This is a genomic window from Mucilaginibacter sp. P1_D10 (genome assembly GCF_056406215.1).
Genome location: NZ_JBFUAP010000006.1, coordinates 346,030 through 402,977, shown reverse-complemented (window position 1 = coordinate 402,977; position 56,948 = coordinate 346,030). Strand labels below are relative to the sequence as shown.

Genomic DNA, 56,948 nt, shown 5'->3' with positions numbered 1-56,948 from the left:
TAAGTAAGTGGAATAATGCCAGGGGTGTATTACTTCCAGATCGTGGTCGTATGGCATTTTTTCGTCCCAGGAAGCAGTACTAAGCGTACCATTTATGGGTTTTATAGCGAATACCTCGCCCAGGCGGTGCGATACCATGTTGAGCGGGAAGCTGGATATCTGGTCGTCGATGTAGTCGGCCCGTTTGGGGTACATCCGTATCATTTGGTTGGGCTGGTGCATGGTAGGCCGGGTGGGCTCTAAAAGCTGCCCCACGCTGCCGATGCGCGGATCGATGTAATTGAGGGTAGCATCGTCGCCGGTTTGCGCGGATGCCGGGCCTGCCGATGCGATACTGAAAAAGGCACATAAAGATACCGCCCTTACCAAGCGGGAGTAATTGATAACCATCTGGTGAAATTTATAAAAGGTTTATAACACCAAATTTGCCGTAAAGGCTTAATGAATTATTAATATTTGATTAATTGGAGCGGAAAACTGCGTTGTAACGCATTTATTCGAGTATTGAATGGAAATCGCGCTCGAAAGACTCGCCGTAGATGGCCTTGTACTCTTTATTGAAGGTTTCGAAAGCGTTTTTAGCCAGCGAGTGTTTACCCAGGTGCACCAGCGCTTTGCACTTCAATATCATGGCTTCCTCGTTCACCGGGTCGAAATAGAAGATATCGTTGGCCAGTTTTATCATGAATTCGGGGTCATTGGCAAGCGGGGTGCCGTTGGCGTACCGGATATAGCTGTCGATGATTTCGTTGGATACTTCGGATTTGAAGGTATCCAGCCATTCGTACTCTATATTGGATAAAAAGTTCCCGCGTTGCGTGATATGCGTAAGTTGCAGTATCTTCTGTTTATCGAGCTTGTTTTTATTAGATACGATGTTGAGGTAGTTGTGATAATCTACCAAGATGGCCGCGTAATCGATCTCTATCTTCCAGTAGCCGGTATCTTTCGACAAGTGGCAGCTGCCCATCTGCTCCAACAGCGATTTTAGCTTCGCAATGTTTACCGAACGGTTGTTGCGCGCGCTTTTCTCCGATTTATCGAACCATAGTATCTCGTTCAGTTTTTCGGAACTTACCCCACGGTGCAGCTTGATGGAGTAGAGCATAATCACCAAAAACAGCTCCTTTAACAATGGTGTAAAGTACTTGGTAATCTCGTTGCCATCCGGCGTAAACAATTGCAGGTCGCCGAATAAGAATATGGCATTTTTGTTGTTGGCTATGCGTACGTTCTCCTCTTCCGCGCCATCAGCCATGGTTATGTTTGCTGCGGGTTGGGGCGCAGGCACCAGCATGGTTTCTTCCGCTGGTTTTAATACGTCCAAAGATAATATGGCACGTTTCCTTCGCTGGTATGCAATACCTGTAGCGACAACCAGGAAGCCTGCGACAGCTATCCAGATCCAACGGCTGGTGTGCTTTTCTACTGCCTGGTCGGCCATGAGCGGCTCGGGCGGGCTAAGCAGCGAGTATAGCTTGATGCGCGTTTGGTCGTTTTCCTTAAACAGGGTAGCAGCCATAAACTGGCCGCTCTGCGGGAAATAGCTGATATCGGCAAAGGAATGGATATCATGGAACTGGTAGGGGATGGTATCGCCCACCAGGGTATAATCGGGTTTATCCAACGAGCCGCTTATCAGTTGCAGGCTGGAGTTGAACTTATGCTGAGGGAATATGAGCCCGTAGAAGGATTTGTTCGTAGTATTGATGACCAGCGAGTTCGCAAAGGCGAAATCTTCTTTTTTTACGGCGATGGTGAACAGCTTTTTAAAGCTTTGATCCTTAACCGTGTAACGCATCATATCATAAATGTTGCGCGGGTTTACAATCTGCTGGCCCGATGCGCTGCCATAACCGCCTATAACGTATGCTGTATCGCCGGCAGCATTGGCTCCAAGCCCGGCCAGGTAGCGCGGGGTGAATACATCGCCCCTGGTTTTTATAATCTGCCAGCTGTTGCTTGCAAAATCGTAACGTTTTACACTATCCTTATAAACTAACTGCCCGTAGCCACCTATGGTATAAATGCTGTTACCGGCCTTGTTGTAGAACTTGTTGAGATGCCCGTTGTTGGTAGCAATGTTGGTGAAACCCTTATCCCAGCGATTGGTTGAAGGGTCGTAAGTGCCCATATTCATCTGGTCTACATACAGGTAGTATATTTTGCCGTTTACGAATATGGCTTGTGCACCCGGCACCAGCCGTTGCTTGCCCGATGCATAGGCGATGGTTTTTACCTGTGGCACCTTGTTTACCGAGTAGGTAACCAACGAATCGGGCGTAATGATGTACACTTCTTCGTTTGCGGCATCGAAGGCTACGGTAGCATCGCCGGGCATGGTTATTTCTTTCTGCAGCGACCAATTGCGGTGGCGCGCTTTTACCCAAAGCGGGTTGGTTACCGTGCCGTTATTTTGGTTGATGGTTTCGTTGGCTACGTTGCCTTGCCACTCGTTCAGCGGCCAGTTTGCAATGGCTTTGCCATCCTGCAGAACGCTTACGTCGCGTAGTTTTAGGGGCGGCAGGTCGGTGGTTTGGTATTGGTGGTAAGCGTTGGCGCCGAACAGCAGCTTGTAGCTTTTGGCGCGCTGCAGGTGCACGCCCGCCTCGGTATAGCTTTCTTTGCCGGCAATAACGGTTATCTTATCGTTTTTATAATCGATAAGGAGGCGTAGTTTGTTCCATTGGCCAAACAGCAGCTTCTCATCAAGGTTGAAGGACACTTTGGAGAGGCGCTCGCCCACGATGATCTTGAAATGGCGGGTGTTGGCCTGGTTATCGTAAACCAGGTCGATATTTTGCTTGTCATCGCCCACCAGGCGCATGATGTAGCCGAAATAAATGGCGCGGTTGGGGATGAAAGAAAGGTCGAACGATACTTCGAGCTTGTCTTTTTGCGAAACGTTGTCGAGGCTTAGGTCGAGGGTGGTGCGTTTATCCTGCACAACTTCGTGGCTATTGAATGCAAGCCCGTACGATTGCGCATAAACAGGCAATACAAACAAGATATTCAAGAAAATAACCGCAACTAATCCCGATAAAAAAGTCCTCATTTTGATAAGTACGTGCTAAGTATCGCAACTTAAGTACCCCATAGTATAGTTTATAATTCGAGCCGGATGAACGATTTAGAGTTTAAGCGGCAAGGATGGCTAAATTACAATAAAAACGGTTCACATCAAGCGGGAATATGCGATAATAGCCAATTGCAAACGGCCCTAACGTACAAAACCATTGGTATGAATTTACCAATGGCTGATATGATTTTAACAATGGATTTTTCTACTCAATGCACATCATACCCCGTTGCCTTCAGTATAAAATCTACTATAGGCGCCGGGTGAGGCAGGCTATGCGGGTGGTACAGCATGGGGTAGCGGCATAATGGGGAGCGAATTTTTATCCAATAACGTGTTGACTCACCGCTTCTGTCAACAAAACTCAAATATGTTTGGCCGGAAATATACCCGTTTTTCGTTGTGGGATTCTGGTGAGCATCATATTTGCATACGTGCCCTATAATGGGTGGAACAACCCTTCGTAAAACGATCTAAACGGATAGCTTGTAGCTGATAATGAGCTTAGTGTAACATATACATTACAGTTGTTAATATTTTACAAAAAAGGGAGAATTGCTTGTAACATTTTACCCACTTTCGCCTCCAATTACCAAATTGAACATTTATGAGACGAATAATTTTACTTTTAATAATCTTTTGTGCATCCTTTACAGCTAAAGCCCAGTTTGGCGTTGGCGGTGGCGGCGGCTCATCTGTAATAGGGAAGATATCCGGTACTATCGTGGATTCGGTTACCAAAAAACCGGTGGACTATGCAACTATAAGCTTATTCAAAAGCGGGGGCAAGGTGCCTATCAACGGCGTACTTACCGACGAAAAGGGCAACTTTAAGCTCGATAACATCAAATCGGGCAGTTACAAGATTACTATATCTTTCCTGGGTTATCAAACCAAAACCATCGATCCGGTTACCACCACCGCAGGCAAACCAGACGCGAACCTTGGCAGCGTTATATTGCCGCCGAATGCACGTGCTTTGAAAGAGGTGCAGGTGGTTGGCCAGCAATCTATCATCGAAAACAAGATAGACAAGATTGTTTACAATGCCGAGAAAGACCTTACTGCAGCGGGCGGTACAGCTACCGACCTGTTATCGAAAGTGCCGATGGTATCGGTAGATATCAACGGTAACGTATCGGTACGTGGCGACCAAAACGTGCGCGTGCTGATCAACGGCAAGCCATCGGGCGCAACATCGGCAAGTTTGGCCGACGTGTTAAAATCTATCCCCGCGGATCAGATTAAATCAATCGAGGTAATTACTTCGCCATCGGCAAAATACGACGCGGAAGGCTCGGCTGGTATCATCAACATCATTACCAAGCAAAAAAATGTGTCGGGCTTAAGCGGCGGCATCAGCGGTGGCGTGGGTACTCGCCAGAATAACGGCAACGGCAACATCAATTACAACAAAAACAGGTTCAACCTTAATGCCAACTTAGGCGGCAACGCTTCATGGCCGCAAACTTCGTTAACCAATTTCGAGCAGTATTTTACCAATAACGGTACTACGGCATCTATCATTACCAACGGCGAGAGCAAGCTAAAGCGGCATGCGCTTATCGGTTCGGTAGGTGCGGGGTATCAGTTCAATGGTTTTAACAGCCTTAATACTACCTTTAAATTCAACCAGATAACCTTTGGTACCGAGGGTTTTTCTAACACTGCGTCTGCCTCACCATACACCAGCATCACCAACACTAATAATAGGATAGATGGTTTCGACTGGAATATAGATTATACGCATAAATTTAAAAAAGAAGGCCACGAGATAGATTTCTCTACGCAATGGAGCCATAGTACAGGTTTGCAGGCTTATGACAACCAATACAGCGCCGTGTTCCAAGGCGTTAAAAACAATATCGACGGTAAAAACAACGAGTACACTTTACAGATAGATTACACCCTGCCGATAGATAAGGTATTTAAACTGGAAGCCGGCGGTAAAACTATTTTCAGGAGGCTGAAGAGCGTAAGCGATTATTATAACTACGTGAATAACGATTTGGTTTATAGTACCCTACTTTCTAATCAATATAATTATAATCAAACTGTAGTGGCCGGTTATTCGGTACTTACCGTAACTTTGCCTAAGCAATGGAGTGTATTGGCTGGTTTAAGGGTGGAAAATACCGATATTGCGGGCGAGCCTATAAGTACCACGCAATCGCTTTCGCCTTTCGATCAAAACTACAACACCTGGGTACCAAGTCTTACTATCCAAAAGAAGATCACTGCTTCAAACACGTTAAAACTGGGTTATTCTAAGCGGATAACCCGCCCGAGCCTGCAATTCCTGAATCCATTTGAGAACCAAAGCAATCCCCAAAACTATACAAAGGGTAACCCAACCCTTAACCCCGAGGTATCGCAAACTATCGAGCTTGGGCTCAATAGCTTTATCAAAACCTCTATCGTAAACTTATCGGTTTACTATAAACGCACTTCGGGGCTAATAGAAGGTATTGCTGACCCGATAATCATCAATAGTACCGACCCGGCAACCGGATCACAAATATCACAGCCGGGTACCAGAACTACGTTCCAAAACGTGGGTAACAATAATTCGTTTGGTGGTAGCTTCTTCGGTACCATAAACCCTTTCAAAGAGCTAACCATTATCGGTAGCCTCAACGGCTTTACTTACAAGCCCGATCCTACCGGCAGGTTCGCAAGCCAGCAAACGGCAAACGGCACCTACATGATGTTCAATGGTTTCCTGCGTGCAACGGCAACGCTGCCCAAAAACTTTATTGCAGAGGCGTTTGCGTTCGGCAGTTCATCGCGCCGTACCATACAGGGCTCGCAGCCGGCGTTCAGCATCTTAGGTTTTGGCGTGCGCAGGCAGTTTATGCAAAAGAAAGCCTCGCTTGGCTTAAATATCATCAACCCATTCTCGGAGTATAAGTACTTCAAATCGAGCACTAACAGCCCGGGCTTCAGGCAAACCAGCAGCTTTGCGTTGCCTTTCCGTTCTTATGGCATTACGTTTAGCTACAGCTTCGGTAAGCTAAGCTTTAGCCAGCCTAAAAAATCGGGCGTAAATAACGACGATATGAAACAAGGTGACCAGGGCGTGGGCGGTGGCGCACCGGCAGGCGGCCGATAGTTTTTAGAATCAAGACTTTAAGAGTCAGGAATCAAGAAAAAAGAATAAAAAAGCGAGCCTTCCGTTAATCAGGGAGGCTCGCTTTTTTTTTACCGGAGCCGGGAAAATAAAGCAAATTGCAAGCAAAACAGTGGTGACAGCATTTTGACACCATCCACAATTTACCAAGTGGCTGATTACTAATTAATTGCAAGTGTTCACGGTGTTCACGCGCCACACCGTGAACACTATTCTTCTACATTTATCCCTATCTGCTTCAGCAGTAGCGATGCGTTAAAGGTTTTGCACTCGCCGTGCTTTATCTTGTAATCGAACAGCATCTCGCCATCAATCACCTGTATATCAAAGTAATAGTTGCGTACATAGCCGGGGTATTTATCCTCCAGGCGGGCTATCTGCAGATCGTGCGTGGCTACCATGCCTACGCCCTTTTTGCTGATGAGCCGCTCTATCACGGCTTTGCTGCCCAGGTATTTGTCGACCGAATTGGTTCCGCGCAGCATCTCGTCTATCAAAAAGAAAACGCGGGACTGGTTCTCTACCGCCGCCAATAGCATCTGCAGGCGGTCCAGCTCTGCTTTAAAAGTAGAGGTGCTTTCGTTCAGGTTATCTTTGATGCGCATATAGCTCACTATGGATATGACGGATAACTCCATCGCCGCGGCGCACACCGGAGCACCTGCCAGTGCCAAAACGGCGTTGATGCCCATAGTGCGGAGGAATGTGCTTTTGCCGGCCATATTGCTGCCCGTAATGATATCAATGCTGAAAGCATTATTCAATTCATAGTCGTTATCAACCCGTTTGCCGCGGATAAGGGGATGGGCGATGTTTTTGGCAGTAAGGGTATATCCCTCCGTATTGGCAATAAGCGGGTAGGTCCAATCCGGGTAATTAATGGCGGGTACAGCAAGGCTGATGAGGGCCTCGAATTCGGCGATAACATCGAATGCGGTTTCGAAGGTCTCGTGATTGGCCTTTTTCCAGGCTTCTATCGCCATCAACTGGCGTATATCCCAAATAAAAATAGCGTTCAACAGCACCATCAATATCATATTGAGGCGGTAGTTGAGCTTATTGATGAGCAATTGCAGTTGCTTAATTTGCGCAGAAACCAGCTGCCCCTTGCCATCTTTTAGTTTTTGGCTGATGCTTTGCGTGTAGGGGCTGGTCCACTCGGCCTGCTCAATGTTTTGGAACCCCAGCACGAAGTGCTTCAGCGCGGTATCTATCCTGCCGGCTATCAGGTCGGTTTTCTTTACAATTTTTTCACGGGTGGAGGCCTGCCGGTAGTTGAACCACATAACAGGCACTACCACATACCAAACAGGCGCATAAAAATAGCCCGCTATAAGCATGGCTAGGAGCACCCAGGGCGCGGCCTGACTATAAATGCGCAGGAACTGTTCATTATCGAGCTCTACGGGCGTTTTCAGGTAAGCTATCAGGTTCTTTACCTGGTCGCGGTGTTGTTTGAGCGAAAACAGCAGGTTGGCCTGAAAGGTAAGCTTCCATTCGGTTTTCGCGGCAAGTTCTTTCACTGCGTCCTGCCGGGATAATATCACGTCCTTTTTTGCCGGGGCCCACAACCAGTCGGCCAGCTTGAGGTTGCCGCCCAGGGTTGCCGAGCGGTTGATCAACTGGAACAAAGATGCTTTGCCAAAGATGTCCAGATCTGCAGTGTACTGATGTTTATCGTTGGCAAACCAGCTGCCATCGTGGTAGATATTGCCATTTGCGGATATACTGGCGGCTTCGTTCTCGTTCACCTTTTTAAGGTCGAGGTAGAAGTTTTTAGCGGTTTCGAATTCGCCTTGTTTGTTTACCAGCCTGGCGAATACAAAACCCAGCACCAATACCGCTGCCACCAGTATCAGGATGTTATCCTGGCTTACGGTTACAACCACAGCGCCTATGAACAATGCGAAAACCAGCAACCGGTAAAGCGAGTATGCGTTGGCCTTTTTGCCGAAAGCATCGGCTTGTTGTTGTGCGGCCTGTGCCGCCTGTATATAATCGTTTAAAATATCCTGATCCATTAGCTGTTGCCAAACCTTATTTAAGTAGTTTTGCAAGTTTTCAATTTTACGATAATTACGCAACATTTACCGCCTTGTAATGAAGATAGCTTTTATAACCGTTGGCAAAACTGAGGATGCTTACCTGAAGGACGGCATAGAAAAGTACGTAAAACGCCTTAAGCATTATACCAAACTGGAACTGGTAGAGATTGCCGAGCTGAAAAACACCAAGGCCCTCACCGAGGAGCAGCAAAAAACGAAGGAAGCCGAGCTTATCCTCAAAAAAGTTACTACACAGGATTACCTGATACTGCTGGATGAAGCGGGGCAGGAGCACACCTCTGTACAGTTTGCCAATTACCTGAATAAGCGCGCTATTAGTTCGGTAGCCAGCCTGGTATTTGTGGTGGGCGGCCCCTACGGGTTCGACCAATCGGTTTATCAGCGCGCCAACGATAAAATATCCCTCAGCCGTATGACGTTCTCGCATCAAATGGTGCGCCTGTTTTTTGTTGAGCAGCTTTACCGTGCTTTCACCATTATAAAGGGCGAGCCGTATCATCACCAGTGAGAGGATGTGCAGATGTGCAGATTTCAGATGTGCAAATGGAACTGCAGATGTGCGGGTCACAGATGTGCAGGTTATAGATTTCAGATGCGCAGATGCCGGCTGCTTTACTAATCTTTCTTAATAATTTGAAATCTCCACATTTGAAATCTGCACATTTGCTTTTTCGTCTACACATCTTCCTATTTATTCGCACATTTGTAATCTGCACATGTGCGAGTCTGAAATCTGCACATTTGAAATTTGCACATCTGAAACATGCACAGTCACGATCACTCCGGCCATCATCATCACGACCATGCCCCTAAGCTGGATAAGCTAAATACGGCTTTCATCTGGGGGATTGTATTGAACTCTGGGTTTGTAATTGTAGAGGTAATTGCCGGCCTCATCAGCGGTTCGTTATCCCTCCTTACCGATGCCGGCCACAACCTTAGCGATGTTGCCTCCCTTGCGCTGGCTTTGCTGGCTTTTAAAATGAGCAAGGCAAAATCTAACAGTAAATACACTTATGGCTATAAACGCTCTACCATAATCGTTTCTTTTTTCAACGCGGTAATATTGGTTGTAGCGGTCGGTTTTATTGTGTACGAAGCGGTGCTGCGACTATTGCACCCGGAGAATGTTACAGGTACTACTATAGCCTGGGTAGCATTTTCGGGTATTGCCATAAATGGCTTTACAGCCTGGCTTTTTGTGAAAGATAAAGACACCGACCTAAACATAAAGGGTGCCTATATCCATATGGCGGTTGATGCCATCGTATCGATGGGCGTAGTCATATCAGGCGTTATCATCTACTTTAGCCATTGGTATTGGGTAGATAGTGCGGTCAGCATCATCATAGCCATTGTGATACTAACGGGCACCTGGAGTCTGTTGAAGGATAGCCTACGGCTGGAAATGGACGGGGTACCCAAGGAGATGGACCTGTCTAAAATCAAAGCAGAACTAAAGAAAGCCAAAGGGGTGGTAGATGTTCACCACATGCACGTATGGGCCCTCAGCACTACCGAGAATGCCCTAACTGCCCATCTGGTGGTAAAGCCCGAAGACATGAGCAACTTCGATAACATCAAGCACGACCTGCGCCACCGGTTGGAGCACCTATCCATTAGCCATAGTACCTTCGAACCGGAGTTTGTGGATGAAAAGTGCGAGCAGCCGAAGTGTTGAGATGGCAGTCAAGTTTGAACATAACCCTTTACTGTTATTATCTGCTCAAAGAGCGTTGTTGGGCGCAATATACCCTGAGATAAGGGCCATTGCGGTTGGTATAGCTGTGGGCAAATTGTATGTAAAATGTTATCTGGACAGGCCGCCGACCGAAGATGATTATGAGAACTTAAGTATCATTGGTGCCGAGATTTATGCAGACGTGCATCATGACGTAGAGAGCGTGGAAGAAGCTTGCGAGTATAACCTGGCCCCGTTCAACCAGTTGGACCGGTTGGTGGCTTTTGTATATATGAGAAAAGAAGATTAATTTAAGCCCTCGTGAAAACTAACCGCAGGAAATTTATAGCAACCGCAGCAACTATGGCCGCAGGCGTGGCCGTTGCACAGGCATTACCCTTAACAATTATGACAAACAAGTATCACGTAGTGCACCATGCACTTTTTTGGTTGAAGAACCCCGGTTCTAAGGAAGATCGCGATATGCTGGTAGCCGGCGTAAAATCGCTTGGCAAGATAGAGCATATCAAAGAGCTGCACGTAGGCGTAGTAGCCAGCACAGAGAAACGCGAAGTGGTGGATAACAGCTGGGCAGTATCAGAAGTAATGTTCTTTGCCAATTTGGAAGCGCAGGCCGCTTACCAAAGCCACCCTATACACCAGGAATTCATCAAAACGCACAGCCACCTTTGGGAGAAGGTTATCGTATATGATGCGATAGATGCGTAATTAGGATTAAGCGGATTTTCGGGATTAACCAGGTTAGAATAGATAAACGAGATTGCCTAATCGTAACGTCATTATAAGGGACGAAGCAATCTTCCTATAAGCAGGGCGGTGTGGAAAGCTAAACAACTCCTTGTTGCGGAGAGTTGCGTTGGCCAGAGAGCCGGGGCGACGCGGCTATCATCGGCAGACAGAGCAGACTTGCAGATAGCAAAAAGGCCGGGAAACTTTTCAGTTCCCCGGCCTTTGTTATTTAGAGCAAATCTGGTCAGAGGCGCAATATTTGGCGTCTCTACGTTGTTATGCTGAGCAAGTTACGCAGCCTTCTTCCATCGAGCATGATGGGCCTGCCGGTACATCCTCGGCAGTGCTATCTGCAACCACTTCGGGTATAACGGCATCCATGTTTTTGCCACCCTGGTTCTCTACGGTAAATTTAACCGCTTGCGATGCTGCCTGTGTGCGCAGGTAGTACATACCTGTTTTAAGGCCCTTCTTCCATGCGTAGAAGTGCATCGAAGTAAGCTTGCTTGCATTTGGCGAGTTGATGAACAGGTTAAGCGACTGCGACTGGCAAATGTATGCGCCCCTATCGGCAGCCATATCAATGATGTTACGCATCTTAATTTCCCAAACGGTTTTATACAGTTCTTTGATATCGGCAGGTATTTCTGCGATATTTTGGATAGAACCGTTCGCGGTAATGATTTTGTCTTTGATACCGTTGTTCCACAAGCCAAGGTTTACCAGATCGCGCAGTAGGTGTTTGTTTACGATAACAAACTCTCCGCTTAATACACGGCGGGTGTAAATGTTTGAGGTGTATGGCTCAAAGCACTCGTTGTTACCCAATATCTGCGAGGTTGATGCGGTTGGCATTGGCGCTACCAGCAGCGAGTTGCGCACGCCATGGTTCATTACATCAAGGCGCAGGTTATCCCAATCCCAACGGCTGCTTGCAGGTTTCTCGTTCCAAAGGTCGAACTGGAACTTGCCCTGCGACAGCGGCGAACCTTTAAAGGTTTCGTAGTGGCCGTCTTTTATCGCCAGATCCTTAGAAGCTGTCATGGCTGCAAAGTAGATGGTTTCGAATATCTCTTTGTTCAGTTGTTTTGCTTCTTCGCTTTCGAAAGGTAAACGCAGCAGGATAAAGGCATCAGCCAAACCCTGTACGCCTAAGCCGATAGGGCGGTGGCGCAGGTTGCTATAACGTGCTTCTTCAACCGGATAGTAGTTGTTATCGATAATCTTATTCAGGTTTAAAGTAGCCTGGTAAGTTACCTCGTACAATTTATTATGGTCGAACTCGCCGTTGATCACGTAGCGTGGCAATGCTAAAGATGCCAGGTTACAAACCGCAACTTCTTTATCAGAAGTGTACTCGATTATCTCGGTGCAAAGGTTAGAGCTTTTGATGGTACCCAGGTTTTGCTGGTTGCTTTTTGCGTTGGCAGCATCCTTATACAACAAGTATGGTGTGCCGGTTTCTACCTGGCTATCTAACACGGCAAACCAAAGTTCCTGTGCCTTGATGGTTTTGCGGGCACGGCCTTCGCGCTCGTAACGGGTGTACAGTTCTTCAAATGCTTCGCTGTGGCAATCGGCCAGGCCTGGTGCTTCGTGCGGGCAGAAAAGGCTCCAGTCTTCGTTAGCTTCTACGCGTTTCATAAACAAATCGCTTACCCATAGGGCGTAGAACAAATCGCGGGCGCGCATTTCTTCTTTACCGTGGTTTTTACGCAAATCCAAAAATTCGAAGATATCTGCATGCCATGGCTCTAAGTAGATAGCGAAAGCGCCTTTACGTTTGCCACCGCCCTGGTCTACATAACGGGCGGTATCGTTAAATACCTTCAGCATTGGTATGATACCGTTGCTGGTACCGTTTGTACCGCTGATGTACGAACCTGTAGCCCTTACGTTGTGGATGCTTAAACCGATACCACCTGCGCTCTGCGAGATTTTGGCGGTTTGTTTCAGTGTATCGTATATACCGTCGATGCTGTCATCTTTCATGGTTAACAAAAAGCACGACGACATTTGAGGTTTTGGTGTACCTGCATTAAACAAAGTTGGCGTAGCATGGGTAAACCAGCGCTCGCTCATCAGGTTGTAGGTTTTGATAGCGCTATCGATATCCTCTTTGTGGATACCAACCGATACACGCATAAACAAATGCTGTGGGCGCTCGGCTATCTTGCCGTCTATTTTTAGCAGGTACGATTTTTCCAGGGTTTTAAAGCCGAAGTAATCGAAACCGAAATCGCGGTCGTAAATAATGCTGCTATCCAGTATTTCCGCATTATCACGTATAATCTGGTACACATCGTCGGCCAGTAAAGCGGCGTTTTTGCCGGTTTTCTTGTCAACGTATTCGTACATACGTTTCATGGTTTCGGAGAACGACTTCGTGGTGTTTTTGTGCAGGTTGCTCACCGCTATACGCGAAGCCAGCAAAGCATAATCGGGGTGCTTGGTGGTTAACGATGCTGCTGTTTCGGCAGCAAGGTTATCCAGTTCTGACGTGGTAACGCCATCAAACAAACCCTCAATTACTTTTTTAGCAACATCAATCGGGTCTACCAGGTTAAACCCATAACACAGTTTTTCTATCCGCGCTGTAATTTTGTCGAATTTCACTGTCTCTCTTCGGCCGTCTCGTTTTAATACGTACATATTGGTTGTTTTAAATAGTTAGTGTCAAGTAGTGGGGACTTTAAACCAACAGTATAATATATAATTTAATTAAGGGTCTTGTTGTTATTAATAAAGCATCATTTCCAAAGCCCTCTCCTTTGGAGAGGGGTGGGTGAGGCTTCTTAAAAATCCTCGTCCAGCGAGAACGATTTGTTTTCCTGCGTGCCGTTCAATACGCCGCTTTTTTGGTAATCGCCCACCCTTTTTTCAAAGAAGTTGGTTTTACCCTGCAGGCTTATCATCTCCATAAAATCGAACGGACACGATACGCCGTACACCTTAGGGTAGCCTAATTCATCCAGCCACCTATCGGCAACAAACTCAATGTACTGGCTCATCATTTTGGCGTTCATGCCAATCAGGCTCACCGGCAGCGCATCGCTTACAAATTCTTTCTCTATTTCTACCGCATCGGTAATAATTTTGGTTGCAGCCTCGGTGCTTAGTTTGTTCTCCAGCATTTTATAAAGCAGGCAGGCAAATTCGCAATGCGAGCCTTCATCGCGAGAGATCAATTCATTACTGAAGGTTAATCCCGGCATCAAACCGCGTTTCTTCAGCCAGAAGATAGAGCAGAAACTACCCGAGAAGAAGATCCCTTCAACAGCAGCAAACGCTACCRAACGTTCTGCAAAGCTGCCGTTGTTTATCCAGCGCAGTGCCCATTCTGCCTTTTTAGTTACGCAGGGAATGGTATCTATCGCGTGGAAAAGGCGGTCTTTTTCGGCCGGGTCTTTTATATAAGTATCAATCAGCAAGGCATAGGTTTCCGAGTGGATATTCTCCATCATAATCTGGAAACCGTAGAAACAGCGTGCCTCCGGCAATTGCACCTCGCTCATGAAATTGATGGCCAAATTCTCGTTCACTATACCATCGCTGGCGGCAAAAAACGCCAGAATGTGCGATATGAAATGTTTCTCGCCGGGGTTTAAATTCTCCCAGTGTTTCATATCGTCGCTCAGGTCTATCTCTTCTGCCGTCCAGAAGCTGGCCTCAGCTTTTTTATACATTTCCCATATGGCGGGATACTTGATGGGGAGGATTACAAAGCGGTCTTTGTTCTCTCTCAGCAATAATTCGGTTTCCTCTGGCATCGCGTATTTTGTATCTTTTGTTTTTATATTTTCCCGGTTCTATCTTTTGCATTCGGAGCTATTATGCGTACGGCGCATTTGGAGACAGCTATGCCCTGCGAGTTTTAAATTGGCAAAAGTGCCGCTCTTATTTTCTCGCCCCAAACACCCCCACTTATCTGCTATTAAACTTTATATTTTAATACATATAGCCCATGTGTTTACCATGGTTTTCCCCAATTTTACCGCAGGTAGATACGGCAAACGGATAGCGTTGATAGAACTTATGCTTCAAAGATAGGTCATGGCTCCATTGTATGTTAGCGTAAGTTTTTAACACCCCCTATAAGTTATAAACAATAAAAAATAGTTTGGGCTATATCTGACTAATCGGCGAAAAATTCAACCCACTAAAGACCAATGCATTACTAAAGCTATCTAAACCCTTTTAGTAGAAAATTCGATAACGCCGCCATAACATTAACTTCACTTTTAGTTTACCTTAAACAGACAATTCCGGGGTTCGAAAAAGTGCCAACCACGCCAAATTAAGGGCTTTATGAACCAGGTAGAAATACGGTATTTTGCCCCCTCCTGTCCACACTGCAAATTGTGGAAAACAAAAAATCCCGCTTTTTTTTGGGCGGGATTTCCTGAAAAATTCGCCACCCAATCAGAGGCTCCCCCTTCAGGGGGCTGGGGGGCTCACCTCGTCGGCTGATACGAATTTCAGCGAGAGGGAATTTACGCAGTGGCGGGTGTTTTTTGGCGTTAAATACTCCCCCTTAAAAACGTGACCCAGGTGCGCGCCGCAGTTGGCGCACAAAATTTCGGTGCGTCGGCCGTCGGCATCTGTTTCATGGCGTACGGCACCGGGTATCTCTTCGTCGAAACTTGGCCATCCGCAATGCGATTCGAATTTAGTTTCGGATGTGTATAGCGGCGTATCGCAGCGTTTGCATAAGTATAAGCCTTCGGCCTTGTTGTTCAATAAAGCGCCGGTAAATGAGCGCTCGGTGCCTTTGTGTAGTATTACGTATTCTTCTTCGGGTGTTAACTGATTGTATTCCATTATATTTTTTGATTTCACTGATTAAGAGGATCGATTTCACCGATTACACAGATTAATTTGAAACGATTTTATCTACGGACTTTCGGTCATCTGACTTTCGGACTCCTCTTCTTTCTATATAAATATACGACAATCTGCCCGCATTGAATGTTTTGCCAGGCGATGTTTACACTGGTTTGACCAATGCCAAACCATGCTTTTACCGCCTGTTTCACCGCCCCATTTAAAGACTAACTACTTAACCACTCACCATTCTCCATTAACCACTGAGCAAAATAAATCGTATCATTGTTTTGATGAAACGCATCCTCAGCAACCTTACTTTCCAGGTGTTATTTGCCATACTATTAGGCGTGGTGGTGGGTATATATTTTAAAGGTTTTGCGCCAACGGCGCAGGTGATCAGCAAAACCTTTATCAGCCTGATTACCATGCTTATCGCCCCCATCATTTTTTTTACCATCGTATTGGGCATAGCCGGCATGAGCGACATGAAAAAGGTGGGCCGAGTAGGCGGCAAAGCCCTGCTCTATTTTGAGATAGTGACCACCCTGGCCCTGATAATTGGCGTTACCGTAGCCAACCTGGTAAAACCAGGCGAAGGCTTCATCAATACCCACGCACCGGTTGACGCCGCTAAACTGGCCGATTACCAAAAGGCCGGTTCGCAGATGAATATAATGGATTTTTTGGCGCACATTGTGCCCGGCAACATTTTCGAGTCGTTTGCCAAGGGAGAGATTTTGCAGATACTCTTTTTTGCCATTTTGTTCGGCTTTGGGCTGAGCAGGCTTGGTGCAGCGGGGCAATCGGTCATCGCAACTTTCGAGAAACTATCCAGGGTGTTCTTCAACATCATGAAAATAGTGATGCGGGTAGCACCTGTGGGTGCCTTCGGCGGTATGGCTTATACCATCAGCACCTATGGCATAAAAGCCTTGCAGCCCCTTGGCTTGCTGATGGCTTCGGTATATATTACCATGGCACTGTTCATCTTCGTGGTGCTGAACCTTATTGCCTACCTGTTCAAATTCAGCCTGTGGCAATACCTCAAGCACATCAAAGAAGAGATACTTATCGTATTGGGCACCTCTTCATCTGAATCGGCCCTGCCGGGGATGATGGAAAAGCTGGAGAAGTTCGGCTGTTCCAAATCGGTAGTGGGCCTGGTTATCCCGGCAGGGTATTCCTTTAACCTGGATGGTACCACCATATATTTATCTATGTCGGTTATATTTTTGGCGCAGGTGTTCAACAGGCATCTTTCGATAGAGGAACAGTTGGGCATCATCGGCATACTCATGATTACCTCCAAAGGCGCAGCGGGCGTAACCGGCAGCGGGTTTATTGTGCTTACCTCAACGCTGGCCGCTACCAAAATTATCCCGGTAGAAGGCGTAGCCATTTTGCTGGGCGTAGATCGGTTTATGTCTGAAGCACGAGCTATTACCAACGTTATCGGCAACGGGGTGGCTACTATAGTTGTGGCCAAGAGCGAGGGGGAGTTTAGGGCAATCCCCCCGGCCCCCTGACCGCGTGCAGACTTAGTTTTAGCGGTGGCGCAAGGGGAGTTTTGATTTTGGGGAAATCTGAATGCTAAAAAATCAAAATAAGAAATGGATCAATTAGATATTTTCGACAGACTAAAATCGGGTGAACTTGTCAGGTTAAGCGACCCTGAATTTTCGAAGGTCGATGACGTTGTTACCCGCACTATACGTCTTTCGGCTCAACTTAACGCTGCTGATAATATTCAGCAGATACGCGATATCCTGTCCGAAATAATCGGATACGAAATTGATGCCTCCACAACGGTGTTCGCGCCATTTTACACCAACTTTGGCAAGTTTATCAATATTGGAAAGCGCGTTTTCATTAACCACGCATGTTCATTTTTGGATATGGGCGGAATAACTATAGAAGATGATGTACTTATTGGCCCAAGGGTAAACCTGATTACCGAAAACCACCCGGCCGACCCGATTGACAGGCGGGCCTTAATTACCAAACCGATTGTTATTAAACAAAATGCGTGGATAGGCGCAAATGCTACCATACTTCCGGGAGTTACCGTTGGGGTGAACGCTATCGTAGCTGCCGGCGCGGTGGTATCTAAAGATGTGCCAGACAATGCCATAGTGGGCGGCGTGCCGGCGAAATTTATTAAGTCGGTTATTTAAACCTATTTTTAGGGTTTCAGGGGCGACATTCCGAATCAAACCGATGTATATTGCACTAACCATCTTAAAGGCTATTATTTTACTTGGAGGTATGGGATTAACAGTGGCAAACTTCATCCCGGGCGTTACCAAACAGGATAAGCCGAAGTTAAAGAAAGCAGGTAAGTTTTTCTTGATAACCTGGGGAGCAGTGATTGTTATTACTATTGTTGAGTTTGCTATTTTCCTTTAATGGCTCTCTATCAAAATGCCGTGCAATGACGGAAATGGGCAACCGCGCAGGTGCTATGGCGGTGGCCCCACAACTCCCTGAAGGGGGAGTTTTTGATTGGCAATCGCGGGAACGATGATAACTGCGACCATAGGGTAAATTTTAACCATGAGCAAAAGGCAACAATACAATCTAACTTTTTCGAAAATTACAACCTCTGGATTTTCAGACTCCTTTGTATGCACAAGAGCGGTGAAAACAACTGAGGCCTTAGTGTTGTCTGGATTGTTGAATTCACTGGGAGAACGCGAAGGACCACAATTGCTGGAGGAGATTGAACATGCGTTAAACAATCTTCCATTTGAAGAATACTATACCGCGGATGGTGTAATACTGAGTGACGGCGTTCAAATTATTCCACCTAATGCTATCATTAGTCAACAAATTCAACTTTCATTAATAGAGTTAAAGAGTTTAATTGAAGAATGGGTCGAATTTATTAATAGTCAATGAGGGCTTATTCTGTCTAAAGGTAACGCTATACACTACTTTTAGAAATCTTCACTCCAACGATTCCCCCCATCTGGCGCGATGCAGCGTAGGGCAAGTGCGGAAGTGTACTCGTGCCTCACCTGCAAGGTAGCTAACTAAGCCTTAATTTTGAAGTTCCCGCAGGGTTTCTTTGGAAAAGGCCCCTGCGGCACCAGGACATTCCCCGTAGAATATCGAACCACCCATCGCTAATGCATATTCAATGCCTGTCCTACGGCGCAGAATCCTCTATCGAGAGACCCTGCGGTCACAAAAGTTCACAAATTGCTTGATTAAAAGGCAATTAAGAAGTTTTTAACTTGAAAATAATTTTGAGAGCCAACTTTTCTTAACCTCTACAACAGGTTCCATATTGGCAAGGAGTTTATAAGCCCAAGGATATCCACTGTTTGCTTCCAGTAATATCCGGAACTGCTGCTTATAGAACAATTCCGGCCAATTTTTACTCAACGCCCACAATGCATCGCTCATTTCTGCTGCCATTAAAATAAGTTTATTTTTCGCTGCTTTTGATGTTATATTTAATATACCAATAGCACGACAGGCCCCTGCTTGCACCGCTTGATCTTTATCATCGAGTGAAATAACTAACACGTTTTCGACTTCTATATCTGGCGCCAAAATACAAACTGACAAAGCATCTAAGGCATGCATTCTAACCAGCCAATCAGGATCTTTAGTTAATTTTAATAAAGTAATTCTTACAGCTTCATTACTTTGAGCAATTTCTTTGAGCGCATAGGCAACTCTAAAACGAACCTCCCGGCTATTGTAATTCTGAAGTTCTAATAATTTTGGAATTAATGTTTTAGCGTTTGATTTTAAATTACCGGTTGCCCAAACGGCGTTAATCAATACAGATTCAGATTTATTGGACAATAAACTATTAAGGATATTTTCTACTTCTATCGTCCAAATTTGTAGCGTCCCTATTAAACTTGCTATGCATTCTTGCACAATTGGATCTGTAGATGTAATATTCGAAATTCCGTTTACAACAGATTTTCGTTCCTCAATAGAAACTTTATGGTCTTCAAAATAATGCTCCGAAATTTTCATCAGCTTGAAGGATGCTACCTTTTGAATATCCGTTTGTCCAGTAATAAATTCATCAAGCCATTTCCTTATATTTCTTCCTATCATTTTAATTATGATTAGTGATAAACTTAAACAAATATAAATTTATCACTGATTGTGAACCATCAGAAGCTCAAACTAAAAGGCAGGCCTGCATAAGTTTAAATTATTAAAAAACTTCAAAATCGGCAAAAGGGGTTCGATTGAAGCCACTCAGGTCCCCTAACTGGCCCGCATCCAGCGTTGGCAAGCGCGCGAGCGTACTCGTGCCTAACCTGCAAAGTAGCTAACTAAGCCTTAGTTTGGAAGTTTCCGCAGTGCCTTTGAAAAAGGACCCTGCGGCATCAGGACATTCCCATAATAAGATATATTGAACTACCCAGTGCTATTGAATATCCTCTACGGGTATTTACGGGTAATCTTCCGAAACACACTATTGTGACGGAATTTTTACTTCATCATTCAGCATTGGATATTCGGTGTTCGATATTAAATCCCCCTCACTCCAACGATTCCCCCTCCTTCAGCAATTTCGGCAGCTCAGCATTCTTCCCACCGCTTGCTTTAAATGTTTCCATGCTGCTTTTGATATACTGTATTAAATCGTAATCGCTTAGTTTATCCAGCGTGGCCGCAGTAGGCCGGTACCTGCTCATGAAATTCTCCAGCGAATCGCCCACCAACCTGGTGATATCGCCCAGCAATGTTTTGTTGAACCGGGCGCTTACATGGTTTTCCCGCTCATCGCGCAGCAAAATCTGCTGTAATTTATAATCGCTGCTGTGTTTTTTTGTTATTGCTTTAAACAACATACCAACATCTATGCTCACTACGGCAAAGGGCACATATTGAGATGGGCTGCGAAAGATCTCGTTAAACTTTGGCCCCTTGAAATTGAAAGCCTTAGCATATTCCTTCCGCAGGCTTAGAGAATCTTTATAATAATTTTTCTTCGCTGTAATGGTTACTTCGCCCAATTGCTTGTAGCTTATTTCCAGTTCGATGATGCGCATAAAGCCTCCCCAGTCGGCCGCTGCCAATTTAAAAGATTTATAAACCAAGGTGTTTATTCGGATTGTATCAAAATTTTTACTTATTTTTAGCGTAAATACGCCACCATCATCTGTGTAAGCTACGCCGGATTTGGATGTGATTTGGGTGTATTTTACGGGCAAGCCCGTTTCTTTATCTATGAGTTTACCGGTAATTACCTGCGCGTCGGCACAACTAAATAAAAATAGCAGCGTTACTAACAACAACGATGGTTTCATTTGCGTATAAAATTAACGCGCAGGTAACAGTACAAAAAAACGTTTTAACATACTTTAACAACAAAAAAATATTTAGCCGCAAATAAACAATTTGTTTAACTGATGGTTATTAAGTTACCAGTCAGGTACAAAAACCAATACCGGCCTACAATATGAAAACAACATTTATCCATAAACGCGGCTTTCACCCCCAGCTATCCGACATTATGTATATAATAATGTGCGTGAGTGTGCTTGTAATCTTTATTCTCCCTTTATTAATTTTGTTGCTGCATAATTTATTTGCCAAACCACTAAAGTTTGCTGCACGCACCAGCGTGCAACGTACCCAAAGCGTACCTTTTTTAAAACTTTCTGATCCGTTATAGGTAGTTTTCCCTGATACGGGCTCGTGCTGAACAAGCATGATTTTTATTCTTTTTCTCCTCATATTTAAACAGGCCGGGCTAATCGTATAATTTCCCCTGTTTGAAGTGCGTCATTTAATGTGAGCTATGCGCTCGTTAATGCTTGTTTTATTGGCGGGTTAGTATTGCGTGCCGCCCTTTCACACTCATGTAAAATATAAAAGCAGTCTAAAATTTAATTTGACTTTAAGGCCAATAAACTTAGCTTTGCCATACAAAAATCAAAAAGCCGATGAGCGTTCTCGTAAATAAAGATTCTAAAGTTATAGTGCAGGGTTTTACCGGTAAAGAAGGTAGTTACCACGCAGAACAAATGATTGCGTATGGTACTCAGTTGGTAGGTGGGGTTACCCCCGGCAAAGGTGGCCAAAGCCATTTAGACAGGCCCGTGTTCAATACCGTGAAAGATGCCGTTGTTGCTACCGGTGCCGATGTATCCATTATTTTTGTACCTCCTGCTTTTGGCGCAGATGCCATTATGGAAGCTGCTGAAGCAGGCATTAAAGTTATTGTTTGTATTACCGAAGGTATCCCCACCAAGGATATGATAGCGGTTAAAGAATATTTATCAGATAAAGATGCTCGCCTTATTGGGCCAAACTGCCCGGGCATCATCACTGCCGACGAAAGCAAGATTGGTATTATGCCGGGCTTTATTTTCAAGAAAGGCAACATCGGCGTCGTGTCTAAATCGGGTACGCTTACTTACGAAGCGGTAGACCAGGTAGTTAAAGCCGGCCTGGGCATCACCACGGCCATTGGCATCGGCGGTGACCCTATCATCGGTACCCCAACCAAAGAAGCTGTTGAATTATTGATGAACGACCCTGATACCCACGGCATCATTATGATTGGTGAGATTGGCGGCGGCATGGAAGCCGACGCAGCCCGTTGGATAAAAGAAAACGGCACTAAACCTGTGGTTGGCTTTATTGCCGGCCAAACAGCGCCTCCGGGTCGCCGTATGGGTCACGCAGGCGCAATCGTAGGCGGTGCCGATGATACCGCTGCCGCGAAAATGGCCATTATGCGCGAGTGCGGTATCCGCGTAGTAGAATCTCCTGCCGAAATTGGCGCTGCCATGGCAGAGGAGTTGGCGAAATTAGCGTAAGCCCCCTAACCCCCTAAAGGGGAACAGGATAATATATTGGAAAGCCCTGGTTGAGAGACCGGGGCTTTTTGCTTTTCTGAATTCTTTTGATTCCTTCCGGAAAAAAGCTATTTTACTTCAAATTTAACCGATGCCGGAGATACGTATAAGTTGCCCTAACTGCGATTGGGAGCCAGATGATGCTTGCCGTTGGGTTTGTACGGTTTGCAATACGCACTGGAACACTTTTGAAACCCGTGGGGTATGCCCTGCATGCGGAAAAGTACACGAAGAAACGCAGTGTTTTAGGCGAAAAGGTGGTTGCGGGGAAGTGAGCCCTCATGCAGATTGGTACGAGGAAACGGAAGTCGCAAATAACCAGCCCTCTTCATCGTGGTCTTTTCGGTTTTGGGAGAATAAAGATGAACTCCCGGTTACGCCGGCGGATAAAGAGTGGACGGAGCGCGCACTTGTTTTGCTGTGCGATACCCTCGAAGGGGAATACGTGCAGTCGCTGCCTACCATTACGCCTGAGAAGAAATATTTCGACCGTAAATTCAAGGGGACAGAACAAGATGCGGAATTTATTTTTGGGCGAATGATAAACCTGATGGCCATTGACGCCTGGGAACTCGAACTGAAGTTTTACAGCAATAAGCCGGCACCTTTTTCTGAAGGAATTGTGGCTACCCCATCGCCTCAATTACATGGCCCCTGGGTAAACCCTACTATGGGTTATGTAGACAATGGCTACGGGCAAAAAGAAGTGTGGATAGATATGGATATCCTGAATGATCCCGAACGCATGGTTGCCGTATTGGCCCCGCACCTGGCTCAGCATAAATTGTGGTCGGAACACCGCATGGCCGAAAACGATAAGCTTTTGGCAGCACTTGCCGCAGTAGTATTTGGCTTTGGCATATTTACCGGCAATGCTTATTTCCATTTTAACCAGTGGACGTACGCTTCGCGCCGGGGATGGAAAATGAGACGTAGCGGGTATCTCCCCGAGCAAGTAATTGCCTACGCTATGGCCTGGCTGGCCGTTTATAAAGGTGAAGATATAGCATGGAAAAGCCATTTAAACCGAACGATAAAAAAGTATTTCGAACAGAGCTATAAATATATACAAAGCCACTGGGACGATTTTTTTGGGAGTTGACCCATGATGTTTTTTTGGATAAGGACAGATTTGGCATTTCCGCCTTTGGCTTTGGCAAACTTTCTGCTCATCCCATAAATTCCTGTAATTCGACAGACAATTTTTCCTAAATTCGGCTATCATCCAACACCACCATGCGCAAATCCTTCTGCCTTCTGTTACTACTCCCAACATTCGCCATTGCCCAATACAAACCGGCTACTTTTACAGATCCGGATCGGCTGAAGAAGATAGCTGCCACCTTCCCGGTTATCGACCAGCTGTATAAAGACTATGCCGAAAAAAACCATTGGCCCGGCACGGCTTACGGCATTGTAGTTGATGGCAAGCTAGTGCACACCGGCGGCATAGGCTATACCGATATCGCCAATAAAATCCCCGTTGATGCTACATCTGAGTTCCGCATTGCCAGCATGACCAAGAGCCTCACCGCCATGGCCATCTTAAAGCTTCGGGATGAAGGCAAGTTGAAACTTGATGACCCCGCCTACCTCTATATTCCAGAGATGAAGGGCACGAAGTACCTCACCAAAGATGCTACGCCTATCACCATCAAAAACCTGCTTACGCATACCGCCGGTTACCCCGAAGATAACCCTTGGGGAGACAGGCAGCTGGCTGTTAGCGATGCGCAACTGATTGCTATCTATAAAAAAGGGGTGCAATTTTCAACTAACCCAAGCCTCGGTTACGAATACAGCAACCTGGGCTTTGCCACGCTGGGCTACATCATCAAAAAAGTAAGCGGACAAACGTATCAAACTTACATCACCAATAATATTTTAAAGCCCCTGGGCATGCTGCATACGTATTGGGAATATACCAAAGTGCCCAAAGATAAACTGGCCCACGGTTACCGCTGGCTGGATGGGCAATGGGTAGAGCAGCCCCTGCTGCACGACGGCGCTTACGGCGCTATGGGCGGATTGATAACCAGCATAGAAGATTTCAGCAAATACATGGCCCTGCACCTGGATGCCTGGCCACCAAGGGATGATGTGGATAAAGGCCCGGTTAAGAGAAGCTCGGTGCGCGAGATGCAATACCCCTGGGATGTGAATTACTTAACCGCCAATGCCAAAACCCCAAACGGCAGGCCCTGCCCAAATGTTACCGCCTACGCCTACGGGCTGCGATGGATGAAAGATTGCGATAACCGCATTTACGTGGGCCATACCGGCGGCTTACCCGGTTTCGGCAGCCAGTGGAATGTAATGCCCGATTATGGCGTGGGCATCGTATCCTTCGGCAACGTAACGTATGCAAGGGCCGCGCCTATCAACAACGCCGCTTTGGATACGCTTTTGATGCTCTCGGGCATCAGGCCGCGCGTGTTGCCGCCATCGGCAATTCTCAACCGGCGCAAAGCCGAACTGCTTAAGGTTATTGCCGATTGGAGCACCGCCAAAGCCAGCGGCATATTTGCCGATAATTTCTTCCTGGACTACTTTCCTGATAAATTAAAGATAGCCGCCGCCGATGCATTTGCCAAGGCAGGCAAAACCGTAAGCATAGGTGAAATTGTGGCAGAGAATCAGCTGCGCGGGTATTTCATCATCAAAGGCGAGCAAGCCAACATTCGCGTAAGCTTTACCCTCACGCCCGAGAACCCGCCGCTGATACAGGAGTATCATTTGGATGTGGTAACGCCTTAGCCATCAATTCGTTCCTCGCAATGACGGAATTAAAAAAGGGGGCTGGCCACTACGAGCTTCCATTCACCGCAAAGCTCATCACCGTATTGGTATCCAGGTTTATTTTGACATTGAAAAAGCAGGGGCCGCCATCCAGTATCATCACTACGCCTTTGCGCCAGTGCCGTTTTTCGTAAGCGGTACAAAAGCAGTTTACCCATACCTCTTTCTGGCCGCTGGCATTGATGGCTGCTATAATTTGCTTGTAATATTTGCGCGGATTGTCGATGCCGCTTTTGGATTGCTTATTGCGCTCGACAACGGTTACGGAGATAATTTTCTCTATCATTTTGATTTCTTCGGCAGAAACCGTTGTGGGTTTAAAATACTGGTTGAAGATAAAGCCGTCGCGGCTGGGATTAAAAAGCAGCACGGCATAGCGCGAGGTATCTATTTTGGCAGTATCTGCCATTGCTGGCTTGTGCAGGGTTACATAAGGTTTGGCTTGGGAGGGCAGCATGAAAGCGAGCAGCAACAATAAATTCATAGGAAAATATTATACCTGTTCAACGCGCTACCCGCCTTATTGTTGCAGAAATAATACGGACCACTCCTTAGTACCTCTATATTTTGCCGGTAATGCCGTTATAAATCATCTGGCCCGCCAAAAACGTAACCACAATGGCAAACACCCAGCGCAGCCATCCCGAAGATTTGGTATGCACCAGTATTTTAGACCCCGTGAGCGCGCCAAGCAAAACGCCTATCACCACCGGCATAGATATGCCGGGTTCTATATACCCCCGTTGCAGGTAAACTACGGCACTGGCAGCAGCGGTAACGCCTATCATAAAATTGCTGGTAGTGGTTGATACCTTGAACGGTATCTTCATGATGGTATCCATAGCAATAACCTTCAACGCGCCCGAGCCGATACCCAGCAAGCCCGATATCACCCCGGCAAACAGCATCATGAAAAAACCACCGCCTACCTGCGTAACGCCATAAGGGATCTGGTTACCATCGCCATCGGGGTAAGTGCCGCTGAGTTTTAGTTTTTGAGCAAGCGGGCTGGGTTGCAATACTATCGCTTCGGCCTTTTTGCGCAACGACATCATAGCCGAGAAGATTAGGATCACCCCAAACAAAACAGCAATATACTGCGTAGGAATATAGATGGCCAGCATAGCCCCGGCCAACGCGCCGCAGGTTGTAGCTATCTCCAAAAACATGCCCAGGCGAATATTGGTAATGCCCTCTTTAACATAAGCCGCCGCCGAACCGCTGGAGGTAGCAATAACCGAAACCAGCGATGCGCCGATAGCATAATGGATATCTACGCCCAGCAAAAGGGTAAGCAAGGGGATAATAACTACCCCGCCGCCAAGCCCCGTAAGCGAACCTAAAAGCCCTGCAAAGTAGGCCCCAACAAGAATAATCAGCGTAAATAAAATTACCGACATAGGGCAGATAATGGTTTACGTTGTAAAAGTAATATAAGTTTTTACAATGACTAAAAGAAGTAACCCTACCTGTTTACTTATCTTTTTTGCTGATTAACCATTTTAAATAGCCTAAGCTGCTCTTTTACAACCAATTCATTAAAACCATGCGCTGCGTTTTTTATTACAATAAACTGCTTGTTGGGTGCCTCTATTTTATCGAAATATGCTTTGGAAATTGGTAGCGAAGTTAAAATATCCACTTCGCCTTGTATGAGGTAAACAGGTATCTTAAACACATAATGGTCCTTAGCCAAATCAATGGTTGCCGCCATAGGTTTTACGCTCATTTTCGTATCGCCTACAAAATTCAGAAAAGAATAATCGTCGCCGTCCTCCCGGTGTTGGTTGTCTTCCTTATTATCGTACTCAGCAGCAATTTTCCACCAGGCTTCGGGCGCTGGCGTAGATGCCAAACGCTCGTACTTTTTAATGATACGAAACAGTTTACCTGCATTTTGGGCCTTTTCATAAGGCGGCGCGCCGATGGCGGACAGTACATCCAGAGATTGCTGATCGTTAGCCGCTTTTGATAGTTCAGCTACTTTTTGGTAGGCTTTCATGAAGTTAGCGGCGGGGTCTACCACCTGCGAATGCCCTATATAGGCAGTGAAAAGGTCCGGGCGTTTTACAGCCATCTCCACAGCTATAACCGAGCCCCAGGAGGATCCGAAAAGTGTGACTTTGGGCTTGCCCAGATACTTTAAAAGGTATTCTACCAAACTAACGCCGTCATTGGTTATCTGATCTACCGATAATGGGTGCGATGCCAGGTAATCCGGGCTTAACTCCGGCGGGGCGGCGCGGCCAAAAGTTTTGCCGGCACCGCGCTGGTCCCATTGTACCAGCACAAAATCTTTCTCCCAGCCTTTGTAAATAGCATCAGCATATGGGCTTAAGGGGCTCCCCGGCCCGCCATGCACAAATAATATCGCAGGTTTGGATATATCGCCTTTAATGGTTACCCATTGTTCTATCCCGTTGATTGTAATAAACCGTGCTTCGTTCAGTTGTTTGTTAGGTGCAGGATGCGATTCTGCACCAAATGAGGATGTGATTAAAACAAGCGCGGTTAACAGGTATTTAATGTGGCGGTATTGCATAAGATGTATTTGCAGTATTTAAATATGAATGCGAAGATGCAATTTAGTTACAATATTATGTGGCACCCCATATAATCTTCCGGTTCATTACTTTAGCATGAGCCTAAAATCCATTATTCTGTATCTTTGAAGCCTGATGGCATATAAAAGTTTACAGGACTGCATTACCGATCTTGAAAAGAACAAGCACCTCATCCGCATAAAAGAAGAGGTTGACCCATACCTGCAAATGGCCGCGATACACCTCCGCGTGTTCGAGCACGAGGGACCGGCCATCCTGTTCGAGAATGTGAAAGGCAGCAAATTTCCGGCGGTATCAAACCTTTTCGGCACGCTGGATAGGTCGAGATTCATCTTCAGGGAGACGCTCGATAAGATAAAAACGCTGGTCGATATCAAGAACGACCCGATAAAAGCCATCAAACATCCGTTTAAATACGCTAACACTGCGTTAACCGCCCTATCCGCCCTGCCAATGAAAGTCGGCAAAGGCGCTCCAATCAATTTTGGGCGCACCACCATTGGCGAGCTGCCCCAAATAGTGAACTGGCCGAAAGATGGTGGCCCCTTTGTAACCATGCCGCAGGTTTATACCGAGGATGTGGATATGCCGGGCATCATGAATGCCAACCTGGGCATGTACCGCATACAATTCGGCGGCAACGATTACATCCCCGATAAAGAAATAGGCCTCCATTACCAGTTGCACCGCGGCATAGGCGTACACCAAACCAAGGCCAACGCCAAAGGACAGCCGCTTAAAGTAAGTATATTCGTGGGCGGGCCACCTGCGCACCCTGTTGCGGCTGTAATGCCCCTGCCCGAGGGTTTATCAGAGATGACCTTTGCCGGTGCTTTGGGTAATCGCCGCTTCCGTTATTTTTACGATGCCGATGGTTTCTGCATATCTGCCGATGCCGACTTTGTAATTACCGGTACCGTTATGCCCATGGAAAATAAACCCGAGGGCCCCTTTGGCGACCATCTGGGTTACTATAGCCTCGTTCACCCATTTCCGCTGTTAAAGGTGCATAACGTTTACCATCGTAAGGATGCGGTGTGGAGCTTCACGGTAGTAGGCAGGCCACCGCAGGAAGATACCAGCTTCGGCGCGCTGATACACGAGATAACGGGTAGCGCCATCCCTAAGGAAATACCCGGCCTGCATGCCGTAAATGCGGTTGACGCTGCCGGTGTTCACCCCTTGCTTTTTGCCATAGGCAGCGAGCGTTATACCCCATATGTAAAAGAGCGCCATCCGCAGGAAATCATTACCATAGCCAACCATATTTTGGGCAAAGGGCAATTGAGCCTGGCCAAATACCTGTTCATCGCCGCCAAAGAAGACGACCCCAATCTGGATGTGAACGATATTGGCGGTTTCCTGAAGCACATCCTCCAACGGATAGACCTTAGCCGCGATCTGCACTTCCAAACCAAAACCTCCATCGATACATTGGATTACAGCGGCGAGGGCCTCAACAGCGGCAGCAAAGTGGCTGTTACGGTAGCCGGGGACATAAAACGCGAACTTTGGAGCGAGATGCCGGCATCGTTCAGTCTGCCCCGCCCATTTGTAAACCATAAAATGGTGATGCCCGGCGTGCTGGCCGTAGAAGTACCCAAAAATATCCGCGCCAGCGATATGCCCCTGATGCTGGAATTTATGCAGGAGCACCTTGGTGAAATGGATTTATCCGGCTTGCCGCTGATGGTGCTATGCGACGATGCTGCTTTTGTTGCGCAAACCATCAACAATTTTGTATGGGTTACGTTTACCCGCAGCAACCCATCGCACGATATTTACGGTATCAACAGCTTTACCGAAAACAAACACTGGGGCTGCCACGGCCCGCTGATGATAGATGCCCGCATTAAACCGCACCACGCACCGGAATTGATAAAAGACCCCGAGGTTGAAAAGCTGGTGGATAAAATGGGTGCCAAAGGTGGGGCTTTGCATGGTATCATATAAGCTGGTATAATGGAAATCTTTGAACTCGAATCAACCAAATTAGAGAACGAGCTGGTAGCATTACAGTTATTGCACGAGCGGGATTTCGAAAGGCTGTACGAAGTAGCCTCCGACCCGCTAATATGGGAACTGCACCCGGTTAAGGACCGCTATAGAAAGGAAGTTTTCCGGCTTTACTTTAATGATGCCGAGGCTTCGCAGAGCGCTTTCCTGGTTATAGATAAAGTAACCGGCGAGCTTATCGGTTGCACGCGATTGTACGATTACCGGCCTGCTGAATCAAGCGTGGCTATCGGCTACACCTTCCTGGCCCGTAAGTATTGGGGCGGAGCTTACAACTCGGCCATGAAAAATCTATTGATGGAGCATGTATTCAAAACTGTTGAAAATGTACTGTTCCATATCGCGGCTACCAATATCCGCTCGCAAAAAGCCACCGGTAAACTGGGTGCAGTTAAAGTAAACGAGGTTGATTTCGACCATTACGGCACAAAGCTGCTACACTGCGAATACCTGATAAAGAAGAGCGACTATTATAAATAGCCGGGGTGATAAAAAAAGCCATAATTTAGTCACAAAACTGCGTTTAGTGTTAGCAGCGAATGCCGGCCCGTGACTGAGGCCCTGTGCGAGTAAGCGCGCAGCCAGGGGTAGCGCTCAAAACAAATTGTGGATATCATTATATTAGAGAAAATTCCAAGTCAATGCAATTAAATCCTAAACTCCTTAGAACCCCCTTGTTGATTTTGTCTGTAACTGGCTTTTTGCTTAACGCAAAAGGACAACAAGGTGACCCGCCTCCAGCAATGCCGGGATTGGAAATCAATCGCTCCGATTTGATTAGACGCATATCTGAGTCGGACAGTACCATGGTATTTAAGCGCGAAGCCGATATTAATGGGAAACCTAATTACATTGGCATTGCGGCAGATAATACATCGTTACAATTGGTTGGGGAAGAAAATTATTTGGTATTGGCAAAATGGACATACCCTTTTACAATGAACAAGGAAGCGGGGGTAAAAGCTTTCTTAAAGATGGAGTTTTTTGCGCTGGTAATGGGCGATAAAGCAGGATACGAATGGTTATTGAACTGTGCTGCAGCATTTATTAAAAACCCGGCGAAAGAATTTACCGATACTAAAGCATTTAATTTTAACCGAACGGGAACGTTCACTTACAAACCTGGGGCCAAAACATTAGTGTTATCGTTTACAGAATAGGAGTATTGTTCACCCTCTTTTTCCTTTCTTCTTTTTTACTAACTTTGCACCCTATTTAAAAATAAGATGAGCAAAGCAATAATCAAAACCGAAAAAGGCGACATGACTGTTGAATTTTTCGACAAGGATGCACCTAACACCGTAGCTAACTTTCTGAAGCTGGCTAAATCCGGTTTTTACGATAACGTTAAGTTCCACCGCGTTATCCCTAACTTTATGGTTCAGGGTGGCGACCCAACAGGTACCGGTGCAGGTGGCGCTGGTTACAAAATAGATTGCGAGCTAACCGGCGAGAACCAATACCACGATCGTGGTGTCCTTTCTATGGCACACGCAGGCCGCAACACCGGCAGCTCACAGTTTTTCATCTGCCACAGCCGTGCAAACACCGCGCATTTAGACCGTAACCACACCGTATTTGGTAAAGTGGTTGAAAATGTTGACGTGGTTGACGATATACGCCAGGGCGATAAGATTTTAGGCGTAGAAGTAATTGAAGAATAGAGACTAGTTGATTAAGTGAGTGGAGAGTAGTTACCTGCAAACCGTTCACTTATAAATCGGCAAAATAGTGAACGGTTGATTAGGTGCATGGAGAGAGCTTGAACTCGGAAACCACTCACTTAATCAACCTAATCAACCAATAAACTAAAAAATGAATTTACAGGGAATTGTTGCCGTATCGGGCAAGCCGGGATTATGGAAAGCGCTTGCGCAAAACAAAACCGGTTACGTTTTAGAAAGCCTTGATGCGCAAAAAACCAAGCTGATCGTTAACCTTAGCACTGCTAAGCTTGCCGCATTGAATGAGATAACCATCTTCGGGCTGGAAGAGGACATTAAATTGGTCGACGTATTCGAGCGTATGAAAACTGCCGCAGGCCTGCCATCCCTTAAGGATGATGCTAAGGTAATGCGCAAGTACTTCCGCGAAGTTGCACCCGACCACGATGAGGAGAAGGTGTATGGCAGCGACATGAAGAAAATCATCAGCTGGTTCCTGATATTGAAAGATATGCCTTTGTTCAGCGAAGCATTGCCAACCGCACCTGTTGCCGAAGAAGCGCCTGTAGAAGAGGAAGAAGTTGCGGTGGTAGAAGCAGTAGCGGAAACGCCTACCGAAGCGCCTAAAGCTAAAGCCAAAAAGCCTGCGGCTAAGAAAGCATAAGGAATAACAAATTCCTCCAGGTGGGGTGTCCCCGCCGCTAAAAACAATAGAGCCCCGTTAGCGAATGCTATCGGGGCTCTATTGTACCATTTCTCTCATAGCAGCCTTGCAAATTCGTCCTGTTAATCGGGAGATTGCTTCGTTCCTCACAATGAGTTAGTGGATAGGAAGCGGCGCACGACTGGGTCTCTTCAGCATTATTGCCAACTTTTTGGCAGGTCTAAGTGGTACGCCAATAACAGCGACCACGGGCTAATTGCTCATGAATCAATACACGGAAATCATTAGTGCTTTTCATTAATTTTATCGCGCTCACTTTTAACTACTCCAGCTATGGCAGCCTTTAAAAGAAGCTTTTGACTATCGTCGAGTTGGTCCTGCTTATCGTTTCCGTTAAAACTATAGGATACCCCACCCTTAGTGTCGTTTTCAATTACAATTTTTTCGTCATCATGGGTGTAACTAATAAATCCGTTTTGAGATAACCGTTTTATTGCCGTACTGTCCTGGTTAAATGTAACGGTACCGCTATAGGCTAACTGCACTCCAGTTTCATGGCTGCATGACGAGTTTAACACAGCAAGAACGATAGCGATGGCTATTGATTTTATTTTTTTCATGTTGATAAGGGTTGATGTTTAGTAATCTGGTTAACAAATATAACAAAAAACGGCCCTTAGGACACCGTTTGGCCTTTGGCTGGTGTTTTAACCAACCAGGTTTAATCAGCGCACCATATTTCGAGGTGGGCAACTCCGCTTATCGTGATCTCTCACCGCAACGCCCAAAGCTCAGTTGCGAGGACATCGCCTCTCGGGATATTTTTTAAAACCGGTACCCAATCCTAATATTAGCCGGCAGGCTGATGGTAACATAATCTCCGGGGCGACTGGTTATTTCGTAAATATTCCAATCGTGCGGCAGCACTTCTATGGCTTTGGGGTTGCTAAGTCCGGTACGTTCAACCATTTTATGCTTGCTTTTTTTCGGACAGTTTTATAATCGGTATGAAAAACCCATCGGCTTCCGTCGACTTAAAGCTGCGTGCTTCAGATAGCTTATTTCTTCTGCCAATAAATCACATACCTTGAATCATGTAGTTTATAAAAGGGTATCAGCTGTAAATTCTTATACTGCGCGGGACTTATTAAACCTTTTGCGGTATATGTTTGTGGCTTGCCGGATACCGAGGCGAAGTACTTAGGCATAGCTGCCGCGTTGCCGGTGACTACCGGCGCACTATCTAAAGGATACACCTTCCCCTTGGCGCGGTAACCGCCGAATTGCTCGGTATCGCCAATAAAGTCCACTTTATCTGTCGTGTCGGTTTTGGCGGCCAGTACTATTGGCCCGTGCAAAAATGCTACGTAATGCGAGCTATCGGGCAATTCCTCGGTGGTAATCCGCATCGGCAGGCGCACATCAATCTTATCGCCCTTTTTCCATGCTCGGGTAAGCTTTACATAGGTGCCGGGTTGGGCATCAAAGGCAACTTTGGCTCCATTTATTTTAACTTCCAGCTTACCTGCTTCTACCCAAGCCGGGTAACGAATATGGATGCCGAAGGTACCCGGTTTTGCGGCTTCTATTGTCAGATGGGTAGTTTCGGCATCGGGGAATTGGGTATGTTGGGATAGTACAAGCCCACGCGCAGCCCAATTAAGGCGCGATGGGATAAACAGGTTCACGAATACATCCCGCTGGCTATAGCTGTAGATTAGCTCGCCATACTTGCCATGGTTTTCCATACCCGAGCCCACGCAGCACCACATGCTTTGTTGCGGCCGCGAATACACGCGGTAATGCCTTGGCCGCATAGAGGTATAATAAACAAAGCCGCCGCGGGTTGGGTGCTGGCTGCTTAGGATATGGTTATAGAGGGCGCGCTCATAAAAATCCATATACTTTACGTTGGCCTCCTTCTCGAATAGGTGTTTGGTAAGCTTCAGCATATTGTACGAGTTGCAGGTTTCTGGCCCGGCAACGCCATTTATCATCAGGCTAAAATCGTGTAAGGGGTTAAAATGTTCGTTTACACTGTTGCCACCGATAACTACCGAGCGGTTATGCGTAACGGTTTCCCAAAAGTAAGCCGCCGCCTTACCGTAATCTGAATCGCCCCCAACTTCGGCGATGCGCTGGAAACCTACAGCCTTAGGTATCTGCATATTGGCATGCAGTCCATTCAGCTTATCCTGTCCCTGTATCAAAGGGTCCAAAATTTCTTTGTGAGAGAAGCGGCGGGCCAATGTGAGGTACTTATCCTGTTTAGTTATGGCGGCTACATCTGCAAATACTTCGTTCAAGCCACCCTGTTCAGATATCAGCATGGTTTGGATTTGCTCGTCGCTTAGTTTGCGCGATACACCATCTATGTAATCTGTCAACTTGATTAGTATGTATTTTGCCTGTGCTTTGTCTGCAATGGTAAAGGCATCCCTGAGGCCTGCAAAAAGTTTGTGCAGGTTATAAAGCGGCACCCATTTTTTGTTGAGGGCAAAGGTATCCGCTTCTATTTTCCCCTGGCCGATATCTTTCCACATCTGTGTCCCGCCCGGGGTGCCACCGAGGTAGCCACTGCCTATTTTGTCTTGGGCGCGCTTTAGCTCGCTAAGCATATAATCCAGCCGATGGTCAAGTTCTTTATCGCTGGTAGACGCGTACATTAAGGACAATGCCGATAAATAATGCCCGCCGATGTGGCCATCCAAGCCGGTATTTTCCCAGTTGCCGTAACTTTTCTTTTTGGGTTTGAGGCCCGCTTCGGTGAGGTAGGGGGCAAGCAGGCGGTCAGGGTCTAAGGATAGTATGTAGCGCTTGTCTGTCAGCTGCGCATCCTTAAAAACGCCCGGCAGCAATGTGACTTGCTGCAGTTTGAACGCATGCAACTGGGTTTGCGCCCGGGTTTGAAAGCCGGCAATAATGCCTGCCGCAAACAGTAATACCCGTAGTAAATAAGGGCTTAGTTTTTTTTTCATCATTATTATAATTGGCGTTTTGATGCGGATAAGGATAATGAGGTTTTTCCGGCAGCAATGTAGTGAAAATCATAATTGTAATTTATACACTTAATGAATATATCCCCCGGAACGCCTAAGTATCACGTTTATTTGCGATGTTTTCAGCAACCTTTAATTAAAAAATGCCGTTATTAAAATCGTATCACCGTATATTTGCGTATATACACGTACATTTACCAATAAAAACAACACCATGGGATTAGGAGCACCGGAAATCATTTTAATATTAGTTGCCATTTTGCTATTGTTCGGCGGTAAAAAAATACCCGAGTTAATGCGTGGCCTGGGCAAAGGCATGAAAGACTTTAAAGAGGCGCAAAACCAAGATGCCGGCAAACCCATACCTGTGCCGGTTAAAGATAACAACGCTTAATACAATTTTACAAAAGGCCCCATCCGGGGCCTTTTGTATTAAACTCCCTTTAGGGATTGATATTGGACTTTGAAGACCCCTCGCGGTTAAACTTTTGAATTATTTTTCTTCAAAATCAAAATAATTGCGTTAATTAGGCAATAAGTATTATACAACCTAATCACGCAAATGGCCTGCCAAAACAAACCGCGCACAAAACGTTGCGTAGCTATCTTTTCCCTGGTTTTATCCCTGTTTATTTTTTCCAGGGCCGATGCGCAAACACCCGGCATTAATGCCGACGGCGATGTAATGAGCGGCAGCAACCGAAGCAGCGGCGGCGTTGTGCGGCAGGATGGCTGGCTGATAGCCTTCAACGGCGGTTATGAATCGCCGATGGGCGATTTAAAAGATAGCTACAAAGGCTCACCAACTTTTGGGTTTAGCGTAATGCGCAGGATGGACCACCTGCTTTACTCGGGCACTATAGATTACCGCAGCTACAAACCCCTGGCAGATACCGAGTTGATAAGCTACGATGGCACCAATTACTACGGCGCAACTTTTAGCAAATACAAAGGCATAGGAGCGTACCTGGGCATTGCATATGAATTATCGGCGGGCGACATCAACTTTTATGGCGGCGTAAACGGCGGTTTTGTATTGGTAAGTTACAAGGTAACGGTAGACGATGCCAATTTTTCGAGTAGTGAAGAGGTATCTAACGGGCAAACTACTTACATAGCCCCCAAAGTTGGATTCAACTTTATGCTGAGCAAAAGCATAGGCATAGCGCTGGAGGGGCGTTACAGCCTGGGCGTAGTGGGCGGCAGCTATAACTCGCGCTCGGGCGGCAGCACTACCAAAGGCTTCAATTCGGTAGCAGGCAACGTATTCCTTACTTACAGCTTTTAAACAACAACGGCATAATTGCCTTAGGATAATAAAGGCCCCGATACTGCAAAGTATCGGGGCCTTTTACGTTTGTGTGATAAAGAAAGCCGGGATAATCCCGAATTTCGGGTCAAACAAATCTCCCGGACTTTAATGAAATGATTTCCACCAAACACGAAATATTACATTGCGAACGCTGCGAAGCGGCATTTGAATGCAAGGCAAACGCGTACACCAAATGCCAATGCAGCACTGTGCAACTCAGCATAAACGAAGTACAGTACGTAAGCGAGCTGTATGATGGCTGCCTTTGCGCAAATTGTTTGCTTGATTTGCAGAAGGAATACCAGGAGGATTTGTAAAACGTCAACCCTCTAACACCTTCACAGGTTTCTTATGTTTATCAATCGCTACAAAGGTAAACGTGCCTGTGATGGCTCTTTGGCGATTAAAGCTGTACATCTCCTCTACATAAATTTCTACCAATACTTTTAAGCTGGTATTGCCAATGTGCGATACCGTGCCCACTAACTCGATGATGGTACCCGCCGGGATAGGTTGGTTAAAATCGATCCTGTCGGATGACACGGTTACCATGGTTTTGCGGGTAAAGCGGGTGGCGGTTATAAAAGCAACCTCATCCATCAGCGCCATGGCGGTGCCGCCAAACAGGGTATCGTAATGGTTGGTGGTGTTGGGGAAAACGGCTTTAAAAATGCGTGTTTCGGCGGCTTGGGTTCTTTCTTGTACGGTCATGCGATAAATATAAAACCGCCCGGTTTTGCGCCGGGCGGGTAGGGGGTTAATTAACGGTTTGTTTGCTGAAGATTTCCCTCGCGGCTTTTGCAGCTTCGACCATATTGCTTAGGGCGGCTTGTGTTTCGGGCCATTTACGGGTTTTGAGGCCGCAATCTGGGTTTACCCAAATATTGCCTACCGGTAGCAATGCCGCCGCTTTCTCTAGCAGGCTTGCCATTTCATCAACCGTGGGCACACGCGGCGAGTGGATATCATACACGCCGGGGCCAATTTCGGCAGGGTATTCAAAATCGGCAAAGGCTTCCAGCAGTTCCATTTGCGAGCGCGAGGTTTCAATAGTGATTACATCTGCATCCATCAGCGCAATATGCCTGATGATATCGTTAAACTCGCTATAGCACATGTGGGTGTGTATCTGCGTTTCGTCGCGCACGCCGCTTGCCGAAATCCGGAAGGCTTTCACTGCCCAATCCAGGTAGCCATCCCAATCTGCTTTACGTAAGGGCAGGCCCTCGCGTATGGCGGGCTCATCTATCTGTATCACTTTAATGCCTGCCGCCTCCAGTGCAACAACTTCATCGCGAATGGCCAGTGCTATCTGGTTGGTCGTTTCCGAACGCGGCTGATCATCTCTAACGAACGACCATTGTAAAATCGTCACCGGACCGGTGAGCATACCTTTCATCAGTTTTTTAGTATTGGCCTGCGCAAAGCTGGTCCAGCGCACAGTCATATCCTCCGGGCGACTTACGTCGCCATAAATTACGGGTGGCTTTACGCAGCGGCTGCCATAGCTTTGCACCCAGCCGTTTTTGGTGAACAGGAATCCGTCGAGCTGTTCGCCAAAGTACTCCACCATATCGTTACGTTCAAACTCGCCGTGTACCAGTACATCAATACCAATGTCTTCCTGCCAGCGGATGGCCCCTAAAGTAGCCTGCTCAATTTCGGCATTATATTCCTCCTGCGATAAAGCGCCCTTTTTCAATTTGGCCCTTAACTGGCGGATGTCATCCGTTTGCGGGAACGAGCCTATAGTTGTGGTAGGAAACAACGGTAGTTTAAACTTGTCCTGCTGAATCTTTTGGCGGCTCTTAAACTCACTTGCGCGGTTAGCATCGGCATCCGTAATAGCTGCTGCACGCTCTTTAATGGATTGCTTATGGATCAGTTTTGAAAGGCTGCGGGCAGATAGAGCCTTCATGTTCTCTACCAGCAGCGGCGTATTGCCTTCCATAATTTCTGCCAGTTCCTTTACCTCGTTTAGCTTTTGTTTGGCAAAGGCCATCCAATTCTTTATTTCCGGGTTAATGGCGGTTTCCAGGTCGAGGTCGGCAGGGGTGTGGAGCAGTGAGCAGCTTGGCGCAATCATTACACGGTCGGCACCAATGGCGGCAACAGCTGTTTTGATGTGGCCAACCGAACGGATGTAATCGTTCTTCCAGATGTTACGTCCGTCAACCACGCCCAGGGAGAGGGTAAGTTGTTTGGGAATTAGGTTCAATACCTCGTCTAATTGCCCGGGTGCACGCACCAGGTCGAGATGCAGGGCGCAAACGGGCAGGCTAACCGCCAGGAAGGTGTTTTTGTGAAGGCTATCGAAATAGGTAGTAAGCAGGGTCTTGATGTTTGGGCAATGCTTTTTTATTTCCGCGTAGGCATAAATAAAGGCGTCCTTTTCTTCCCGGGACAGGTCCATAGTAAGGAAAGGCTCATCCAACTGCACCCACACGGCACCCTGGTTTTGCAGTTTTTTAAGGATATCGATATAAACCGGCACCAGCTTTTTAATCAGGCTGACCTTATCGAACCCCGGTTCCTTTTCCTTCCCCAATAAAAGATAACTCACCGGGCCTATCAATACCGGTTTTGGCACAGTACCCAGCGCCTGTTTAGCCAGGTTAAATTCTTCGAAAACCTTTTCAGAAAAAATACGGAATTGCTGATTGGCGGTGAATTCGGGCACGATGTAATGGTAGTTTGTGTCAAACCACTTGGTCATTTCCATGGCGGTAATGTCCAGCCCGTCTTTTTGGTAACCGCGTGCCATGGCAAAATACAGGTCGATTTCGCTGTTTTTTGAATTTTGGGTGAGCACAGGATTGTAACGCTGCGGGATAGCGCCCAGCATCAACGAGGTATCCAGCACCAAATCGTACAGACTGAAATCGTTACAGGGGATGAGGTCGATACCGGCATCCTGCTGTAGTTGCCAATTTTGCCGGCGGATGGCTTTGGCTGTGGCAAACAGGTCATCGCGACTGATGGTGTCGGCCCAGTATTGTTCACTGGCCTTTTTAAGTTCGCGGTGGGCCCCTACGCGAGGGTACCCGAGGTTGTTTTTGAGCATACGCATAAAACTTTTTTGGTTAAACATTAATGATGAGTTAATGCTCCTTACGGTTTTCGGTATGCTTTCGTGGGGAGTGGTAATAAAAGACGAAACAGCAAGGCAGGGCAAAGCCCGCTATATCTGTCTTATCTCTGACTACTGCTTCATAACGCGAAAGCATTGTCTTAAAACATGGGGCAAGTATCCTGGCTTGTAACGTTATTGCCGCCCTTCTCATACCGTTTTGGTGGTACAATGGACGATAATGGCAATAACTATTGCGTTACTTACAGTTGCGCGACAGCCCGTGATTTACACACGGTTCCTTATTAATCCCGGTGTTACCCGGAAACCTCAAGTTTGAAATAAAGTAAAGAACTGGGGTAAATATAGATATTAGGTAAACTAATAGGCAATGACGGGAAGCGAGTGAGCGTTTATTGCCATAGGATAAGCGGTGGACCTATGGGGCGATCGTTTTCTGCCTGCAATAAGCCATCGGTTTAAATACCAGGCCGTACTACCTACTTTAAAAAAGGCTTAATGATATCCCAATCGGGGTCCTGTTTAATCTCAAATGCAAAATCACGAGCGCGGCCTTTTTCATCAACCTCTTTTTTCAAATACTGATATACCTTTTCAGGTTCGTCGAGGTACACGTATATGTCTAAAAAGGAATCATTATATAGGTGCCCAATATAATGGGCGGTAGCAAGCCTCCGGATGTGGCTCATCAACTCATCCTCGAATTTATTGCAGATATCTGATTCTGATTGAAGGGGTAAACCGTTTTTTGTAACATGTTTCAAATCGAGGCCAATGTTAATGGTTAAACACCATGTGTATGCCTTTTTTTTATCGAAATCCTTATAGCCACTGTTAAAAGAACCAACCGCAGGCCTGCCATCCGCTAATTTGCCTTCCAAGACAGCAAATTTTTCTACCGGGAAAACCGTGCTCGTGGTTTGGCCTTTACAGCTAAACGCATATGATAGAAACACTATTGAAATAATGGTTGCCGTTATGTTTTTCATCGCTATTATTGTCTTAAAGCCCACCAAAGATAATTTATTGCGGCCAATATCGGGAGATTCGATAGTTCTCAAAGAGTTATCGAACCTTGATATTCGTCCGGTAGAACTGCCTGCTTTTTACCATGATTTTAATACCTTTATCTCGTAACCGCATCAAACCAATTACAAAATGAAAAGATTGTCCCTCCTTATGATTGCCCTGCTCACGCTTGGTACACTCAATAAACTCAATGCACAAGTATTAACCAAATACGGCGATAACGTAAGCACGCTGGATGGCATTATGAAAGCGTATTACGATGTGGTGACCGTAAAGAAGGGCGAAAAGCCAATCTACCAACGCGACAGCAGCCTCCACATCCCCGATCCGCGTTGTGGCATGGTGCGTACCAAAAAAGATGGCAGCAAAGTGTTTGATTATATGACGTTGAAAGAATTCCACAAACGTAGCGACGAATTTCTTACCAGCGAAGGTTTCGTGGAAAAGGAGATTGGCCGTAAGGTAGAGCAATTCGGTAACATCTACCATGTTTGGAGCACCTACGAAAGCCGAAACACGCCCGATGGCCCGGTAATAGAGCGTGGCATCAACAGTATAGAAATGTATAACGACGGCAAACGCTTCTGGATTATTGCCTGGTATTTCGACGAGGAGAGCAAAATCAACCCGATACCAAAAAAATACCTGGGGTACTAAAAATGGGGGAGAAGTTTTCATTACCCGTTGAGGACGAGTTATTGCACCGTTTGATAAGTGAGGAAATAGCGGCGACGGATTTTTTGAGCGCGCTTTTTGGTGAAAGAGGCAACCGAAACTATTGGATGATGTGCGAAGGACTGGTAGCTTACCACAATAAAGATGGCGGCTCGCCGGAGGTAAAGGCGTTTGAGGTAAGCGATAGCGGGTTCAATACAGAAAGCCGGACAGGGTACCTCAAATGTAAATTCGTCATCCACTTTCATTATACCTGTTCTGATGTGCACAATGATGCGAAGGATACCATCCGATGGGATTTTGAAGTGGATGAGGCAAATAGCAAAATTCATTTCACGGGAGAAGAACCCTGGGTGAGAGACGCGGAGTGAGTTAGCGGTTAGTTAGCCGTGCAAAGTGTTCATAGTGCTTACCTTTACAGATTTGCGAACTGTGAACCGCCAACTGCGAACTGAAAACTTTCCGAAAATTCCGTACTTTCGCCATCCATAAACTCATACTGAATTATGAAATTGTTAGAAGGAAAAACCGCGCTGATAACCGGTGCATCAAAAGGTATAGGCCGTAAAATAGCCGAGAAATTTGCCGAGCACGGCGCTAACGTAGCATTCACCTACCTTTCTTCGGTAGAAAAAGGCCAGGCACTGGAAGCCGAGCTGCAAAGCTTCGGCACGCAGGTAAAAGGTTACCGTAGCGATGCCTCAAAATTCGACGAAGCCGAAAAACTGATAAACGACATCGTGGCCGATTTTGGCAAGTTAGATATTGTGGTGAACAACGCCGGTATTACCAAAGACGGCCTGCTGATGCGCATGACCGAAGAGGCCTGGGACGAAGTGTTGGACGTAAACCTGAAATCCATCTTCAACGTAACCAAAGCGGCATCAAAAATTATGATGAAGGCCCGCAAAGGGGTGTTCATCAACATGAGTTCGGTAGTAGGCGTGCAGGGCAATGCCGGTCAGGCCAACTATGCAGCATCCAAGGCAGGTATCATCGGTTTCTCAAAATCCATAGCCAAAGAATTAGGTTCACGTAATATCCGCACTAACGTGGTTGCCCCGGGCTTTATCCGCACCGAAATGACCGACGTGCTGGATCCTAAAGTAGTAGAAGGCTGGGCAGCAGCCATCCCCCTGAAACGTGCAGGCGAAGTAGAAGACGTGGCCAATGCTTGCGTATTCCTGGCATCAGATATGGCAGCATATATCACCGGGCAGGTAATACCTGTTGATGGCGGGATGTTGTAAGAGAACGTAGAGACGCAATATTTTGCGTCTTCCATAAAATATAAAGCCAAAAGTTGCGGAGAGCGGCTTTTGGCTTTTTTGTTTTATATTGGTGCTGATTATCAAACCTTATGCGTTCAACCTTATTTATCATCCCATTACTGCTGTTTAGCTGCCTGGCCTTTGGGCAAAAGAAGCACCATCGCGAACCTTATATTGATAACCCAACTAAAGCCCAGCAAGCGCTAATTGACAAGCACGAGACTTGCACCAACCTGCATCGATACACAGCCGGGCGGCGCAGGGCGTTTTTCCCATTCGGACCAGCGGCCAGCATCAGGCTGATATCTTACGAATCGCTAAGACCTAACAATGATATTGTGTTGGATGGCCAAGATCGGCCGCCCGTGCCTCCGGAGGATACAGTAATGGAAAACTTCATTCCTATGGGTATCAATAATTTTAAGGTTAACTATCGCCGCGTTGTTGAGTTAAAAGACCTTTCGGCGGCTGGTATCGATTCCCTAACAGATATTTTATACAATGTAGGTTTTACCCCTGTTAAAAATGTGCCTCGTTACGCAACGCCGGGGGCTAAGTGTTATGAACCCAGGAACGCTATCCTTTTCCTGGATGCAGAGGGTAAGGTGATGCAATATATTGAGTTTTGTTTTGCGTGTGAAAAATACAATTACAGCTCACCTAAAACAAAACCAATTGACTATTGCGAGCAGAAGTATGATATGCTGAGGACGTATTTCTTGAAACAAGGTCTCAAGTATGGAACGGAGAAGATAGATGATTAAACCGTTATGAAGATGAAAATACTATTGAAAGTGTTGGTTGTGTTGTTGGTGATACCAGCTATGGCTTCAGCCCAGCATAAAAAACATCGAAAAAAAGTTGTGTACAACGAGGCTGTCGAAGATTCTATTTATCGCAAACATTTCGAATGCTTTTACAGCGCAAAATATACTGCGGCGCAACGTAAAGTTTTTTATCCTTTTAGCCTGGCTGCAAAAATAGAACTCATAAATTGTATGGCACCGATAGACCATCTGATTGATGAAAGCGATACCGCAAAAGCAAATGCTGTAGCAAAGCCACTCTATACAAAACTTGTCGACGGCAGCTGGAAAATAAACAGACTCAGAGTGCACCGGTCTGTAATTTTAAATGAAGCAGAAGTGGATTCGTTAACAGATATACTTTACAATTACGGCTATACACCGGTTAGAAAAACTAGCTCAGAACTTATTAACGAACCTACCGGGTGCTATGAGCCTAGAAACGCCATATTATTTATCGGCGAAGATGGCAAGATTAAAGAATGGATCGAATACTGTTTCACTTGCTCGGGAAGCGAAAAAAGTTCTGAAAAAATAAGAGATTATGATTTTTGTAATGAAAAATATGGGATGCTAAGAAATTTCTTTTCGATAAGAAACCTTACTCCATATTTAAAAGATTATTGATGCTGCTATTAAGTTACGCAAGCCTTTGTGGTAACCATCACCCAAAAAGGAAGGCCCTTTGATACAAGTAATATCAAAGGGCCTGTCCGCATAAAATTGAATAGTCGGTAGAGACGCAATATTTCGCGTCTTTATTTCGCGTAAGCTGCCGCAAACTCCACTGCAAAATCTTCCAGCTTGGTTTTGCTGAACTCGGGTTTGTGTTGCAGGTAATCATCCCACAGGATGCCATCCCTAACGGCTGTACCCATTTCGGTATAGCTGCGGGCAAACTCCTGCGGCAAGCCTGCCTGCAGCATGCCTTGTAAGGATTGCTCGTCGGTAAATTCTACCCATTTCAAATCCGGCTTGCCTATGGCTTTGCCTAAAACGGAGGCAACTTCATCAAGGGTGCGCTCGTCGCTGGCAATATAGCGTACCGTGTTACCTGTAAAGGCTTGCTGCAACTCGTATGCGGCAATTTCGGCAATGTCGTTTGGGTGCACCATAGCATGTGGCTTGTTGCCCGGGTAGTTGGCGCCGATGATACCGGCATGTTTGATCAGTTCGATATTGTGGAAGAAGTTGTAGTAAAAGAAAGTCGGGCGAAGGATGCGGATGTCTACGCCATCCAGTTTGTTGAATGCCTGCTCTACATCGTGTATGCCCGAGATTGGCCCGGTACCGCCATCAATATGCGCGCCCAGACTGCTTAATAGTACCACCTTTTTAATGCCGCTGGCTTTAATGGCTTCTGCATATTTAAGGCCCACGCCGCCGATTTGCTTGCGAAAGTTGTCCGACGATAGGTCGTTCGGTATCATGGCGTACAGTGCGTCGGCACCGGTGAATGTTTTGGTGAGGAAAGCAATGTCGCTAACTGAACCGATGGCTGCCGTGCCGCCAAGGGCTTCTATTTCTGCAGCTTTGTCTGCGCTGCTGCTTATTACGGTTACGTTGTGGCCTGCATTGATTAAGTTGATGGTTAAGGGTTTGCTGATATTACCCAATGAGCCTGTTACGATGATTTTCATGTTGTTTTTATTTTTTATTTGTTGAGACAAAGTTATATTTGTACTTACTTTTATACAAGTACTTACCCTTAAGTAAGCAGCAATCAGCCATGACACAGATAAAAGAAAACTCTACCTGGAACTTCAATAAAGAGCTAAGCATGCAGGCATGCCCGGTAAGCTTTGTAATGAATAAGATAGGTGGGCATTGGAAGCCCATCATTCTTTACCAACTGATGAACGGCCCCAAACGTTACAGCGAACTACGCCGCGCCATCCCCGGCATTACCGAAAAAATGCTGATACAGCACCTGAAACAACTACAGGCCGACGACCTGGTTAGCCGCAAGGCCGAGGCTGTTGTACCGCCGCACGTGGTTTACCAGTTCACCTCCAAAGGCGAGAGCCTGCAGCCTGTACTGAAAGCCATTGCCGCATGGGGTTACGAGCAATGGAATGCGGAAATGATTTAACAAATCGCTATTCCTTGGTTCTCACAATAATTTCGCATTTTGCGGGTATATGTATATTATGCTGACTGCGCACTATTCACCACTCACCGTTCACCATTCACCATTCACTAAATGTCTATAAGCTGGGGAAGTGTTTCGGGGTGGTGGCTGCCTGCTTGCCTGGCGATGGGCTTGCTGTATGCCTGGCTGTTGTACAGACAACCGGTAGCTTTGGCTAAAGCCGCGCGGTATGGGCTGTTTGCCTTGCGGGCGGTTGTGGTAACCTTGTTGGGTTTGCTATTGGTATCGCCGCTGATAAAAACGGTAAGCTACCAGCCGCAAAAGCCACTGATATTGATTGCACAGGATAATTCCGAATCGGTGAAGCTGTTTGCCTCACCTAAATCCTCTCCAAAGGAGAGGACTTCAGGAGCTTCTAACTCCCTCTCCTTTGGAGAGGGCCGGGGTGAGGCTGCTCTCGCGGCCCTCAAATCCCAATTAGGCGATAGCTACGAAGTACACGAATTCAACTTCGATAAGGGCCTGCACGATGGCCTCTCTAATACTTATGATGGCAAGCAAACGGATATCGCATCGGCCCTGCACCAACTCAATGACCGTTTCGTAAACCGAAACATTGGCGCGGTAGTGTTGGCTACCGATGGACTCTACAACCTCGGTGCCGACCCGCAGTATGAGGCCCGCAACATCAAAACCAGCATTTACACCATTGCCCTTGGCGATACTACGCCCCGCCGCGATTTGCTTATCGGCAACGTTAACTACAACAAAACCGCCTACCTGGGCAACGATTTTGAGGTGGAGCTTTTAGCCGAAGCTTATCAAAGCACAGGCGAGAACATGCGCCTTACGGTTACCGAAGACGGTCGGCAACTCAACACCCAAAACATCAGTATCACCTCCGCCGCGTTCAAAAAGGTGATACCGCTAAAACTGAATGCCGATAAAAAAGGCCTCCGCAAGTTTACGGTAAGCCTGGCTCCCTTAAAAAACGAACTTTCGGTACAAAATAATACCGAAACCTTTTACGTGGAAGTACTGGATGCCCGACAGAAGATACTGCTCTTATATGACGGTCCGCACCCCGATATCAGCGTTATCAAACAATCCATAGAAAGCAACCGCAATTTTGAGGTAAAGGCGAGTGCTATGGCCGATTTCGGTGCGCTCAACGCTAATGATTACACGCTGGCAATATTGTACCAACTATCGGCAGCCAGTTACGGCAAAGTGCAAAATATATTAACTGGTAAGATGCCTTTGTGGCTTGTTGCCGGTACGCAGGCGGATATAAACGGTTTTAACCGTTCACAAAAAACGGTTAAAATAAATGCAGGTGGTGATGATGCCCAGGAGGTTTTTGCACAGCCGATGCCCACGTTTACGGCTTTCACCCTCACAGACTCTACCCAAAACAAAATTGCGAAACTGCCGCCTTTAATGGCAGCCTATGGCACTTACGAAACGCAGGCCAATGCCGCTGTTTTGCTGAAACAGAAGATAGGTAACGTACCCACGGCTTACCCCTTGCTTGCCTTTAACGACGAAGGCGGCCGCCGAACAGCCGTGCTTACCGCCGAGGGCCTTTGGCGCTGGCAGCTGGCAGAATATCGCGAATACGGTAACCACCACGCGCTGGAAGAACTGTTTAGCCAGTCCGTGCAATATCTTACCGCCAATGCCAACCGCGAACGTTTTAGGGTGTACCCATCAAAAAATATATTCGACGAGGGTGAGAACGTGCTGCTGAACGCCGAACTGTACAACGATGCGTTGGAACTGGTAAACACGCCCGATGTAAGCATTGCCTTGAAAAGCAGCGAGGGCAAAAATTACAGCTTCCTGTTCACCCGCAGCGGGCAAAGCTACCAGTTGAATGCAGGCGCGATGCCTGTGGGGGAATATAGCTATACCGCCACGGCCAAAAACGGCAAACAGCAATATACAGCCCATGGGCAAATCACAGTAAAACAACTTAACCTGGAGGCACACCAAAGCACAGCCAACCATCGGCTATTGAATGCCATTGCAACACGTTCGGGCGGGCAAATGCTGTTGCCTGGGCAAATAGATCAACTGGCCAACCTTATCCGCAAAAACGATAATATCAAAACCGTGGTGTATGAAGATAAACGCTACAACGATATGATAAGCCTGAAGTGGATATTCGGCTTGTTGTTGGTGTTGCTAAGCGCAGAATGGTTTCTGCGTAAGCGGGAAGGAGAGGTGTAGGGGAGTTCATGGGTGATGGTTCATGGTAGCTGCTGTTCCCCATTTTGTCATTTCGACCGAGGTACGAGGGAGAAATCTTGTTGTTTATGCAAAGCTTGCCACCTTACATAATCGCTATGCACGCTTAACAAGATTTCTCGTCGCTGCGCTTCCCTCGAAATGACAACGCTTTTTATATTTGCTTCACATCTTTTCACGCCGCCGCGAGTTTTCAGCTGACGAAAACTTTCCAATTTAACTCCAAACAGCGCACAAGCCTTCCTAACATAATCATAATATAGCACTTTGCTGGTTAATGCCGACGATTTGTAATTTTGGCCGATAAACATCTACCATCATGAAAATCAAAATCTTCCTTTTCCTGCTACTGCTCACAGCAACTGCTACTTTCACAGAAGCGCAGCAACTTAATATTGCTACCTATAACCTCCGCTACGATAGTAAGGACGATTCCATCGCCGGCAATGGCTGGCGGGCAAGGTACCCCAACATTGCCAAAATTATCCGCTTTAATGATCTGGATATTTTTGGTACGCAGGAAGGCCTTTATCACCAGCTAACGCAACTGAACGATAGCCTGCCGGGCTACAAATGGTTGGGTGCCGGTCGCGACGATGGGCAGCATGGCGGCGAGCATTCGGCTATATTTTACAAGTCTGACAAGTTTAAGGTGCTTAAATCGGGCAACTTCTGGATGTCCACCATTACCGATAAGCCCAACAAAGGCTGGGATGCAGCCTTGCCGCGCATCTGCACCTGGGTGCAGCTCAAGGAGATAAAAACCGGCCTTGTGTTCTACTTTTTCAACCTACATATGGATCATATCGGCATCGTTGCCCGTCGCGAAAGTTCTAAACTGATATTAGCTAAAGTGAAGGAGATGGCCGGCAATGTGCCCACCATCCTCACCGGCGATTTCAACGTAGACCAAACTAACGAGAGCTATACCCTCATCAATACCTCGGGTGTACTTCGGGACAGTTATGAGCTGTCGCCCGTTAAGCTGGCGCCGTCAAACACCTACAATGCGTATGACGTAAACACCGCGGGCGATAAACGTATCGACCATATTTTCGTTACCAAACGCTTCACGGTTGCGCGGTACGGTATCCTCACCAATACCTACCATGGCCGTCTCCCATCGGATCATTACCCCGTGGTGGTGACGCTGAAGTATAGGTAGTTGATGGTTGATGGTTCATAGTTCATAGTTCATAGTTCATAGTTCATAGTAAGAAGTGATGCCGCGTAATACCCCACGGAAAAATGCAGCTGCTATGAACCATGAACTATCATCTATTAACTAAAAAAACTATCTTCGCTATCATGTCGCCTAACGAAGCCCAACAACAGATAAAGGCCCTTACTGCCGAACTTAAACAGCACACTTACAACTACTATGTGCTGGCTATGCCCACCATTACCGATTACGACTTCGACCAAAAGCTGGAGCAGCTGAGCAAGCTGGAACAGGAGTTCCCGCAGTTTTTGGATGCCGATTCGCCTACGCAAAAGGTTGGTGGGGATATTACCAAAGAATTCGTTACGGTAAAGCACCGCTGGCCCATGCTGTCGCTGGGCAATACCTATAACGAGCAGGAGCTGGTAGACTTTGACCAGCGCGTACGCAAGGCCATCGGCGATAATTTCGAATACGTTTGCGAACTGAAGTTCGACGGGCTCTCCATGAGCCTTACCTACGAGCATGGCAAGTTGGCCCGCGCTGTTACCCGTGGCGATGGCACCCAGGGCGATGAAGTAACCACCAACGTGCGCACCATACACACCATCCCCAAGAAATTAGACAAGGGAGATTACCCCGACCTGTTCGAGATCCGTGGCGAGGTGTTTATGCACCTTAAAGCTTTCGAAAGGCTGAATAAAGAGCGCGTTGATAATGGCGAAGTACCCTACGCCAACCCGCGCAACTTTGCATCGGGCACCATGAAGCTGCAGGATTCTGCCGAGGTGGCCCGCCGCCCGCTGGATTGCTTTCTGTACGGCTTATATACCGAAAAAACGCTCTTTAAAACCCATTGGGAAAGCCTCGAGGCTGTAAAAAGCTGGGGTTTTCATATTGATGATCATAGTCGTTTGGTAAGCGACATCAATGGCGTGTTGGAATTTATCAGTCACTGGGATACCGAAAGGCACCATTTGAGTTATGATATCGACGGTATCGTTATTAAAGTAAACAATTACTCGCAGCAGCAGGAGCTGGGCTTTACGGCCAAATCGCCGCGCTGGGCCATCTCTTATAAATTCAAGGCCGAACGCGTAGAGACCGAACTGCTTGCCGTAACCTACCAGGTAGGCCGTACGGGTGCTGTAGTGCCGGTTGCGAATTTAAAACCCGTACTGCTGGCCGGTACCACCGTAAAACGCGCTACACTGCACAACGCAGATGAGATAATGCTGCGCCTGCAATTGCACGAACATGATACCGTTTACGTAGAGAAAGGCGGCGAGATTATCCCCAAAATCATCTCCGTAAATTTAGATAAGCGTAAGCCGGATGCCGAGCCGATACAATACATTACCCACTGCCCCGCTTGTGGTACCGAATTGAAGAGGCAGGAGGGCGAGGCCGCTTTTTACTGCCCCAATGATGAGGGTTGCCCGCCACAGATAGTGGGTAAGATGCAGCACTACATAGGCCGCAAAGCCATGAATATAGATGGCCTGGGTGACGAAACCATCAACACTTTTTACAACCGCGGGCTGATACGCCACATCAGCGATCTTTACACGCTGAAAGACCATGTAGACGAGCTGAAAAATCTCGACCGCTTCGGCGAGCAATCTATCAACAATCTACTGGATGGCCTGGAGAAATCAAAAGAGCAGCCTTTCGAGAAAGTGCTGTTCGGCCTGGGTATCCGCTATGTGGGCGAAACGGTGGCAAAAAAGCTGGTGGCCCATTTCAAAACCATTGATAACCTGATGGCAGCCACGGCAGAGGAGCTTATTGCCGCAGAAGAGATAGGCGGTCGTATAGCCCAAAGCATCGTCGAGTATTTTGCCGATGCTAGCCATCGCGAAGAAATAGAAAAACTAAAAGCAACAGGATTGCAGTTGGTGGCCGTGGAAAAAGAAGTAAACCTGGCCAGTGATAAACTATCGGGCCAGAGCTTTATCATTTCGGGCGTGTTCGAAAAATATTCGAGGGACGAGCTAAAAGATATCATCGAACAAAACGGCGGCAAAATATTGAGTAGTATTTCGGCTAAGCTAAACTACCTGGTAGCCGGCGAAAACATGGGCCCCGCCAAACTTGAGAAAGCAAATAAATTGAATATCCCTATCATCAGCGATGAAGAGTTGTTAAAAATGCTATTATGATGATTACACCGATTAATACGATTGCACCGATTATGCTATCTGTCCAATCAAAACCAAATCAGTGTAGTCCCAAACAACAATCGGTGAAATCAAAATAATCAGTGAAATCGGTGTCATCAAAACCAAATCAGTGTAATCAAAACAATCGGTGTAATCGGTGACYATAAAATCGGTGAAATCAATAAAATCAGTGTAATCGGTGCAATAATAAAAAATATGAGTGCAATAAAATGGGGCATTATCGGCTGCGGCGACGTTACCGAGCTTAAAAGCGGGCAAGCATACAACAAAATAGCCGATAGCAGCCTGGTGGCTGTAATGCGCCGTGATGCCGAAAAAGCAGCCGATTACGCCCGTCGCCACAACGTAGGCAAATGGTACAGCGATGCCGAACTACTGATGAACGACCCGGGGGTGAACGCCGTATCCATCGCTACGCCGCCATCATCGCACCTGGAATATGCCAAACGCGCCATTGCAAAAGGCCTGAATGTTTATGTAGAGAAACCCGTTACCCGCAACTCCGCCGAAGCCGAAGCCATGGCCGAAGCAGTAAAAGAAGGTAACGCTAAACTGGTTGTGGCCCATTACCGCCGCGCGTTGCCGATGTTTTTGCATGTGAAAAGCCTGCTGGATTCGGGCGCTATAGGGGATGTGCGCACCGCCCAGATACGCATGTGGCAACACCGCGAACCAACGGTGCCTACATACCCAGGCACCAACTGGCGGCTGGACCCCGAAGTATCGGGCGGAGGCTACTTCCATGATCTGGCCCCGCACCAGCTTGATCTGATGCTTTACTTTTTTGGCGAGCCGGAACATTACAGCGGGTACAGCCTAAATCAGGCCAACACCAGTCCGGCAGACGACCATGTTTGCGGCCTCATCGTATTTAAGAACAAAGTAGTGGTAAACGGCTCATGGAGCTTTAATGTAGCCGAGAGCGAAACCATAGATGCCTGCGAGATAGTGGGTACAAAAGGCAAAATAACCTTCCCTTTCTTTGGTAAGTTCGTAACCCTTAAGACCGAAACAGGCGAGGAGACGATTGATTTCACCCACCCTATGCACATCCAGCAGCCCATGATAGAAAAGATAGTGGCTTACTTTAAAGGCGAGGGCCCAAACCCCTGCACTATTGGCGAAGCTGTGGTATTGATGAAAATAATCGACTCGTTTACAGGAAAGTAACATACAATTATTATTTTAGTGCCCAGATTGGTATCATGCGAAAGTCCCTCGTACTCATTTTGCTGTTGTTATTGTCCGCAAGCTTCTCCGCCCTGGCGCAGAGCTATGAGGTGCCTAAAAACTACGTGCTGAAAACCCGCGACGATTACGCCCGCTACGAAACCGATATTATCCGCACTGCCGATTGGCTGCAGCAAACCCCCTGGAAAGCGCAGCCCCCAAAAATGGAAGAAGCCACGCAATTTTTTCTGAAATGGATAAAAGGAACGCCTGCGGTAACGGTTAGGCTTACAGAAGCGGTGATGAACCTCTCCGATAAGAACCCCCAGCTGGGTTTTGTATATATGGCGGCTTTCTCCAAGTTTGTATTGCAGCACAAAACCGGTTTCGATACAGACAACGCCAATATCATTGCAGTAAGGGCGGTAATAGATAAGTACAACGCCGAACCTGCCCATAAGACCGATGAGGATATAGAACACCTGATAGAACTCGACAAAAAAGGCGAGCTGAATGATTGGGTGATATCCATGTTTTCATTGGACGAAAAATAGCCCTCCCTCGTTTTACAAATAACTTAGCCAAAAAACCTTCATCATGAAAAGAATTATCAAAACCACCCTATTGCTATTGCTGTGCAGCGCCGTTAAGGTATCTGCCCAAACTTATCAAGTACCATCAAACTATGTTTTGAAAGCCAAAACCGATTATCCGCAGTACGAGCAGGATGTAATTAAAACTGCCGACTGGTTGCTGCAAACGCCCCTGGCCGAACAGGCAGGCACACGGCAGTCGGCTAATAAGTTTATTATGGATTGGGTCTCGGGCAGCCCGAATGTGAATGTTACCGTAGGCAAAAAATTGTTGGACCTTACCGACAAAAATCCCGATTTCATGTTTATGTATTTTGGCCTGTTTGCCAAGTATTCCCTGGAACATAAGGATTCGCTGGATAGCAACAAAGCTGATATGGAAGTGCTTACTGCATTAGTAAACAAATATAAGAACGACCCTGCGGTAGTGAAAGACAGTGATTTAGATAAGCTGGCGAAACTTTCCCAGGACGGAAAACTGGAAAACTGGATTGCCAAAGAGTTTCACAAATAGCAGTTGAAAGGATAATAGAAAAAGGCCCATCCGGGGCCTTTTTCTATTATAATATTACTTAGTCTTTCTTCTTCGGTACTTTTGCGCCTTCTTTACGCGCTTCGGACAAACCGATGGCTATCGCCTGCTTTTTGCTGGTAACCTTTTTGCCGCTACCGCTTTTCAGCTTGCCTTCTTTCATTTCGTGCATTACTTCTTCAACCTTTTCGCTTGCTTTTTCAGAATACTTTGCCATGATGTTTGCGTTTTTAATTAATACTAAAACCGTAGCAAAGTTTTTGCCAGTTTTATCCTGCAGCTTTCTCCAGTGCATCAATATCGCCCGAGTTGATGAGCAGTAGATTTTCGGTTATTTTTTCGGCGCTCCAATGCCACCAGGCTATTTTTTGCAGGCGCGCGGCATCGGCATCCTCAAACCGTCTGCGGATGAGCTTTGCAGGGTTGCCGCCTACAATGGTGTAGGGCGCGACATCTTTTGTTACCACAGCTTTGGAAGCAATGACCGCCCCATCGCCGATGGTAACGCCGGGCATAATAGTGGCCTCGTAACCTATCCAAACATCGTTGCCTACCACCGTATCGCCTTTGTAGGGGAACTTACCGGTAGGATGGGCACTGTCGTTTATCTTTTCCCAACCGTTGCGGAAGATGGCGAACGGAAAGGTGGAGATAGGTGCACTCTCGTGGTTGGCCCCGTTCATGATGAATTTTACCCCTGAAGCTATAGCGCAAAAATTGCCGATAATGAGCTTATCGCCAATAAAGTCGAAGTGATAGATAACGTTCTTCTCAAAGTTTAGCGGATCCTTAAAATCGTCATAATAAGTATAATCACCCACGATGATATTGGGCCGGGTGACGAAGTTTTTTAAAAATACGAGGTTTTGATACGGCTCCATAGGGTAGCGCATACCGGGGTTTGGTCCGTTAAGCATGGTTGTGAAATTTAGCTGAAATTAGGCATTTGCTAAAAAACAACAAAGTAATACCACTGTTTCAAAAGCGTTAGTTAGGCAAATAACCCCGGTTTTTATGCTCATTTAAAAATGATGCGAAAATTTTGCCTGCTTAAAATATTTGTCGGCTTTTTTAGCTATGTTCAACATGGATAAAAACACATACCCCTTTGTATGCCCACTAAAAAGATAATAGCCCCATTTTACGAGCGGCTGGCCCTTATATTAATCGGTTTCTGCGTATTAGGCTACCTGCTTATACTTGCAAAAGATTTGGTAGACCCGCTCATCTTCGGCTTCCTCTTCGCGGTACTGTTATTGCCGGTGTCGAATTTTTTAGAGAAGAAACTACGACTGCCGCGTAGCGCGTCGTCTTTTTTGTCGATAATACTATTGGTAAGTTTCGTAGGCAGCATTTTGTATTTGGTAGGTGCGCAGATATCTAACCTTAACAACGATTGGCCCATGCTGAAGAAACAGGTGGAACAATCTGTCGACGGCCTGCAGGAATGGGTGCACCATACCTTCAAGATAGACGCTACGCAGCAAATGAGTTACGTTGATAACACGGCCCGCAAGATAATGGCGTCGGGCGGAGCAGTGCTGGAGACTACCTTCGGCGCTATATCATCATTGATGCTTTTCTACATATTCATCCTGGTGTTTACGTTTTTTATCCTGTTTTACAGGCGTTTGCTGTTCCGGTTTGTGATATCCGTTTTCCGCGATGATAACTCGCATGTGGTGGTAGATATTGCCGAGAACGTGCAGAAAATATTGCGGCAATACATCTTCGGGCTACTGTTGGAGATGGTTATCGTAGCAGCGGTGGCCATTACGGCTTTTTGGATAATCGGCATCAAGTACGCTGCGCTGCTTGGGCTTATCGTCGGCCTGTTCAATATTATCCCCTACCTGGGCATCTTTACGGCATTGCTACTAAGCGTGGTAATCACCTTTGCTACGGGTACCATCAGCGATACTTTTACGGTAGGCGTATGCGTAGTGGCGATTCACGCACTGGATGCCAACTTCCTGCTGCCTGCTGTGGTAGGCTCTAAAGTGCGGCTGAATGCGCTTATTACCTTCATCGGCATCATATTGGGCGAAATGCTTTGGGGTCTATCGGGCATGTTCCTTTCTATCCCCATCATCGCTATCTTCAAGATAGTCTTCGACAGGATAGAGGCGCTTAAGCCATGGGGATACCTCCTCGGCGGCGATTACGAAGTCAAGAAAAGTGCTCAAAAAGAAATGAAAACGGAGTAGGACGTTTATTGCGCGAGCCTGTAAACGCTGGCATATAAGGTGGCGGCATAGGCAATTAGCACTAAGGTGTTGATAACCAGCAGCCAATTCAAATCGGCCTTGCTGTATTTTTTAATGGAGCAAAGCACCAGCAGGGTGATAAAGCCCAGTATCAGTAAAATGGGGAAGGCCAGCATATAGGGATGTTTGGGCCTTAGGTAAAGGTGCTGCAACTTCGCAGTATCGCCCTGCAAAAAGGGGATGAGCGCAAGTAGCAACAAAATAAAAAACACACGTACTACGGCTTTGGCGGCTATCTGGCTCGTTTTCATAACAAAGGCAAAGTAAAAGTTTTTCATGCAAATTGCGTTTATAAAATAATTCGGTTATTGCGCCGGATGTTTATTTTTGAGAAAACAATTCCCCTATGCTGCACCGTAAACTATTAGCCATTACCTTCCTGTTGCTGTTACCCGCATTTGTGTTTGCACAACGAAAACACAAAGCGAAGCATAGATCCACGCCTGTAGCAGCGGCAACAAACACCGATGCTGCATCATTCCGCATAGTGCCTTTGGGCGTGCTGGGCGGTATCGACGAAAGCAACCTATCTGCCTATATGGTAGCACCGTACGGCTCGGATAATTACGTATGCATGGATGCGGGTACCCTGCACGCAGGTATAGAAAAAGCCATCGAAAATAAAGCATTTGATGTGCGGGGCGATAAGGTTTTGAAGCAATACATTAAAGGATATTTTATTTCGCATGCCCATCTGGATCATCTGGCAGGACTCATCATCAACTCGCCCGAGGATAGCACCAAAAACATTTACGGATTGGCCAGCACCCTCGAAACCCTCAAAACCCACTATTTTACCTGGGATAGCTGGGCCAATTTTGCCGACGATGGTGGCAAGCCGCAGCTAAAAAAATACCATTACAGCGCCCTGCTGCCCGGCGCCGAAAGCCAGGTGGATAATACCGATATGCAGGTGCAGGCCTTCCCGCTGAGCCACGCTAACCTTACAAGCACCGCTTTTTTGCTGCGCAGCAAGGATAACTACGTGTTATACCTGGGCGATACCGGTGCCGACGAGATAGAAAAAAGCCAGAACCTGCACAAATTATGGGAAGCCGTTGCGCCGCTTGTTGCTTCAGGGAAGTTAAAGGCCCTGATGATAGAAGTAAGCTACCCTAGCGACCAGCCCGATAAAAGCCTTTTCGGCCACCTTACCCCCAGGCTGTTGATGAATGAAATGGACGTGCTTGCACAGCTTTCGGGTACATCCTTAAAAGGATTGAACGTGGTGATAACGCACCTGAAGCCGCCCTATAGGAGCATCAACAAGATAAAAACCCAGCTCAACTACGCCAACAAACGGCAGATGAACCTTATTTACCCAAGGCAGGGCAAGCCACTGGTGTTTTAGGCTTATTTATCGTCGAGCAGGTCGATGCAGTTTTTGGATAGTGTGGCCAGTTTAGCTTTCAATCCGGCCAATCCGGCGGTATC

General features: G+C 46.7%; 58 protein-coding genes and 1 riboswitch (2 of these 59 only partly in view). Of the genes, 36 read left to right on the top strand and 22 right to left on the bottom strand.

The genetic code is table 11. The features are described 5' to 3' along the window. A protein-coding gene (locus AC1DYT_RS12340) for a GH92 family glycosyl hydrolase (protein ID WP_477469906.1) crosses the window boundary here: on the bottom strand, positions 1-390 show its start. Its footprint begins 1,860 nt before the window's first position; the window shows 390 of its 2,250 coding nt (coding positions 1-390); it begins with the start codon at positions 388-390; its stop codon lies beyond the left edge, outside the window. 103 nt (positions 391-493) lie between these two features. Further along, entirely contained in the window at positions 494-3,055 is a 2,562-nt protein-coding gene (locus tag AC1DYT_RS12335; protein WP_477469905.1) for a Kelch repeat-containing protein, read from the bottom strand. Between the two features lie 631 nt (positions 3,056-3,686). On the opposite strand from AC1DYT_RS12335, the gene AC1DYT_RS12330 reads away from it, so the two are divergent. Next, positions 3,687-6,191: a TonB-dependent receptor gene (locus tag AC1DYT_RS12330; RefSeq protein ID WP_477469904.1), complete on the top strand. Its 2,505-nt coding sequence runs from the start codon at positions 3,687-3,689 to the stop codon at positions 6,189-6,191. Positions 6,192-6,418: 227 nt separating this feature from the next. Here AC1DYT_RS12330 and AC1DYT_RS12325 read toward each other — a convergent pair whose 3' ends face one another. Next, entirely contained in the window at positions 6,419-8,266 is a 1,848-nt protein-coding gene (locus tag AC1DYT_RS12325) for a MutS-related protein (RefSeq protein WP_477469903.1), read from the bottom strand. Positions 8,267-8,309: 43 nt separating this feature from the next. On the opposite strand from AC1DYT_RS12325, the gene rlmH reads away from it, so the two are divergent. The 4 genes from rlmH (at position 8,310) to AC1DYT_RS12305 (ending at position 10,685) form a co-directional block, all read left to right on the top strand. Beyond that, the gene (gene rlmH, locus AC1DYT_RS12320; RefSeq protein ID WP_477469902.1) at positions 8,310-8,783 is read left to right on the top strand and encodes a 23S rRNA (pseudouridine(1915)-N(3))-methyltransferase RlmH; all 474 of its coding nucleotides are present in this window, start codon (positions 8,310-8,312) and stop codon (positions 8,781-8,783) included. A 255-nt stretch (positions 8,784-9,038) separates the two neighbouring features. Continuing rightward, positions 9,039-9,956, top strand: a complete 918-nt coding sequence (locus AC1DYT_RS12315) for a cation diffusion facilitator family transporter (RefSeq protein WP_477469901.1) — start codon at positions 9,039-9,041, stop codon at positions 9,954-9,956. A 1-nt stretch (position 9,957) separates the two neighbouring features. Continuing rightward, a complete protein-coding gene (locus AC1DYT_RS12310) occupies positions 9,958-10,266 on the top strand; it encodes a MafI2 family immunity protein (RefSeq protein ID WP_477469900.1) in 309 nt (102 codons plus the stop codon). 11 nt (positions 10,267-10,277) lie between these two features. Beyond that, positions 10,278-10,685 (top strand): Dabb family protein, encoded by a 408-nt coding sequence (locus tag AC1DYT_RS12305; protein ID WP_477469899.1) that lies wholly within the window; start codon positions 10,278-10,280, stop codon positions 10,683-10,685. A gap of 297 nt (positions 10,686-10,982) precedes the next feature. On the opposite strand, the gene AC1DYT_RS12300 is transcribed toward AC1DYT_RS12305, so the two are convergent. The 3 genes from AC1DYT_RS12300 to AC1DYT_RS12290 all read right to left on the bottom strand — a co-directional run bounded on the left by AC1DYT_RS12300 (position 10,983) and on the right by AC1DYT_RS12290 (position 15,527). Next, complete coding sequence (locus AC1DYT_RS12300; protein WP_477469898.1) at positions 10,983-13,358, bottom strand: ribonucleoside-diphosphate reductase subunit alpha; 2,376 nt, start codon at positions 13,356-13,358, stop codon at positions 10,983-10,985. A gap of 143 nt (positions 13,359-13,501) precedes the next feature. Then, complete coding sequence (locus AC1DYT_RS12295) at positions 13,502-14,476, bottom strand: ribonucleoside-diphosphate reductase small subunit (RefSeq protein ID WP_477469897.1); 975 nt, start codon at positions 14,474-14,476, stop codon at positions 13,502-13,504. A 667-nt stretch (positions 14,477-15,143) separates the two neighbouring features. Further along, positions 15,144-15,527, bottom strand: coding sequence for a methionine-R-sulfoxide reductase (locus tag AC1DYT_RS12290; protein WP_477469896.1), 384 nt, complete (start codon positions 15,525-15,527; stop codon positions 15,144-15,146). Between the two features lie 296 nt (positions 15,528-15,823). Between AC1DYT_RS12290 and dctA the strand changes: the two genes are divergently transcribed. From dctA to AC1DYT_RS12270, 4 genes are all read left to right on the top strand, one after another. Continuing rightward, positions 15,824-17,059, top strand: a complete 1,236-nt coding sequence (gene dctA, locus AC1DYT_RS12285) for a C4-dicarboxylate transporter DctA (RefSeq protein ID WP_477469895.1) — start codon at positions 15,824-15,826, stop codon at positions 17,057-17,059. An 84-nt stretch (positions 17,060-17,143) separates the two neighbouring features. Then, complete coding sequence (locus AC1DYT_RS12280; RefSeq protein WP_477469894.1) at positions 17,144-17,707, top strand: DapH/DapD/GlmU-related protein; 564 nt, start codon at positions 17,144-17,146, stop codon at positions 17,705-17,707. A gap of 43 nt (positions 17,708-17,750) precedes the next feature. Then, the gene (locus AC1DYT_RS12275) at positions 17,751-17,939 is read left to right on the top strand and encodes a hypothetical protein (RefSeq protein ID WP_477469893.1); all 189 of its coding nucleotides are present in this window, start codon (positions 17,751-17,753) and stop codon (positions 17,937-17,939) included. Between the two features lie 147 nt (positions 17,940-18,086). Continuing rightward, positions 18,087-18,431, top strand: a complete 345-nt coding sequence (locus AC1DYT_RS12270; protein WP_477469892.1) for a hypothetical protein — start codon at positions 18,087-18,089, stop codon at positions 18,429-18,431. Between the two features lie 333 nt (positions 18,432-18,764). On the opposite strand, the gene AC1DYT_RS12265 is transcribed toward AC1DYT_RS12270, so the two are convergent. Both AC1DYT_RS12265 and AC1DYT_RS12260 read right to left on the bottom strand, forming a co-directional pair. After that, positions 18,765-19,613, bottom strand: coding sequence for a HEAT repeat domain-containing protein (locus AC1DYT_RS12265; RefSeq protein ID WP_477469891.1), 849 nt, complete (start codon positions 19,611-19,613; stop codon positions 18,765-18,767). 434 nt (positions 19,614-20,047) lie between these two features. Then, on the bottom strand, positions 20,048-20,818 hold the full coding sequence (locus AC1DYT_RS12260; protein WP_477469890.1) for a hypothetical protein: 771 nt from the start codon (positions 20,816-20,818) through the stop codon (positions 20,048-20,050). Positions 20,819-20,970: 152 nt separating this feature from the next. Between AC1DYT_RS12260 and AC1DYT_RS12255 the strand changes: the two genes are divergently transcribed. The 4 genes from AC1DYT_RS12255 to AC1DYT_RS12240 all read left to right on the top strand — a co-directional run bounded on the left by AC1DYT_RS12255 (position 20,971) and on the right by AC1DYT_RS12240 (position 25,132). Then, on the top strand, positions 20,971-21,186 hold the full coding sequence (locus tag AC1DYT_RS12255) for a hypothetical protein (protein WP_477469889.1): 216 nt from the start codon (positions 20,971-20,973) through the stop codon (positions 21,184-21,186). 271 nt (positions 21,187-21,457) lie between these two features. Beyond that, a complete protein-coding gene (gene sucD, locus AC1DYT_RS12250; RefSeq protein ID WP_477469888.1) occupies positions 21,458-22,336 on the top strand; it encodes a succinate--CoA ligase subunit alpha in 879 nt (292 codons plus the stop codon). A gap of 130 nt (positions 22,337-22,466) precedes the next feature. Beyond that, positions 22,467-23,477, top strand: a complete 1,011-nt coding sequence (locus AC1DYT_RS12245; RefSeq protein WP_477469887.1) for a hypothetical protein — start codon at positions 22,467-22,469, stop codon at positions 23,475-23,477. Between the two features lie 134 nt (positions 23,478-23,611). After that, entirely contained in the window at positions 23,612-25,132 is a 1,521-nt protein-coding gene (locus AC1DYT_RS12240; RefSeq protein ID WP_477469886.1) for a serine hydrolase domain-containing protein, read from the top strand. 49 nt (positions 25,133-25,181) lie between these two features. Here the strand turns inward: AC1DYT_RS12240 and AC1DYT_RS12235 are convergent, their stop codons facing one another. From AC1DYT_RS12235 to AC1DYT_RS12225, 3 genes are all read right to left on the bottom strand, one after another. Further along, positions 25,182-25,658, bottom strand: coding sequence for a hypothetical protein (locus AC1DYT_RS12235; RefSeq protein WP_477469885.1), 477 nt, complete (start codon positions 25,656-25,658; stop codon positions 25,182-25,184). A 76-nt stretch (positions 25,659-25,734) separates the two neighbouring features. Further along, positions 25,735-26,574 carry a sulfite exporter TauE/SafE family protein gene (locus AC1DYT_RS12230; RefSeq protein WP_477469884.1) on the bottom strand — a complete coding sequence of 280 codons (840 nt, stop codon included), beginning with the start codon at positions 26,572-26,574 and terminating at the stop codon, positions 25,735-25,737. Positions 26,575-26,651: 77 nt separating this feature from the next. Then, positions 26,652-27,716: an alpha/beta fold hydrolase gene (locus AC1DYT_RS12225; protein WP_477469883.1), complete on the bottom strand. Its 1,065-nt coding sequence runs from the start codon at positions 27,714-27,716 to the stop codon at positions 26,652-26,654. A 136-nt stretch (positions 27,717-27,852) separates the two neighbouring features. Between AC1DYT_RS12225 and AC1DYT_RS12220 the strand changes: the two genes are divergently transcribed. The 5 genes from AC1DYT_RS12220 to AC1DYT_RS12200 all read left to right on the top strand — a co-directional run bounded on the left by AC1DYT_RS12220 (position 27,853) and on the right by AC1DYT_RS12200 (position 32,082). Then, complete coding sequence (locus AC1DYT_RS12220) at positions 27,853-29,691, top strand: UbiD family decarboxylase (RefSeq protein ID WP_477469882.1); 1,839 nt, start codon at positions 27,853-27,855, stop codon at positions 29,689-29,691. A gap of 9 nt (positions 29,692-29,700) precedes the next feature. After that, complete coding sequence (locus AC1DYT_RS12215; protein WP_477469881.1) at positions 29,701-30,234, top strand: GNAT family N-acetyltransferase; 534 nt, start codon at positions 29,701-29,703, stop codon at positions 30,232-30,234. Positions 30,235-30,395: 161 nt separating this feature from the next. After that, on the top strand, positions 30,396-30,914 hold the full coding sequence (locus AC1DYT_RS12210; RefSeq protein WP_477469880.1) for a hypothetical protein: 519 nt from the start codon (positions 30,396-30,398) through the stop codon (positions 30,912-30,914). A gap of 66 nt (positions 30,915-30,980) precedes the next feature. Further along, positions 30,981-31,418: a peptidylprolyl isomerase gene (locus AC1DYT_RS12205; RefSeq protein WP_477469879.1), complete on the top strand. Its 438-nt coding sequence runs from the start codon at positions 30,981-30,983 to the stop codon at positions 31,416-31,418. Positions 31,419-31,569: 151 nt separating this feature from the next. Then, positions 31,570-32,082, top strand: a complete 513-nt coding sequence (locus AC1DYT_RS12200) for a DUF5606 family protein (protein ID WP_477469878.1) — start codon at positions 31,570-31,572, stop codon at positions 32,080-32,082. A gap of 284 nt (positions 32,083-32,366) precedes the next feature. On the opposite strand, the gene AC1DYT_RS12195 is transcribed toward AC1DYT_RS12200, so the two are convergent. From AC1DYT_RS12195 to AC1DYT_RS12185, 3 genes are all read right to left on the bottom strand, one after another. Further along, positions 32,367-32,702, bottom strand: coding sequence for a hypothetical protein (locus tag AC1DYT_RS12195; protein WP_477469877.1), 336 nt, complete (start codon positions 32,700-32,702; stop codon positions 32,367-32,369). 205 nt (positions 32,703-32,907) lie between these two features. After that, positions 32,908-33,051: a hypothetical protein gene (locus tag AC1DYT_RS12190; RefSeq protein ID WP_477469876.1), complete on the bottom strand. Its 144-nt coding sequence runs from the start codon at positions 33,049-33,051 to the stop codon at positions 32,908-32,910. Positions 33,052-33,140: 89 nt separating this feature from the next. Then, positions 33,141-35,063, bottom strand: a complete 1,923-nt coding sequence (locus AC1DYT_RS12185; RefSeq protein ID WP_477469875.1) for a glycoside hydrolase family 127 protein — start codon at positions 35,061-35,063, stop codon at positions 33,141-33,143. Between the two features lie 232 nt (positions 35,064-35,295). Here AC1DYT_RS12185 and tatA point away from each other — a divergent pair, with 232 nt between their 5' ends. The 3 genes from tatA (at position 35,296) to AC1DYT_RS12170 (ending at position 36,710) form a co-directional block, all read left to right on the top strand. Beyond that, positions 35,296-35,475: a twin-arginine translocase TatA/TatE family subunit gene (gene tatA / locus AC1DYT_RS12180; RefSeq protein ID WP_477461689.1), complete on the top strand. Its 180-nt coding sequence runs from the start codon at positions 35,296-35,298 to the stop codon at positions 35,473-35,475. A 168-nt stretch (positions 35,476-35,643) separates the two neighbouring features. Beyond that, complete coding sequence (locus AC1DYT_RS12175; protein ID WP_477469874.1) at positions 35,644-36,369, top strand: hypothetical protein; 726 nt, start codon at positions 35,644-35,646, stop codon at positions 36,367-36,369. A gap of 137 nt (positions 36,370-36,506) precedes the next feature. Further along, entirely contained in the window at positions 36,507-36,710 is a 204-nt protein-coding gene (locus AC1DYT_RS12170; protein ID WP_477469873.1) for a cysteine-rich CWC family protein, read from the top strand. A gap of 4 nt (positions 36,711-36,714) precedes the next feature. Here AC1DYT_RS12170 and AC1DYT_RS12165 read toward each other — a convergent pair whose 3' ends face one another. The 3 genes from AC1DYT_RS12165 to AC1DYT_RS12155 all read right to left on the bottom strand — a co-directional run bounded on the left by AC1DYT_RS12165 (position 36,715) and on the right by AC1DYT_RS12155 (position 40,473). Continuing rightward, positions 36,715-37,104: an acyl-CoA thioesterase gene (locus AC1DYT_RS12165; protein WP_477461692.1), complete on the bottom strand. Its 390-nt coding sequence runs from the start codon at positions 37,102-37,104 to the stop codon at positions 36,715-36,717. A gap of 46 nt (positions 37,105-37,150) precedes the next feature. After that, positions 37,151-39,457: a 5-methyltetrahydropteroyltriglutamate--homocysteine S-methyltransferase gene (gene metE / locus AC1DYT_RS12160; protein ID WP_477469917.1), complete on the bottom strand. Its 2,307-nt coding sequence runs from the start codon at positions 39,455-39,457 to the stop codon at positions 37,151-37,153. A 161-nt stretch (positions 39,458-39,618) separates the two neighbouring features. Then, a riboswitch (cobalamin riboswitch) is annotated at positions 39,619-39,811 on the bottom strand. Between the two features lie 152 nt (positions 39,812-39,963). Beyond that, the gene (locus tag AC1DYT_RS12155) at positions 39,964-40,473 is read right to left on the bottom strand and encodes a DUF695 domain-containing protein (RefSeq protein ID WP_477469872.1); all 510 of its coding nucleotides are present in this window, start codon (positions 40,471-40,473) and stop codon (positions 39,964-39,966) included. Positions 40,474-40,642: 169 nt separating this feature from the next. Here AC1DYT_RS12155 and AC1DYT_RS12150 point away from each other — a divergent pair, with 169 nt between their 5' ends. The 6 genes from AC1DYT_RS12150 (at position 40,643) to AC1DYT_RS12125 (ending at position 44,003) form a co-directional block, all read left to right on the top strand. Continuing rightward, a complete protein-coding gene (locus AC1DYT_RS12150) occupies positions 40,643-41,170 on the top strand; it encodes a hypothetical protein (protein ID WP_477469871.1) in 528 nt (175 codons plus the stop codon). A gap of 2 nt (positions 41,171-41,172) precedes the next feature. Further along, entirely contained in the window at positions 41,173-41,559 is a 387-nt protein-coding gene (locus AC1DYT_RS12145) for a hypothetical protein (protein ID WP_477469870.1), read from the top strand. A gap of 135 nt (positions 41,560-41,694) precedes the next feature. Then, positions 41,695-42,438, top strand: a complete 744-nt coding sequence (gene fabG, locus AC1DYT_RS12140) for a 3-oxoacyl-[acyl-carrier-protein] reductase (RefSeq protein WP_477469869.1) — start codon at positions 41,695-41,697, stop codon at positions 42,436-42,438. Positions 42,439-42,548: 110 nt separating this feature from the next. Further along, on the top strand, positions 42,549-43,223 hold the full coding sequence (locus AC1DYT_RS12135; RefSeq protein ID WP_477469868.1) for a hypothetical protein: 675 nt from the start codon (positions 42,549-42,551) through the stop codon (positions 43,221-43,223). Positions 43,224-43,229: 6 nt separating this feature from the next. After that, positions 43,230-43,892 (top strand): hypothetical protein, encoded by a 663-nt coding sequence (locus tag AC1DYT_RS12130; protein ID WP_477469867.1) that lies wholly within the window; start codon positions 43,230-43,232, stop codon positions 43,890-43,892. A 27-nt stretch (positions 43,893-43,919) separates the two neighbouring features. Next, positions 43,920-44,003, top strand: coding sequence for a DUF3253 domain-containing protein (locus AC1DYT_RS12125; RefSeq protein ID WP_477469916.1), 84 nt, complete (start codon positions 43,920-43,922; stop codon positions 44,001-44,003). 20 nt (positions 44,004-44,023) lie between these two features. Here AC1DYT_RS12125 and AC1DYT_RS12120 read toward each other — a convergent pair whose 3' ends face one another. Then, a complete protein-coding gene (locus AC1DYT_RS12120) occupies positions 44,024-44,905 on the bottom strand; it encodes an NmrA family NAD(P)-binding protein (RefSeq protein WP_477469866.1) in 882 nt (293 codons plus the stop codon). Positions 44,906-44,994: 89 nt separating this feature from the next. Here AC1DYT_RS12120 and AC1DYT_RS12115 point away from each other — a divergent pair, with 89 nt between their 5' ends. From AC1DYT_RS12115 to AC1DYT_RS12085, 7 genes are all read left to right on the top strand, one after another. Then, entirely contained in the window at positions 44,995-45,357 is a 363-nt protein-coding gene (locus tag AC1DYT_RS12115; RefSeq protein ID WP_477469865.1) for a winged helix-turn-helix transcriptional regulator, read from the top strand. Between the two features lie 111 nt (positions 45,358-45,468). Then, positions 45,469-47,589: a vWA domain-containing protein gene (locus AC1DYT_RS12110; RefSeq protein ID WP_477469864.1), complete on the top strand. Its 2,121-nt coding sequence runs from the start codon at positions 45,469-45,471 to the stop codon at positions 47,587-47,589. A gap of 337 nt (positions 47,590-47,926) precedes the next feature. Further along, complete coding sequence (locus AC1DYT_RS12105; RefSeq protein ID WP_477469863.1) at positions 47,927-48,772, top strand: endonuclease/exonuclease/phosphatase family protein; 846 nt, start codon at positions 47,927-47,929, stop codon at positions 48,770-48,772. Between the two features lie 143 nt (positions 48,773-48,915). Next, positions 48,916-50,931, top strand: a complete 2,016-nt coding sequence (gene ligA, locus AC1DYT_RS12100; protein ID WP_477469915.1) for an NAD-dependent DNA ligase LigA — start codon at positions 48,916-48,918, stop codon at positions 50,929-50,931. Positions 50,932-51,147: 216 nt separating this feature from the next. Then, the gene (locus tag AC1DYT_RS12095) at positions 51,148-52,122 is read left to right on the top strand and encodes a Gfo/Idh/MocA family protein (RefSeq protein ID WP_477469862.1); all 975 of its coding nucleotides are present in this window, start codon (positions 51,148-51,150) and stop codon (positions 52,120-52,122) included. A gap of 35 nt (positions 52,123-52,157) precedes the next feature. Beyond that, positions 52,158-52,676 carry a hypothetical protein gene (locus tag AC1DYT_RS12090; protein ID WP_477469861.1) on the top strand — a complete coding sequence of 173 codons (519 nt, stop codon included), beginning with the start codon at positions 52,158-52,160 and terminating at the stop codon, positions 52,674-52,676. Positions 52,677-52,719: 43 nt separating this feature from the next. Then, positions 52,720-53,229 carry a hypothetical protein gene (locus AC1DYT_RS12085; RefSeq protein WP_477469860.1) on the top strand — a complete coding sequence of 170 codons (510 nt, stop codon included), beginning with the start codon at positions 52,720-52,722 and terminating at the stop codon, positions 53,227-53,229. A gap of 58 nt (positions 53,230-53,287) precedes the next feature. Here AC1DYT_RS12085 and AC1DYT_RS12080 read toward each other — a convergent pair whose 3' ends face one another. Both AC1DYT_RS12080 and AC1DYT_RS12075 read right to left on the bottom strand, forming a co-directional pair. Further along, positions 53,288-53,464 (bottom strand): DUF6496 domain-containing protein, encoded by a 177-nt coding sequence (locus AC1DYT_RS12080; protein WP_477469859.1) that lies wholly within the window; start codon positions 53,462-53,464, stop codon positions 53,288-53,290. Positions 53,465-53,516: 52 nt separating this feature from the next. After that, positions 53,517-54,164, bottom strand: a complete 648-nt coding sequence (locus tag AC1DYT_RS12075) for a CatB-related O-acetyltransferase (RefSeq protein WP_477469858.1) — start codon at positions 54,162-54,164, stop codon at positions 53,517-53,519. Positions 54,165-54,359: 195 nt separating this feature from the next. Here AC1DYT_RS12075 and AC1DYT_RS12070 point away from each other — a divergent pair, with 195 nt between their 5' ends. Continuing rightward, a complete protein-coding gene (locus AC1DYT_RS12070) occupies positions 54,360-55,454 on the top strand; it encodes an AI-2E family transporter (protein WP_477469857.1) in 1,095 nt (364 codons plus the stop codon). Between the two features lie 5 nt (positions 55,455-55,459). On the opposite strand, the gene AC1DYT_RS12065 is transcribed toward AC1DYT_RS12070, so the two are convergent. Then, the gene (locus tag AC1DYT_RS12065) at positions 55,460-55,792 is read right to left on the bottom strand and encodes a hypothetical protein (protein ID WP_477469856.1); all 333 of its coding nucleotides are present in this window, start codon (positions 55,790-55,792) and stop codon (positions 55,460-55,462) included. Positions 55,793-55,860: 68 nt separating this feature from the next. Here AC1DYT_RS12065 and AC1DYT_RS12060 point away from each other — a divergent pair, with 68 nt between their 5' ends. Continuing rightward, the gene (locus AC1DYT_RS12060; RefSeq protein ID WP_477469855.1) at positions 55,861-56,865 is read left to right on the top strand and encodes an MBL fold metallo-hydrolase; all 1,005 of its coding nucleotides are present in this window, start codon (positions 55,861-55,863) and stop codon (positions 56,863-56,865) included. A gap of 2 nt (positions 56,866-56,867) precedes the next feature. Here the strand turns inward: AC1DYT_RS12060 and AC1DYT_RS12055 are convergent, their stop codons facing one another. Beyond that, on the bottom strand, positions 56,868-56,948 hold the 3' portion of the coding sequence (locus AC1DYT_RS12055; RefSeq protein WP_477469854.1) for a hypothetical protein. 516 nt of this gene lie beyond the right edge of the window; only the last 81 of its 597 coding nucleotides appear in the window; its start codon lies off the right edge, out of view; the stop codon is at positions 56,868-56,870.

Bases quoted from the DNA above. Each gene is read 5' to 3' on its own strand.
- AC1DYT_RS12335 (WP_477469905.1), bottom strand. From the start codon at position 3,055: ATGAGGACTTTTTTATCGGGATTAGTTGCGGTTATTTTCTTGAATATC.
- AC1DYT_RS12330 (WP_477469904.1), top strand. From the start codon at position 3,687: ATGAGACGAATAATTTTACTTTTAATAATCTTTTGTGCATCCTTTACA.
- rlmH (WP_477469902.1), top strand. From the start codon at position 8,310: ATGAAGATAGCTTTTATAACCGTTGGCAAAACTGAGGATGCTTACCTG.
- AC1DYT_RS12315 (WP_477469901.1), top strand. From the start codon at position 9,039: ATGCACAGTCACGATCACTCCGGCCATCATCATCACGACCATGCCCCT.
- AC1DYT_RS12310 (WP_477469900.1), top strand. From the start codon at position 9,958: ATGGCAGTCAAGTTTGAACATAACCCTTTACTGTTATTATCTGCTCAA.
- AC1DYT_RS12300 (WP_477469898.1), bottom strand. From the start codon at position 13,358: ATGTACGTATTAAAACGAGACGGCCGAAGAGAGACAGTGAAATTCGAC.
- AC1DYT_RS12290 (WP_477469896.1), bottom strand. From the start codon at position 15,527: ATGGAATACAATCAGTTAACACCCGAAGAAGAATACGTAATACTACAC.
- dctA (WP_477469895.1), top strand. From the start codon at position 15,824: ATGAAACGCATCCTCAGCAACCTTACTTTCCAGGTGTTATTTGCCATA.
- AC1DYT_RS12280 (WP_477469894.1), top strand. From the start codon at position 17,144: ATGGATCAATTAGATATTTTCGACAGACTAAAATCGGGTGAACTTGTC.
- AC1DYT_RS12275 (WP_477469893.1), top strand. From the start codon at position 17,751: ATGTATATTGCACTAACCATCTTAAAGGCTATTATTTTACTTGGAGGT.
- AC1DYT_RS12270 (WP_477469892.1), top strand. From the start codon at position 18,087: ATGAGCAAAAGGCAACAATACAATCTAACTTTTTCGAAAATTACAACC.
- AC1DYT_RS12265 (WP_477469891.1), bottom strand. From the start codon at position 19,613: ATGATAGGAAGAAATATAAGGAAATGGCTTGATGAATTTATTACTGGA.
- AC1DYT_RS12260 (WP_477469890.1), bottom strand. From the start codon at position 20,818: ATGAAACCATCGTTGTTGTTAGTAACGCTGCTATTTTTATTTAGTTGT.
- AC1DYT_RS12255 (WP_477469889.1), top strand. From the start codon at position 20,971: ATGAAAACAACATTTATCCATAAACGCGGCTTTCACCCCCAGCTATCC.
- sucD (WP_477469888.1), top strand. From the start codon at position 21,458: ATGAGCGTTCTCGTAAATAAAGATTCTAAAGTTATAGTGCAGGGTTTT.
- AC1DYT_RS12245 (WP_477469887.1), top strand. From the start codon at position 22,467: ATGCCGGAGATACGTATAAGTTGCCCTAACTGCGATTGGGAGCCAGAT.
- AC1DYT_RS12240 (WP_477469886.1), top strand. From the start codon at position 23,612: ATGCGCAAATCCTTCTGCCTTCTGTTACTACTCCCAACATTCGCCATT.
- AC1DYT_RS12235 (WP_477469885.1), bottom strand. From the start codon at position 25,658: ATGAATTTATTGTTGCTGCTCGCTTTCATGCTGCCCTCCCAAGCCAAA.
- AC1DYT_RS12230 (WP_477469884.1), bottom strand. From the start codon at position 26,574: ATGTCGGTAATTTTATTTACGCTGATTATTCTTGTTGGGGCCTACTTT.
- AC1DYT_RS12225 (WP_477469883.1), bottom strand. From the start codon at position 27,716: ATGCAATACCGCCACATTAAATACCTGTTAACCGCGCTTGTTTTAATC.
- AC1DYT_RS12220 (WP_477469882.1), top strand. From the start codon at position 27,853: ATGGCATATAAAAGTTTACAGGACTGCATTACCGATCTTGAAAAGAAC.
- AC1DYT_RS12215 (WP_477469881.1), top strand. From the start codon at position 29,701: ATGGAAATCTTTGAACTCGAATCAACCAAATTAGAGAACGAGCTGGTA.
- AC1DYT_RS12210 (WP_477469880.1), top strand. From the start codon at position 30,396: ATGCAATTAAATCCTAAACTCCTTAGAACCCCCTTGTTGATTTTGTCT.
- AC1DYT_RS12205 (WP_477469879.1), top strand. From the start codon at position 30,981: ATGAGCAAAGCAATAATCAAAACCGAAAAAGGCGACATGACTGTTGAA.
- AC1DYT_RS12200 (WP_477469878.1), top strand. From the start codon at position 31,570: ATGAATTTACAGGGAATTGTTGCCGTATCGGGCAAGCCGGGATTATGG.
- AC1DYT_RS12195 (WP_477469877.1), bottom strand. From the start codon at position 32,702: ATGAAAAAAATAAAATCAATAGCCATCGCTATCGTTCTTGCTGTGTTA.
- AC1DYT_RS12190 (WP_477469876.1), bottom strand. From the start codon at position 33,051: ATGGTTGAACGTACCGGACTTAGCAACCCCAAAGCCATAGAAGTGCTG.
- AC1DYT_RS12185 (WP_477469875.1), bottom strand. From the start codon at position 35,063: ATGATGAAAAAAAAACTAAGCCCTTATTTACTACGGGTATTACTGTTT.
- tatA (WP_477461689.1), top strand. From the start codon at position 35,296: ATGGGATTAGGAGCACCGGAAATCATTTTAATATTAGTTGCCATTTTG.
- AC1DYT_RS12175 (WP_477469874.1), top strand. From the start codon at position 35,644: ATGGCCTGCCAAAACAAACCGCGCACAAAACGTTGCGTAGCTATCTTT.
- AC1DYT_RS12170 (WP_477469873.1), top strand. From the start codon at position 36,507: ATGATTTCCACCAAACACGAAATATTACATTGCGAACGCTGCGAAGCG.
- AC1DYT_RS12165 (WP_477461692.1), bottom strand. From the start codon at position 37,104: ATGACCGTACAAGAAAGAACCCAAGCCGCCGAAACACGCATTTTTAAA.
- metE (WP_477469917.1), bottom strand. From the start codon at position 39,457: ATGCTCAAAAACAACCTCGGGTACCCTCGCGTAGGGGCCCACCGCGAA.
- AC1DYT_RS12155 (WP_477469872.1), bottom strand. From the start codon at position 40,473: ATGAAAAACATAACGGCAACCATTATTTCAATAGTGTTTCTATCATAT.
- AC1DYT_RS12150 (WP_477469871.1), top strand. From the start codon at position 40,643: ATGAAAAGATTGTCCCTCCTTATGATTGCCCTGCTCACGCTTGGTACA.
- AC1DYT_RS12145 (WP_477469870.1), top strand. From the start codon at position 41,173: ATGGGGGAGAAGTTTTCATTACCCGTTGAGGACGAGTTATTGCACCGT.
- fabG (WP_477469869.1), top strand. From the start codon at position 41,695: ATGAAATTGTTAGAAGGAAAAACCGCGCTGATAACCGGTGCATCAAAA.
- AC1DYT_RS12135 (WP_477469868.1), top strand. From the start codon at position 42,549: ATGCGTTCAACCTTATTTATCATCCCATTACTGCTGTTTAGCTGCCTG.
- AC1DYT_RS12130 (WP_477469867.1), top strand. From the start codon at position 43,230: ATGAAGATGAAAATACTATTGAAAGTGTTGGTTGTGTTGTTGGTGATA.
- AC1DYT_RS12120 (WP_477469866.1), bottom strand. From the start codon at position 44,905: ATGAAAATCATCGTAACAGGCTCATTGGGTAATATCAGCAAACCCTTA.
- AC1DYT_RS12115 (WP_477469865.1), top strand. From the start codon at position 44,995: ATGACACAGATAAAAGAAAACTCTACCTGGAACTTCAATAAAGAGCTA.
- AC1DYT_RS12110 (WP_477469864.1), top strand. From the start codon at position 45,469: ATGTCTATAAGCTGGGGAAGTGTTTCGGGGTGGTGGCTGCCTGCTTGC.
- AC1DYT_RS12105 (WP_477469863.1), top strand. From the start codon at position 47,927: ATGAAAATCAAAATCTTCCTTTTCCTGCTACTGCTCACAGCAACTGCT.
- ligA (WP_477469915.1), top strand. From the start codon at position 48,916: ATGTCGCCTAACGAAGCCCAACAACAGATAAAGGCCCTTACTGCCGAA.
- AC1DYT_RS12095 (WP_477469862.1), top strand. From the start codon at position 51,148: ATGAGTGCAATAAAATGGGGCATTATCGGCTGCGGCGACGTTACCGAG.
- AC1DYT_RS12090 (WP_477469861.1), top strand. From the start codon at position 52,158: ATGCGAAAGTCCCTCGTACTCATTTTGCTGTTGTTATTGTCCGCAAGC.
- AC1DYT_RS12085 (WP_477469860.1), top strand. From the start codon at position 52,720: ATGAAAAGAATTATCAAAACCACCCTATTGCTATTGCTGTGCAGCGCC.
- AC1DYT_RS12080 (WP_477469859.1), bottom strand. From the start codon at position 53,464: ATGGCAAAGTATTCTGAAAAAGCAAGCGAAAAGGTTGAAGAAGTAATG.
- AC1DYT_RS12075 (WP_477469858.1), bottom strand. From the start codon at position 54,164: ATGCTTAACGGACCAAACCCCGGTATGCGCTACCCTATGGAGCCGTAT.
- AC1DYT_RS12070 (WP_477469857.1), top strand. From the start codon at position 54,360: ATGCCCACTAAAAAGATAATAGCCCCATTTTACGAGCGGCTGGCCCTT.
- AC1DYT_RS12065 (WP_477469856.1), bottom strand. From the start codon at position 55,792: ATGAAAAACTTTTACTTTGCCTTTGTTATGAAAACGAGCCAGATAGCC.
- AC1DYT_RS12060 (WP_477469855.1), top strand. From the start codon at position 55,861: ATGCTGCACCGTAAACTATTAGCCATTACCTTCCTGTTGCTGTTACCC.